A 57,671-nucleotide genomic window follows, 5' to 3' on the forward strand; every position below is an offset into this window, starting at 1 on the left:
GATGTCATATCGCTGCCGCTGGTTTGAGTACCTGTGTTACCGGCCATTGATGGAGCGTTATTGGGAGGAAGACCCCAATTTCCGCCATGAAGCGGCGCCAAAGCCGCGCCTAACAGACGAAGATTATCACCCCGATTACCTTTCTGATAAAATCGGGGTTGAAAAGCGGCTTAAGTGGGCGGCGGAGAAGTTTTTTGTCACCACCGAGCAAGAACCGCTGTTTGATGCAGCAGATGTCCTTCGATTCGGCCGCGATCTGGTGGTGCAGCACGGCTTTACCACCAACCTGAAAGGCATTGAGTGGCTGCGCCGGCATTTCCCCGATCACCGCGTGCACACAGTCAATTTCCCCGGTGATCCCTATCCGATCCATATTGACGCAACCTTTACCCCGCTGCGGCCCGGTTTGATCTTGAACAACCCGCAACGGCGCCTGCCCGATGAGCAGCGCGGCATGTTTGAAAAAAATGACTGGCAGATCGTGGATGCGGCGCAACCGGCGCATAATGCACCGCCGCCCCTTTGCTATTCATCGACATGGCTAAGCATGAATGTTCTGGTGCTAGACCATAAAACGGTTTGCGTTGAAAAATCCGAGGTCTACCAAGCGGAGCAGATGGATAAACTGGGCATGGACGTGGTTGAGGTTGATCTGCGTGATGCCTATGCCTTTGGCGGCGGGCTGCATTGCTGCACGGCAGATGTTTACCGCGAAGGCAGCTGCGAAGATTATTTTCCTGTAAAATAAAAGTTGCCGCCACAAACTGCCGTGAGATCAAAACAGCCGTGATGAAATCACACCAGTATTGACACCATATTTGCGCAGCTCGCCAAAAAGCCGCTGGCGCTCCATTTTGGGGCAAAGGTTTTGGATCACATCAATGCCCTGCGCTTCAGCCATAGCGGCAGCGGCAGGATGCTCAACACCGATTTGCATCCAGATGGTTTTAAGACCTTTGAAACACGCCAGAGCATCATCTACAATTGCAGGCACTGCCTCTGGCCTACGGAAAATATCAACCATATCAACGGGTTCATTGATATCTGACAACTGCGCATAAACCTTTTCACCAAATAATATTTTACCGGCATGCCCAGGGTTGACCGAGATTACGCGGTACCCTTTAAAACTAAGATACCGGGCCACAAAATAACTCGGGCGGATTGGATTAGGGCTAACCCCAACCGCTGCAATAACTTTGGTTCGGGTCAAAATATCATACAAATAGCGATGGGAATAAGTGTTTGACACGCGCAGCCTCTTTTCTTTGGTTCTGACTTACTGCATAGTCTTGGAACATTCAAAGCTTTATGACTAGGTGAGGGTATGATGCACCCAAGCAGCCCGTATTTGACCACCAAAGAACTTGCTCAACTGCTGCGCCTTGGTGAACGTAAGGTTTATGATCTTGCCTCCAGCGAGCAAATACCCTGCTTGCGCGCAGGAGGAAAACTACTGTTTGAGCGCAGTGCAGTTGAGGCTTGGCTCAAACAATCCCATACTGGCCCAAACCTTGAGGCCGCGCTTAACTTGCCAGCGATTATCGCCGGCAGCCATGATCCGCTGCTCGACTGGGCGTTGCGACAATCCGGCAGCGGGCTTGCGGGCTATTTTGATGGCAGCGAAGACGGGCTTACGCGGGTGCGCGGCAAAAAAGCGGCGCTCTGCGCATTGCATATTTATGAAGAAAAGGGCTGGAATACCAACCGCGTGTCGGCAGAATTTAACGATCTTCCTGTTGTCTTGGTTGAGTTTTGCAAACGGGAACGCGGTCTAATCGCTTCGCAAGGAAACCCGTTAGGTATCAAGGGCTTAGATGATATAAAGCGCCGTCGACTTGCCCGCCGGCAAGAGGGCGCAGCGGGTCAGAAATTGTTTGAACACTTGCTGTCAGACGCAGGTGTCAACGCTGATATGGCCTTTGCAGGGCAAAGTATTGCACGCTCTGAAAGCGATCTCGCGCTTGAGGTGAAATCAGGCCGTGCCGAGGCCGCCTTTGGGCTTAAATCCGAAGCTGTTGCGCAAAATCTTGATTTTATTCCGATCATGACAGAACGGCTTGACCTTTTAGTCTGGCGTAAAGCTTGGTTTGATACTGCGTTTCAAAAATTTATAAATTTTTGTGAAGGCGATATATTCAAAGATCAGGCAAAATCGCTGTCTGGCTATGATTTATCTGATTTTGGCCATATTCATTTTAACGCGTCGCATTAGGGAAAAACAGCGCTTTTCCATCCAAATTATAGCGGCCAATCGCAGCTTGCCCCTCTGGGCCGGTTATCCAGTTCACAAAGGCCTTGGCCCCGGCTGCATTTACCCGCGGATGGCGCGATGGATTAACGGCTATCACCCCGTATTGATTAAATAATCTGGCATCCCCTTCGACCAAAACCTCTAGATTTCCACGATTTGAAAAGCTCAACCAAGTGGCACGGTCTGTCATCACGTAGGCGCCTATTGATGTGGCCATATTGAGCGTTGCGCCCATACCTGAGCCAGTTTCACGATACCACGCGCCTGAGGCAGAGATCAGGTCGATATCGGTGGCCCGCCAAAGCCGCAACTCTGCCCGGTGTGTCCCACTGTCATCCCCGCGCGATACAAACAGAGCTTTATTTTTGGCAATTTTGACAAGCGCAGCGACAGCATTGCTGCCTCCTGAGATGCCCGCAGGGTCGGATGGCGGACCTGCGATAATAAAATCATTATACATTACATCATGTCTGGCTAATCCCCATCCTTGGGCAACAAACTCTTCCTCAGCATTTTTGGCATGCACTAATAGTACGTCCCCATCCCCGTTTTGGGCATTTCTCAGCGCCTGGCCTGTACCAACAGAAACAACCCGGGCCTGAAACCCTGTTTCTTGGGTGAATTGGGGTAAAATCGCTTCTAACAATCCTGAATTACGGGTCGAAGTGGTCGACTGAATAACGATGTAATCAGCAGCAACCGCTTTGCCGCACCACAGGATCATAATAAAACAACAAAATACGACATAAGCGCGGTATTTATTCATTTTTCGCATCATATTTGATCCTGTGCTTGCGCAAGCAGCGGCTCACCCGCAAGAAAGGCATCAACCAACGGGTGCCACGTGGGTCGAAAAAACCGTTCGCGCAATGCTTGAGCAACGATTTGGCCTTGGTGCATAAGGATAAATTCGCCCCCCAAGCGCCGTGCCTGCGCCTGATCATGGGTAACCATGATCACCTTTACACCCGATGCAACAGCCGATTTGATAAGGTGCTCGATTTGCACCGATGCGCGCGGGTCTAAATTGGCGCAGGGCTCATCAAGGAAAATCAGCTTTGGATCACAAGCAAGCGCGCGCACCATGGCCAATCTTTGTTGTTCACCGCCCGAAAGTCTACGCGCCGGCGCGTCAGCTAGATCGCCTAAACCTGCCCGCTCAAGCCAGTGGCCCGCGATATCGCGCGACTGATTACGGTCTGTTCCTCGGGCACGAAGTGCAAAGGCAACATTTTCCATAACACTGCGGCGCAGCAAAACCGGACGTTGAAACACCATCGCTTGGTGCTTTTGCTGGCCAAGGTTTCCCGGAAAATTAATGCGCCCGCCCTGGGGCAAGGTCAGCCCATGCAGGACCCGCAGCAAAAGGCTTTTGCCTGCCCCGTTTGGTCCTAAAATCATTGTTGGCATTTCAGGATCAAGATCAGCCTGTTGAATTTTCAACCGCAGCTTACCACCAACCACCAGCCGCAGGTCTTTCAAACTAATCGCTATTTTAGACATGCATCGCCTCTTGCCGGCGTCCGCCAATGACCGCCACCACCGCGTTCACCCCTAGCGCCATCAAAACCAGTATGACCCCCAATGCCAAAGCTAGGCTTAAATTGCCCTTGGATGTTTCAAGCGCAATGGCAGTGGTCATAACTCGGGTCACGTGATTGATGTTTCCGCCCACAATCATGACTGCGCCAACCTCGGCAATAGCGCGGCCAAAGCCGGCCAATCCCGCAGTCATCAAAGCATAGCGCGCCTCCCATAAAAGGACCGGCACCATCTGCCACGGACTGAGTCCCAAGGAATTTAACTGATCGCGGTACTCGTCATAAAGTAATGCAATGCTTTGGCGGCACAGCGCAGCCACCACAGGCGTTACCAAAATAGTTTGCGCAATAATCATTGCCGCTGGGGAATACAGCAATCCCAATACACCAAATGGTCCTGCGTTCGACAGCAGCAAATAGACCACCAATCCAACGACAACCGGCGGCATTCCCATCAACGCATTAACCAAAACAATCACCACTTGACGCCCGGGAAATTTTCCCACGGCCAGCGCTGCACCTAAAGGAAAGCCCATTACTGCAGCGCATATTACGGCCAAGATTGACACCCGCAAAGACAGTCCAACAACTGCCCATAACGCAGTATCCCCAGACAGGATTAAGTGGAGCGCTTGGGTAAATTCACTTGCAAATCCCTGCATTTTTATGTATTTTTTCCGCACATAGAATATTATTCATAAAATCACAGTTTTATTGGAATGTCTACTTTAGTCTTTTTTTTCTTCATAGACTTCCAGTTTCACGCGTTCACTTCGGGCAACAGAGGGGTGAATCCATTCGGTGGGGCCAACAGAGATTACTCGTCTACGGCGTAAAATAAGAAGCTTGGAGAACCCCTGCCAGTGCCCGATAGAAGGCGCGTTTACATCAGTGGGATACCGCGACGCCCAATCCTTTGGGAGCGGCAAATTGCAGGCATCGGCCCGTTGCAGCATCCACACGAGAGGGATGTTGGACAAGGGACGCGCGGCGGAAAATCCGCTTAGATGGCCGCCAATATCTCCATGGGTTCCGCGAAACCAAACCTGTTCCAGATGTGCTGGGTGGTCGGGATTGGCCCGCCACTTTTCCGGCCGGTATGCGAGCCGGGTTTCATCCTTGGCCAAAGCATGAAAGCCGGCTTTAACCGACCTGCAAAGATGATGATTGTGAAACCCGTAACGATCCGGCATCCAGCGCCAGAAAAATGGCACCCGCAACCCAAGCGCGCGCACAGTATCCCAAACCCCGATCATTTCCACACTGACCTCCTGATGGCAGTAGGCGGCGCGAAACTTGGCCGGTGTTTCCGGCGTCTGCGGATTTTTATAGGCGCGCCAAGCCTGTTCAATATTGCGCGGGGTCGCATGTTTAGCTTTAAGCAATCCCACTCTATCAATTAGGCCTGACAGTGAGCGCACGGCAAACGCCCCACGCGAATAGCCAAAAAGGAAAATCCGATCTTCCGGCCGATAACGGGTGGCCAAAGCCCCGTAAGTATCGCGAATTTGTTGATCCAACCCGCCACCAAACAGCACATTTCTTATTGACCGCCAACTGTGCCATTGAAGACCCGGTCGATAATACACATTTATCGACGGGCCCAATTCGTCCAAAAGTTTGGCAAGCAAGCCGGCATTGCTTTCATAACCCGGTTCAAACGAGGACAGTGTGCCGTCCAAGATAATCACATGGGTTTTTTGCCCCCGCGAAGAGCGGCGGCGCGGGGGACTAGGATACCGATCCGCCCGAAAGCGTTCAAATACGGTTTTTATTCTATTCTGCAGCCAAGTCATGAGTATTTAAAAGGGTCCAAACCCGCAGCGGCGTAAAGGGCATATCAGCTTGTGTTACGCCCTGATCCCATAGCGCGTCTTGAACAGCATTGGCAACAGCGGCAAGCGCCCCAACAGTTCCTGCTTCCCCACAGCCTTTAATGCCCAAAACATTGGCTGTCGAGGGCAGCAGCTGTGTTTCAAATTGAAAAAACGGCACATCGCGCGCCCGTGGGAGCGCATAGTCCATAAAGCTGCCTGTCAAAAGCTGACCGTCCGGATCATATACCACGTGTTCACAGAGCGCCTGACCAACACCTTGGGTTACGCCGCCATGCACCTGACCTTCGACCAGCATCGGGTTCAACATATGACCAAAGTCATCCACCACCACATAGCTTATCAACTCGACCTGACCGGTGTCCGGATCAACCTCTACCTCTGCCACATGTGCGCCATTGGGAAACGACTGCGCATTCAGCTTCGCTGTTGCCTGATGCGATAGCAAATCATCGCGGCCTTCGGTGCGCGCCATTTCTGCCAGCTCAAGCATAGTGGGGGTTGAATTTGATCCAGCAACACGGAACTGTTCATCATCAAAATCAACTTCGTGCCGCTCTACCCCTAATTTATCTGCCAAATACTGGCAAAAAACATCAATCATGGTAGTAACTGCTGCCAAAGTCGCATTGTTTTGGACTGTTGCTGAACGCGATCCACCGGTTCCCCCGCCCTTGGCAATCCGGTCACTATCGCCTTGGATCACCTTGATCAGATGGGCCGGAATTCCGGTTTGATCTGATAGAAACTGGGCAAAGACAGTTTCATGCCCCTGCCCGTTGGACTGTGTCCCAACAAAAATTTCAACAGTTCCGTCCGATTTAAACAGCACCTTGGCGGTTTCGCTTGGGTCGCCAAGGATGCTTTCGATATAATAGCATAGCCCAAGACCGCGCAGCCGGCCTTGGGCTTGGCTGTTTGATTTTCGCAGTGAAAAACCACGCCTGTCGGCGGCCTGCTCAGCCGATGTCAACACATTTGAAAAATGCCCCACATCATAAACCGCGCCTGTCACCGTTTGATAAGGAAAAGCGTCTGGCGCAATAAAGTTTTTGCGGCGCAGTTCCCAACCGTCTATTCCCAGCTTGCGCGCTGCCCGGTCTATTACCCGTTCAAGCACATAAATGGCCTCGGGCCGGCCAGCACCGCGAAAGGCATCCACTTGCGTTGTGTTTGTGTAGATGCCTTTGACCGATAAAAACGCTGTTGGAATATCATAGGGCCCGGTCAGCACTTTTGCGAAAAGTTCGGTTTGGATTGGTTGCGCATATTGCGAATTATAGGCCCCAAGATTGCACAATGTGCTCACCCGGTAGCCGATAATTTTATGATCACCGTCAAAAGCCAGTTCGGCTATTGATACCAGATCCCGCCCGCAATTATCGCTTGCCATAGCTTCACTGCGCCCGGACATCCAGCGCACAGGCCTGCCGAGCTGCCGTGCAGCATGGGCACAGATAAAGGTTTCCGGATAATCCATCGCCTTCATGCCAAACCCACCCCCAACATCGGGGTTGGTGACGCGAATTTTGGCGTCCGGCAGATTCAGGATTTTGGCCAAGCGTGACTTTGTCCCCCAAACCCCTTGGCCATTAACGCATACATGCAGCCGATCATCAGCCCATTCGGCATAGCAGCCGCGAGGCTCTAAGGAACTTGCAATAATGCGGTTGTCTGTAATGCTTAGCCGAACATGATGGGCCGCTTTATCAAAAGCTTCTACGGTCGCTGATTCCTCGCCGCAAGACCAATCAAATGCGCGGTTTAAAGGCGCTTCTTTGTGGATTTGGGCACCGCCCTCCTGAAGCTCAAGATGGACATCAAGATCTTGATAATCAAGGATTATCAGTTCAGCAGCATCACATGCTTGATCAAAATTTTCCGCAATCACAACAGCCACTGGTTCACCTAGAAACCGCAGCCTATCTTCGGCTAAAAGTGGACGGCGCGGAGCGGCCGCTTTGGTCCCATCACGGTTTTGCAATACCGTGGCAGCCATGCCTGATACGATCCCCGCGGACTTTAAATCGGCTGCTGTCACAACAGCTTTGACGCCCGTGCTTGCGCGCGCATCTTCAACATCCAGCGCTATAATTTCAGCATGGGCAACAGGGGATCTAAAAACACATGCAAACAGCGCATCGTCTGGTGCAATATCATCCACATACTGACCTTTACCGGTCAAAAACCTATGATCCTCTGTCCGCAAAACGGACTGGCTTTTGCCAAACTTTTCCACTGATTTGCCTCATGTAACCTTTGCAAAGCAAGGTAACCCGAAGCCTATAAATGTCTAGGGGTGCTGGTTAAGGCGCGACAATAAATTTGTTTGGAGCAGCCATAGCCGTTAAAGCGACTGGTCAGCACTGCGCTATAGGCGCCCATACCTTGGATCAAAATAAAGTCTTCTTCTTTAATATCCGATGGTAAAGCCAATGGTTCACACAAGCGATCAAGGCTATCACATGTTGGGCCAAAGATAACACGCGGTGCAGGTTTCCCAAGCCGCTCGTCGCCTTTGGAATTGAAAACCGCTATGTGACGGCTGTGAGCCGGCGGCATATCACGCCATTCCGCCAGCGCGCCATATATTCCATCATTCAGCACCAGAGCGCCATCCGGCCTTATATTCTTAACCCGCAGAACCAGCGCAAAGGCATCTGCCGCCAACCCGCGGCCAGGCTCGCAGACCAGCACTGGATTATGATCGCAAAAATAGCGTTCCTTAGCAGCTTTGATCCGGTTGAAAATACCCAGTAAATCCACCGGCTGTGCAGCGCGGTCGGCTGGAAAGCCGCCGCCGACATTGAGCGATAAAAGGCGAACTTCGGCAGCCTTTGCAATCTGCGCGGCCGCTTCAATATAACTTTCCCATGCACTGGGTGCCATGCATTGAGTGCCCGGATGAAATGTGATCGCCGGGGCCAACCCGCGGATTGCGACCGCTTTCAACAAAGGCACTGCTTGCGCAGGTTCTGCGCCAAATTTTTCACCAAAATTATAAAGCCCACCGGCCACCGGAAGCTTTATCCGCACTGCAATTTCGCTGCCCTTAGGCAAATCCCCAAGCTTGTCTAATTCACTGAGCGCATCAACCGACCAAGAGGCGATCCCATGCGATTTTGCTTGGGCTATTTCCTGAGCTGAACGTATGGGGTTGTGATAGTGTAATTTGGCCTCTGGATGGATGGCCCGCACCATTTCGATCTCAGCCGGTGAGGCCACATCAAAGATTGAGACCCCGTTTTGTGTCAGGCAACGCAAGACATCAGGATCAGGGTTGGCTTTGACCGCATAACTCAGCAGGCCACCAAAACCAGATTGAAAAGTGGACAGCTTTGATATGAGGGCATTGGGCGAAAAATAACCAATCGGTTCATCTGGTAGGTAGCTTGAAAAATGGGCATTTGGAGTGTCCCAAATCCAAGAAGACTGTTCGTTCATCGCCGCACCTCAGTTCTGTTTTCCTTTAATATGCGTCATAGTCTAGAGCGATAAACCTGCCAAATTTACTATATTGCCAATAACTTTGGTTTTTATTACTATAAAATTATGCAAATTAACGAAAAAGATAGGCAGTTATTGCGTTTGCTGTCCGAAAACGCCCGAAGCTCGGTTTCCGATCTTGCGCGCACCTTAGGTCTTGCGCGCACCACGGTTCAGGCGCGGATCGAGCGGCTTGAAAATAGCGGTTATATTGCCGGCTATACACTGCAAAAAGGGCCATCCGCGCGCCCAGTGTTGCGCGCTTCCGCGCTTTTATCGGTCGAGCCACGCTCTGGCGCAGCAGTGTTGCAAAAGCTTAAAACCCTGCCGCAGGTGGAAAAGGTCCATACCACATCCGGCCGCTTTGATTTGGTGGTCGAGCTAAGCGCCCAATCTACAGAAGAGCTGGACGAAACCCTCGATGATATCGGCGCTGCGCGCGGGATCATAAGCTCAGAAAGCCTGATCCATCTGAGTACCAAAATTGACCGCTGAGCTTAGCCGCCGCTATGCCGGTTTCCAGACGATGCATCGGGGTGCAAAATAGATTTTGACTTTTGCCCGCAACATGGCAGAAATAATCCGAAGCAGGGCGAGACCAAAGGACCACAGCACCATGGATCATGTCAAATTCACCCAGATGAAAGATGGCGACAAAGACGACTACGATTTTCTGACCGCCCATGAAACCGAATACACCAAAGGTACGGCTGATCGATTGCTCAAAGCCTTGGTTGATCTCGATGAAAGCCTGTCTGGATATCAAATCACCCGTTTGGGACATTCGGTGCAATCGGCCACCCGCGCATGGCGCGACGGGGCCGATGACGACTGGGTGGTCTCGGCGCTGCTGCATGATATCGGCGATATCTATGCGCCCTATAATCACGATGAATATGCGGCCACCATTCTACGCCCCTTTGTGCGCGAGCAATGCACATGGGTGGTGGAAAAACATGGCGACTTTCAGATGATCTACTATGGCCACCATGTGGGCGGCAACCCGCACAAGCGCGATGCCTATAAAAGCCATCCCTATTTTGAAGATTGTGCCGCATTTTGCGAGCGCTGGGATCAAGCCAGCTTTGATCCTAATTACGACAGCAAGCCGATTGAGTTTTTCACTGATATGGTACGTTCGGTATTTGCCCGCACGCCCTATGATCCAAAGGTCATCCGCAACGGCGAGCGCGTGCCCCTGATCGGAACGCGGCGCGACGAAAGCTAAAGAAACTTGCGCCTTTGGCCTTTTCCTTTATGTGGTTAGCCGTTATCTGCCAGTGAACACAAATTTAACGGGTGAGCCAGCAATGCCATTGGAAAAAACCTTTGATGCAACCAGCGCCGAAAACCGGCTTTACGACGCGTGGGAAAAGGCCGGATGTTTTAAAGCCGGTGCGAACGCATCGCGGCAGGAAACATTTTGCATTATGATCCCGCCGCCCAATGTCACTGGCGCGTTGCACGTGGGCCATGCCTTTAACAATACTTTGCAGGATATTTTGACCCGCTGGCACCGGATGCGCGGCTTTGATACGCTGTGGCAACCCGGTCAGGACCATGCCGGCATTGCCACCCAATTGCAGGTGGAAAAAATGCTCGCCGAGCAGGGTAATATTGGCCGCCGTGATCTGGGGCGCGAAAAATTCCTTGAAAAAGTCTGGGAATGGAAAGGCGAATACGGCGGCACCATTATTAATCAACTTAAACGCCTTGGCTCATCCTGCGACTGGTCGCGCAATGCCTTTACCATGGCCGGTGCGCCCGGCGATCCGCGCATAGGCCATGAAAACAGCCCCAACTTTCATGACGCGGTGCTAAAAGTCTTTGTGGATATGTACCAAAAAGGGTTGATTTATCGCGGCAAGCGGCTGGTCAACTGGGATCCGCATTTTGAAACCGCTATTTCTGACCTTGAAGTGGAAAATATCGAAGTTGACGGCCATATGTGGCACTTTAAATACCCGCTTCAGGATGGCGAAACCTATACCTACATCGAAAAGGATGAGGATGGGAACGTCATTCTGGAAGAGGTCCGCGACTATATTTCAATCGCCACCACACGGCCGGAAACCATGCTTGGCGATGGGGCTGTGGCCGTGCACCCCGATGATGCCCGCTATGCGCCGATTGTGGGCAAAATGTGTGAAATTCCGGTTGGCCCGAAAGCGCATCGCCGACTTATACCGATTATCACAGACGACTATCCTGACCCCGACTTTGGATCTGGCGCAGTGAAAATCACCGGCGCCCATGACGCAAATGACTATCAGGTGGCTAAACGCGGCAATATTCCCATGTACCGGCTGATGGACACTCGCGGCATCATGCGTGGCGACGGTGCAGCCTATGGCGATGAGGTGGCAAAAGCCCAAGGCCTTGCCAGCGGCGGCGCGTTTACCGAAACCGAGGTTGATGCGATCAATCTGGTTCCCGAAGAGTACCGCGATCTTGGCCGCTTTGAAGCCCGCAAGCGCGTGGTGGCCGATATTGATAGCGAAGGCCTGATGATTATGGTCGAGGACAAACCGATCATGCAGCCCTTTGGCGATCGCTCGGGCGTGGTGATTGAACCCATGCTCACCGATCAGTGGTTTGTGGATACCGCTAAAATCGTTGGCCCCGCGCTGGATGCAGTGCGCGACGGGCGCACCAAGATTATGCCGGAAAGCGGCGAAAAAGTCTATTATCACTGGCTGGAAAATATCGAGCCATGGTGCATTTCGCGTCAGCTTTGGTGGGGCCATCAAATCCCGGTGTGGTTTGACGAAGACGGCAATCAATACTGCGCCGCAAGCGAAGCGGAAGCCCAAGCGATGGCGGGCGCGGATAAAACCCTGACCCGCGATCCTGATGTGCTGGACACTTGGTTTTCATCGGGGCTTTGGCCAATCGGCACCTTGGGCTGGCCCGAGCAGACCGAAGCCCTGGCAAAATATCACTCCACCGATGTGCTTGTCACCGGACAGGATATTTTGTTTTTCTGGGTTGCGCGAATGATGATGATGCAACTGGCTGTGGTGGATGAAATTCCGTTTCACACGGTTTATCTGCATCAACTGGTGCGGGATGAAAAAGGCCAGAAAATGTCGAAGACCCGCGGCAATGTGATTGACCCGCTGGAAATTGTCGATGAGTTCGGGGCCGATGCTTTGCGCTTTAGCCTCGCGCAGATGGCCGCAATAGGCGGCGTTCTTAAACTATCGGTGGACCGCATCAAAGGCTATCGGAACTTTGGCACAAAGCTTTGGAATGCCGCCCGTTTTGCCGAAATGAACGCGGTTTACAGCACCACCGCGATACCACCGCAAAACCGACGCGATACTGACGTGCCAAATCAGACCCTCAACAAGTGGATCATTGGTGAAACCGGCAAGCTGCGGGTGAGCGTGGATGAGGCGCTGACGGGCTATCGTTTTAACGATGCAGCCAATGCGCTTTATAGCTTTATCTGGGGCACATTTTGCGATTGGTATGTGGAATTTTCCAAACCGCTTTTAAATGGTTCTGACGCTGAGGCACAGGCTGAAACCCGCGCCACAATGGGCTGGGTTTTGGATCAATGCCTTATCCTTTTGCACCCAATTATGCCGTTTATCACCGAAGAGCTTTGGGGCACTTTGGCGCCGCGCGAAAAAATGCTGGTCCATACCGATTGGCCCAGTTATGGCCGCGAATTGGTTGATCCAGACGCCGATGCGGAAATGAACTGGGTGATTGGTTTGATCGAGGAAATCCGCTCGGTACGCGCCCAGATGCATGTGCCAGCAGGCGCAAAAATTCCCATGCTAGTGAGCGCGCTTGATGGCCCAGCCAAAGCAGCGTGGGACCGCAACCAAGAGCTAATTAAAAAGCTGGCGCGGATTGAAACGCTGACGGAGGTCGACAGCTTTCCCAAAGGCTGTGTCACACTGGCTGTTGCAGGGGCAAACTTTGGGCTGCCCTTAGCGGAAATCATTGATATTGAAGAAGAAAAAGCACGCCTGGAAAAGGCGATAGGCAAGTTGGCAAAAGAGTTGGGCGGGCTACGCGGGCGGCTTAAAAACCCTAAATTTGTTGAAAGCGCTCCTGCTGAAGTGGTTGAAGAAACCCGCCAGAACCTTGCTCTGCGAGAAGACGAAGAGGCCCAGATACGCGCTGCAATGGTGCGCTTAGACGAGCTCGGATAAGGCCTAAGATATGACCCAAGGTCATCACCCTTCCGGCGCACCATGGCGTAATTTTTACGGCCGTTTCAAGGGCAAGGGATTGCGCAAAGCGCAAGAGCAGGCTTTGGCAGAGGATTTGCAAAAGCTGTCCCCGGGCGCAGTGGATTGGGACGAAAACCCGGACCGCAAACCGCTTGACTTAAAGGCACTCTTTGGGGATGCGCCGGTGTGGCTTGAAATTGGTTTTGGCGGCGGCGAGCATCTTTTGCACCAGGCCCAATTGAACCCGGATGTCGGCTTTATCGGCTGCGAGCCTTATATCAACGGCGTTGCCATGCTGTTGGGTAAAATCCGCGCTGCCGGGGTCACGAATATCCGAATTTACCCCGGCGATGCCCGCCATATTTTTGACGTCCTGCCAGAGGCAAGCATTGAGCGCGCGTTCCTGCTCTACCCAGATCCATGGCCCAAAAAACGCCACCACCGTCGCCGCTTCGTTACCCCCGAACATTTAGTGCCTATGGCACGGATATTAAAGCCTAATTCGATTTTTCGATTGGCTACAGATATCCCTGATTATGTACGACAAGCCTTGCTTGAAGTCCCGAAGCAAGGCTTAGAATGGCTTGCGGAAAATCCTAAAGATTGGCGGATAGCTTGGCCCGACTGGCATAGAACCCGTTACGAAGAAAAAGCCGTCCATGAAAACAGAACACCGCATTATTTGACCTTCCAAAAGCGTAGGTAAGCCCATGCAAAATGTGCAATATACTGTGGTGGAATTTAACTCAAAGGTCCAAACGCCCATAGACGCTTGTTTCAGCTTGCGGTATCACCTGCACAAAAAAGGAAAGTGAAATATGTCCGCACATGGCACTCCAGTTCCAATGACCTCACGCAAGTCAGGGCCTTTGAAGGGCATTGCAAATGTGCCGGGCGATAAGTCGATCTCGCATCGTGCACTTATCCTTGGAGCTATGGCTGTTGGAGAGACCCGTATCGAAGGTCTTTTAGAGGGACAGGATGTGCTGGACACCGCCAAGGCTATGCGCTCATTTGGTGCCACAGTGACAGATCATGGCGGCGGCAATTGGAGCGTTAATGGCGTTGGAGTTGGCGGGTTTTGCGAACCCGAAACAGTGATAGATTGCGGCAACTCAGGAACCGGCGTTCGGCTTTTGATGGGGGCAATGTCAACCCACCCGATATCCGCAACCTTTACTGGCGATGCCAGCCTCAATAAGCGCCCTATGGCCCGTGTTACTGACCCTATTGCTCTTTTTGGAGCCGAAGCGCATGGACGCACTGGTGGACGCCTACCAATGACAATACACGGTGCCAAACATCCGGTGCCTGTCCACTACACGGTTCCCGTGCCGTCTGCTCAAGTAAAATCGGCCGTATTATTAGCGGGACTTAACGCTCCTGGAAAAACTGTAATTGTTGAGCCAGAAGCAACACGTGATCATACCGAGCGTATGCTGGCAGGCTTTGGCGCCAAAATCACGGTGGACGATAGCCCAGATGGGCGCGTAATTACTCTGACCGGCCAGCCAGAGCTAAATCCACAAAATATAACCGTTCCTCGCGACCCCAGTTCTGCTGCCTTTCCGGTCTGCGCTGCATTAATCTGCGAGGGCTCTGATGTTTTGGTTCCCAATATCGGTCTAAATCCCACCCGGGCTGGATTGTTCACAACGCTGCGCGAAATGGGCGCCGATCTAAGCTACGAAAACGAGCGGGTCGAGGGCGGAGAACCCGTTGCCGATCTGCGCGCCCGCTTTTCACCAAACATGGTAGGCATTGAAGTGCCCCCCGGCCGTGCGGCAAGCATGATTGATGAATATCCCATCCTTTCAGTGATCGCAGCCTTTGCATCTGGCAAAACTGTGATGCGCGGAGTGAAAGAGTTGCGAGTTAAAGAAAGCGATCGGATTGAGGCAATGGCCACGGGACTTCGCGCGAATGGGGTAGAAGTCGAAGATGGGGAAGACTGGTGGATTGTTTCGGGCCAAGGAAGCGGAAAAGTGCGCGGTGGGGGGCTTTGCGCCACCTATCTGGATCACCGAATTGCAATGTCGTTTGTTATCATGGGAATGGCCAGTAAAAACCCAGTCAAAATAGATGACGGATCCCCAATCGTAACATCGTTTCCTATCTTTGAAGACCTAATGACACACCTCGGCGGCGCGATAACTCGAAACAACCACTAACCAAAGGGCAGTTACCAGAAATGAAATTTGTTGTGGCAATTGACGGACCGGCGGCAGCTGGCAAAGGAACAATTGCCAAGGCTGTTGCCAATCATTTTGGATTTCCATACCTTGATAGCGGACTGCTTTACAGAGCAGTTGCCGCAAAAACATTGAGAGGATCTGTCCCAGAAGAAGCGGCGGCGACGCTGCATATCGAAGATCTAAATGCTTTAAATTTGCGGTCTCCAGAGGTTGCCCAAATGGCGAGCAAAGTTGCCGCAATTTCAAAAGTCCGCTCCGAGCTTTTTGACTTTCAAAGGAATTTTGCCGGAAAAGACGGCGGGGCCGTGATCGATGGGCGTGATATTGGTACAGTCATTTTTCCAGATGCTGCTGTAAAGCTCTATATAACCGCAAGCCCTGAAGCCCGTGCAAAACGTCGCTTTGAAGAGTTGTTGAATGGGAATAAATCACTGACTTTTGAGGCTGTTTTCAAAGATGTGAAAGAACGTGACGAAAGGGATGCGACGCGTCATGCATCGCCATTGAAAGCCGCCTCTGACGCGATCATTATTGATACCACCGAGCTTACGATTGAAGCAGCCGTAAAAAATGCAATCAAAGTGGTCGAGACTGCACTTGAGCGCATTAAGCAACCATAGCATCTAAGGTTTTATTTTCCCGTCTAGCAATTTGCGCGGAACTGGACTGTAAAAGAAGCCATTATGGCTCAGACAGCCCTTGATTTATTGCCCTAAACATCGTATCCGGCCTCTCTGTTGTCCACAGGGCAGCTTTTCGAGCAAAAAGTCTGAAACAAGCAGACCAATAAAACCCAAGACCGGCGGAGACAACCGCTTGGCCCGTAAATGACTAGTAAAGGAAACTGAGACAACATGGCTCAAAATACATCTATGGAGGAATTCGAAGCCCTCCTTAACGAAAGCTTCGAAATGGATACACCCCAAGAAGGGTCTGTCGTAAAAGGTAAAGTCATTGCAATCGAAGCAGGTTTTGCCATCATCGATGTCGGCTACAAAATGGAAGGCCGCGTCGAGTTAAAAGAATTTGCCAACCCTGGCGAGGCCCCCGAAGTCGCTGCAGGCGATGAGGTTGAGGTCTTCTTGCGTCAGGTTGAAAACTCAAAAGGCGAAGCGGTTATCAGCCGTGAAATGGCCCGCCGCGAAGAAGCTTGGGATCGCCTTGAAAAAGCTTATGCAGATGATGCCCGTGTTGAAGGCGCTATCTTTGGCCGTGTCAAAGGCGGCTTTACCGTTGATCTTGGCGGGGCTGTTGCCTTTTTGCCCGGATCACAAGTTGACGTGCGGCCGGTCCGCGACGCAGGGCCTTTGATGGGTCTCAAGCAGCCATTCCAGATTTTGAAAATGGACCGACGCCGTGGCAACATCGTTGTTTCACGCCGCGCCATATTGGAAGAAAGCCGCGCCGAACAGCGCGCAGAAGTGATTGGCAACCTCGCCGAAGGCATGGCTGTCGAGGGCGTTGTAAAGAATATCACTGAATATGGCGCCTTTGTTGATCTGGGCGGTGTTGATGGATTGTTGCATGTGACCGACATGGCTTGGCGCCGTGTTAATCACCCGTCAGAAATTTTGACCATTGGTGAATCGATCAATGTTCAAGTGATCAAAATCAATAAAGACACTCATCGTATCAGTCTTGGTATGAAGCAACTGCAGGAAGATCCATGGGATCTCGTTGCGGCTAAATATCCTCTGGAGTCTGTACACAACGGCGTTGTGACAAATATCACCGACTATGGTGCTTTTGTTGAGCTAGAGGCTGGCGTAGAAGGTCTGGTACACGTCTCTGAAATGTCTTGGACTAAAAAGAACGTCCACCCCGGAAAAATCGTTTCTACCAGCCAAGAAGTAGAAGTGATGGTGCTTGAAATTGATGGATCTAAACGGCGTGTTTCACTGGGACTAAAACAAACCCAACGCAATCCTTGGGAAGTGTTCGCAGAAACACATCCTGAAGGCATGCAGGTTGAAGGTGAGGTTAAAAACATCACCGAGTTTGGTCTTTTTGTCGGTCTTGAAGGCGAAATCGACGGTATGGTTCACCTTAGCGATATCTCGTGGGACGAACGCGGCGAAGATGCAATTCAAAACTTCCGCAAAGGCGACACAGTCAAAGCTGTTGTTTCTGAGGTTGATGTAGAAAAAGAACGCATCAGTCTTTCGATTAAAGCCATGGGCGGCGACAAATTCGCCGAAGCAACGGGCGGCGTCAAACGCGGCTCTATTGTCACGGTTGCTGTTACTGCAATTGAAGATGGTGGTATTGAAGTGGAATATGAAGGCGCCAAAGCCTTTATCCGACGCTCTGACCTTAGCCGTGATCGGGCTGAACAGCGACCCGAGCGGTTTTCTGTAGGTGATAAAGTCGACGTGCGTGTTACAAACATCGATAGCAAAACCCGCAAGTTGGGCTTGTCGATCAAAGCCCGCGAGATTGCGGAAGAAAAAGAAGCAGTCGAGCAATATGGGTCTTCGGATTCGGGTGCTTCACTGGGAGACATCCTGGGAGCGGCACTAAAAGGCGACGAATAACTCAGCTTCAATTACTCTTTAAAGGCTCCCCTCCACTAGGATTGGGGAGCCTTTTTTATGCTTAAACGATTCGGTTTTAATTAAATTTCGCCACGTAGAATTTCTACACTTTGGGTCTGACCCATGATTTTATCGAGATTACTTATCCGAGACCCATTATTTTTGCTTCATCTGCAAACAATTTCGACTTTCCAAACACAAAGCGTTTCCCATTCTTTCCAATCTTCTTATAGTCGTATGATATCTATCGCCAAACAACGTGTAGGGGGAAAAATGATCCGCTCGGAGCTCATTCAGATAATCGCTGATCAAAATCCGCATCTTTTTCAGCGTGATGTAGAACGCATTGTAAATACAGTGTTTGATGAAATCACAAATGCTATGGCGAATGGAGATCGTGTAGAACTACGCGGCTTCGGGGCATTCTCTGTCAAAAAGCGCGATGCAAGAGTTGGGCGAAACCCGCGAACTGGCGAAAGTGTGTCCATCAGCGAAAAACACGTTCCATTTTTCAAAACTGGGAAGCTTTTGCGAGATCGGCTGAACGGAAAGTCCTAATGCAATGCGATATCTTCGATATGCGTTTTTAATCAGCCTTGCGTTGGTCATGGTCGTTGTGGCCGTGGCAAATCGAACGATAACGCAACTTAGCCTTTTGCCCGAGGATTTGTCTCAATGGCTTGGGGTCAACTGGTCTATTGATCTGCCAGTTTTTGTCATTTTCTTGGGTGGTACAATCTTTGGTGTGTTGGTTGGCTTTGTTTGGGAGTGGCTGCGCGAATATAAGCATCGTGTAGAGGTAGCACAAAAAAGCCGTGAAGTGCATAAACTAAAAAGCGAATTGCGCGATCTGAAGGGTGAAAAATACAAAGACCAAGATGAAGTTTTGGCGATGCTTGAGGAAGTGAGATAAATTCTATGTCAAATCCCGTAAGGGTTAAGATTTGCGGTGTAACCAACCGACAGTTAATGCAGGAAGTAGGCAACGCTGGTGCCCAATATGCCGGATTGGTATTTTTTGAGAAATCGCCGCGCAGCCTCACTTTAAATCAGGCTCGCAGCATTGCACTTGAAGCACCTACTGGCTTGGCCAAGGTGGCACTGGTGGTCAACCCAAGTGATAGTTTTTTGGAACGTTTAACCGCCGAAGTGCCACTTGACATGATCCAGCTTCATGGCAGTGAACCGCCACAAAGAGTGACCGAGATAAAACAAAAGACAGGCTTGCCTGTCATGAAGGCTATTGGTGTTGCCGCCCAAAACGATCTAAAGAAACTTGATATCTATGCAACTGTTGCAGATCAGCTAATGGTCGACGCGAAACCTCCAAAAGATGCTTTATTGCCCGGTGGCAACGGTTTTGCCTTCGACTGGAGCTTGTTGCAAGGGCGGCACTGGACAGGCCCATGGATGCTTGCAGGTGGATTAGATCCCGAAAATGTTGCCCAAGCGATCGCAATCACGGGTGCGCAGCAAATAGATGTGTCCTCGGGTGTTGAAATCCGGCCTGGCGAAAAAGACGCACAAAAGATAAAGGACTTTGTGCGGGCCGCGCAAACACATAGTGTAGCCGCAATATAAATAATTTATTGTCCGCGACTTTACGCGCCCTAAGAACAAAGCTACATCATGTGAAATATTATTTCTGGGAGAGGCGCAATGCCCAATGAACTCTTCAACAGCTTTATGACTGGTCCAGACGAAAATGGCCGGTTTGGTGATTTTGGTGGACGCTTTGTATCGGAAACTCTGATGCCGCTTATACTAGAATTGGAAGAGCAGTATGAGCGCGCCAAAACAGACGATAGCTTTTGGGCCGAAATGCATGATCTTTGGACCCATTATGTTGGACGCCCCAGCCCCCTTTACTTTGCTGAGCGCCTCACAAATCATTTAGACGGCGCAAAAATATATATGAAGCGTGATGAGTTAAACCACACAGGCGCACACAAAATTAACAACGTTTTAGGTCAGATTATCCTTGCTCGTAGAATGGGAAAAAATAGGATTATTGCCGAAACAGGGGCTGGCCAGCACGGCGTAGCAACAGCAACCGTCTGTGCTAAATTTGGACTGAAATGTGTGGTATACATGGGCGCTCATGACGTAGAGCGTCAGGCCCCTAATGTTTTTCGGATGCGACTTTTAGGCGCCGAAGTTATTCCTGTGACCTCTGGCAGAGGGACACTTAAAGACGCAATGAATGATGCGCTTCGCGATTGGGTTACAAATGTCCGTGATACGTTTTACTGTATTGGTACAGTTGCGGGTCCCCATCCCTATCCAGCCATGGTGCGTGATTTTCAGTCAATCATCGGCAAAGAAACCAAAGAGCAAATGCAGGCAGCTGAAGGCCGTCTGCCAGATACAATTATTGCTGCTATTGGTGGCGGCTCTAATGCTATGGGGTTGTTTTATCCCTTTCTTGATGATGCAACTGTTTCTATCATCGGGGTTGAGGCCGGCGGAAAAGGCGTCAATGAAAAGATGGAGCATTGCGCGTCTCTCACCGGCGGCCGACCAGGAGTTTTACACGGAAATCGCACCTATCTTCTGCAAGATGGCGATGGCCAAATCCTCGAAGGCTTTTCGATTTCTGCAGGGCTCGACTATCCTGGAATTGGACCAGAACATTCTTGGCTGCATGAAATTGGGAGAGCAAAATATGTGTCGATCACGGACCAAGAAGCGTTGGAAGCCTTTCAACTGTGCTGCACACAAGAAGGCATCATTCCAGCTCTTGAACCAAGTCATGCATTGGCCCATGTGATGAAAATTGCGCCGGAATTGCCGCAAGATCATATTATATGTATGAATATGTGTGGCCGTGGGGACAAAGACATTTTTACCGTTGCCAAACACTTAAACTTTGACATGGGTGAATTCGTCTAAATTTGGTTGATTATTAGAAAAAGTCCCGCCTCAATTAACAAGGCGGGACTTTTATTTTAAAATACAGCATTTTAACTAAAGCCACCGCCTTTAAATGGCATTCTGCAACGCTTCAACTAAATCGGTTTTTTCCCAACTAAAGCCACCGTCTGCCTCTGGTGTACGACCAAAATGGCCATAGGCAGCTGTTCGCTGGTAGATTGGCTTGTTTAAACCAAGGTGCTCACGAATACCTCGTGGGCTGAGGTCTAAACAGTGTGCTATTGCACGTTCGATTACATCAGGGGCAACAGAACTAGTCCCAAAGGTATCCGCATAAATTGACAAGGGCTTTGCAACCCCTATGGCGTAACTCAATTGAATGGTACATTTGTCTGCCAAGCCAGCTGCAACCACATTTTTGGCTAAGTAGCGGGCCGCATAAGCAGCAGACCGGTCAACTTTGGTCGGATCTTTACCAGAAAATGCACCGCCACCATGGGGCGCGGCACCACCATAAGTATCAACAATAATTTTGCGCCCCGTAAGACCCGCATCTCCGTCTGGGCCACCGATCACAAACTTACCTGTTGGATTGACATGCCATTTCGTCTCACTAGAAATCCATTCCTGAGGAAGGATTTCTCGGATATACGGCTCTACAATGTCGCGCACATCCTCAGATGTCATTTTGTCATCAAGATGCTGAGTCGAAAGAACCAATGATGTCACAGCAACCGGTTTGCCATTTTCATAGCGCATTGACAGCTGTGATTTAGCATCCGGTCCCAATGTCGGCTCCGCACCCGATTTACGCACTTCTGCCAAGCGGCGAAGGATAGCATGGCTATATTGAATTGGTGCTGGCATTAACTCGGGGGTTTCGCGGGTTGCGTAACCAAACATGATGCCTTGATCACCCGCCCCTTCGTCTTTGTTATCGCGAGCGTTTACACCCTGTGCAATATGTGCGGATTGCTCATGCAGCAAGTTTGTAACTTCTACAGTTCGATGATGAAATTTTTCTTGCTCATAACCAATATCTTTAATGCAGGCACGGGCAATATCATCAATTTGCCCCATAAATTTACTCAGTGTGGCTTTGTCAGATAATCCAACCTCACCACCAATGACCACACGGTTGGTCGTTGCAAAGGTTTCGCAGGCCACTCTTGCCTCAGGTTCTTCGGCTATAAATGCGTCCAGAACAGCATCAGAAATACGATCGCAGACTTTATCGGGGTGGCCCTCTGAAACGGATTCAGAAGTGAAAACAAAACTATTTCGTGTCATATAAATGCTCCATTTTTAATTAAACATCACGTCAGGAAGCCGTTGTGATGCGGTCCAACTGCACTAGTCTTCTAGGCCACAGCCGTCAATGCCTAATGCGCAAAATAAAATTGCCCATGCTAAGAACAATGAAAAGAAGAAGAATAGTCCAGTTTCCATAATGACTGTAAAGCGTGGAAAGTTCACCATCAGGCAATGCCACATCAATATACCCGGATTTATTCAACTCCAATTTTTTGACAACACGGCCGGTTGGGTCAATTAAGCCCGAAATGCCAGTATTAGCCACCCGAACCATTGGCAGCCCCTGCTCGATACTTCGCATTTGCGCTTGTGCCAGATGCTGATATGGTCCCGAAAACTTTCCAAACCAAGCATCATTTGTCACCTGGACTATCACATCCGCGCGTTCCGGCATTGCTGACACATCCTGAGGAAACACGGCCTCGTAACATATCAGCGGAAAAATCTTTCCCACATTGGGCAGGTTCACCACCTGGGGACCAGAACCATTTTGAAAGCCAGTGCCGAACAGATCAGAACTGAACCCAAGGCCAATTTTGGTCAGAAAGTTTTCAAATGGTAGATACTCGCCGAAGGGAACGAGGTGAAATTTATCATAAACCACTTTGGCATCTTCTTGCGGTTCAACCAAAATAAGCGAGTTAAAAATTTTATCTTCTTTAGTACGCAGCGCGCCCACCAAAACCGGAACACCTTGCGCAGCTTCTTTAATCTGAAGAAGTAAGTCCGCTGCAAAATTAAATGCGGTCGGCAAGGAAGTTTCGGGCCAGATAATCAAATCTGGCTGTGGCGCCTGACTAGAAAACTCAAGCATCTTTTGAAAATAAATCATTGCGAATTGGGGGTCGCGCTTTTTTTCTTGCGGGGCATTAGGTTGTACCAGGCGAATAACTGTAGCATTTTCAGGTGCTTGATGAGTATGCTGGCTAGTGTTGTTGAAAAGCCAGACAACCAAGAATAAAAGTGAAAGAGCCGCCAGATCCATAACTTTCCGGCGAACATAAAAACTCTGTGCAAGAAGCGCACAAAACCCGAAAGTAACCACCGTAAGGCCATACGCACCAAAGTAACTGGCCAGTTGAGCTATTGGTGTATCGACCCAAATATAGCCCAAGAGCCCCCATGGAAAGCCCGTGAACAGATATCCACGTACCATTTCACACAGGCCTAAACCAAGAGCACACCCCAACCTACCCCCTAAGAGACCCCCAAGAGACATCCCAGTGCCCCAGAAAAGAGCCAGGCTGCCTGACATTAACAACACAGCAAATGGCGCCATCCATCCATGCGTTGCGATATCCACCAAAAAGGGCTCAACAAGCCAATTCAAAGTTCCCAAAAAATAGCCAAAGCCTAGCCACCAGCCACTTTTAAAAAGGCTCTTTAAAGAAAGCTTGTGATTCTGCTGAAGCCAAAAAAACAGGGACAAACCAATTAAGGAAACCGGCCAAAGAGAAAACGGTGCATGCCCGGTAGAAATGATTAACCCCAAAATAACGAGTACGCTCCAAGAGTAATTTCTAGCGAATACTCGAAACACCGACACAGCTTTATTCTGCCGCCTTGGTTAAGCCGTGCAATCTAACCCGTAATCTCTTAACACGGCGCGGATCAGCGTCTACCACCTCAAACTCAGCGCCTTGCGGGTGTTGGATCACCTCACCCCGTACTGGAACCCTGCCCGCCAGCATAAAGACCAAGCCACCCAATGTTTCTACTTCCTCAGCATCGATGTCTTTGCCTTGTGTGAAATCTATTTGGGTAAAAGAGGAAAAGTCCTCAAGTGGTGTTTTTGCTAAAGCCAGATACTGATCGGCTTTTTCCATTGTCCAAAAAGTATCCTCATCGGAATCGTGCTCGTCTTCAATCTCACCTACCACTTGCTCGATCAAATCTTCGATAGTGACCAACCCGTCAACGCCTCCGTATTCGTCAATGACCAAGGCCATGTGACGTCTTTCGGTTTGCATTTTGGTTAGCAAAACGCCAATTGGCATAGACAAAGGAACAAACAGAAGAGGGCGCAACATAGGCCCCAAATCAAAGCTATCGGCTTCATCTTGAAACCCATATTTCAGTGCAAAATCTTTTAAATGCGCCATTCCAACCGGGGTATCTAATGTTCCCGAATAAACTGGTATTCGGGTCAGGCCGCTATCGCGGAAAACCTTGACCAACTCGTCTTTGGAAATACTTTCGGAGACCGCCACGATTTCCGCTTTGGGGATTGCAACATCTTCAACCTGCAAGCGTCTTAGATTGATCATGCCGCGTTGATTATTTGGCTCTACAGAAGGCGCTCGACCACCCTCTGCATCTGCGTTTTGCAAATTACTATTTCTGGCAAATACCCAATCTTTCGTTCGGTGCCAAAATGATCTGTCTTGCTCATTGAGCTGCGCGCTTTGCGCTGCTCTAGAGGATCCGTCTATGTCGCCCATTTATCCTGTCCAAAAAAAGACGCAGTCCGCCCTTGGTACTAATATGGGTTATCCACCCCCAGTTTGCCAAGTGTCCTAACTTCAATTCTTTCCATTAACGTGGCATCTTGGTCACGCTGATGGTCATATCCAAGTAAATGCAAGGTTGCGTGAACAACCAAATGCAGTAGGTGATCTGCCAAAGGCTTGCAGGCTTGGACAGCCTCACACGCACAGGTATCATAAGATATCGCGATAGCTCCCAGTTCTGAATCTCTCTTTACACAAGGCAACATCGGCGCATCACCATCTTTTGATGCAGCGCGCTCGGCTGATGGCCAGCTTAAAACATTGGTCGGCTTAGCTTGGCCGCGGAAATCACGGTTCAGAAAGGCGATCCGCGTGTCATCACACGCCAATATTTCAACCGTGAATAAGCTCGGATTCAGATCGAAATTGCTAAGCGCCGCCTCGACAGCGCGATCGCAAAGCCTCTCGAATTCAACAGCAGCCCATCTTTTGTCTTCAATTACTATCTCAACTGGCATTTTTTCCGTACACCTAAAAGGCCTAATCCAAAAATGATGCCTATCAATCTGATCCCCTATCATAGGCATCAATTATCGCGGCTACCAGAGGGTGCCTTACCACATCCTTTGACGTGAAATAATTAAAACTGATTTTGGGTAGATGTTTCAATAAACGTTCTGCGTCAATCAAACCAGAATTTACGCCGCGCGGTAAATCTATTTGTGTTCTATCTCCTGTAATAACCATCCGCGAGCCTTCCCCCAATCTTGTCAGAAACATTTTCATCTGCATTGAGGTTGTATTCTGGGCTTCATCCAAGACCACAAAGGCGTGTGACAAAGTGCGCCCACGCATAAATGCCAAAGGTGCAATTTCAATACGTTTTTCTTCGATGAGCTTTGCCAATTGCTTGCCAGGCAAGAAATCATTTAACGCATCATATAGCGGCTGCATATAAGGATCGACTTTATCTTTCATATCGCCCGGCAAATAGCCCAGCTTCTCGCCCGCTTCCACCGCAGGCCGGCTTAGAACAATCCGGTCCACCTCTCCTGCAATAAACTTAGATACGGCAACGGCAACGGCCAAGTAGGTTTTCCCTGTCCCCGCAGGGCCGATCCCAAAGGCAAGCTCATGCGACAGCATTGCGCGAACATAGGCTTTTTGTGCCTCTGTGCGCGGCTCAACAGACTTTTTGCGTGTTTTTATTTCAACTCGGTCAGAAAAGGACATATCCGTTCGTCTTTTTTCAATTGCCTTTGAATGTTCTGATGCTGATCCCATCCGCAGTTCGCGGTCGACATCCCCTAACTCTACGGAACGCCCCATTTCAAGGCGTTGGTAAAGCCGTTGCAAGACTGATACCGCGTCTTGGCGGTCTTCCTCAGCGCCTATCACTGCGACTTGGTTGCCGCGACGTATAAGCTGTACTGAAAGTTTACTTTCTATCTCGGCTAGGTTGCGATCAAACTCACCGCAAAGATCAATCATTAAACGATTGTCCGGAAAATCAATCAATACTTGCGAAGGGGTGTCACTTTTGATCGGGTGGTTTAGCGAACTTAGCGCCACATGCTACTCCTGCTTGTCATTACACCTATGGTGTCAAGCATCCGTCAAAAATGCAAGCTTATGCTCAAAGATATAAAAAAGAAAACTCAAAATCGGACCGAAAGAAGCCTCATCTTGTAAATTGAATTTTTCTTAAAGCAAATCCCCGATAAAGGTCTCACCATCTTTAAAGCTCCCAGATGCCACGTTTGGGGTAAAATCGTCCAAACAAAGCGGTTTTCCATTTCTCAACAACCGCTGTGACAAATACCCCTCTACGCCATCGTCGATGATCCAATGCTGGCAGCCATTTGGATCAATCCAGATACCAGCTTTTAGGTCTTTTAAGTCTTTTTTGCCAAACATCCCGTCTTTACTTTTGTCTTGGATATCGGAGGCTAAGAACTGGGAATCTCCGCTTTCGCAGCCGGCTAAAAAACAAAGAATTAACGTCAAAAGAAACTTGGTAAGTTGAATATTAGACATTAGGCTAAGTCACACAAATAATTTCTACGCGGCGATTTTCCGCCATGCCAGCAGCTGTTGCATTAGACATTTTTGGTTGCGTTTCACCGTAGGCTTGAACTGCTAAAATCCTGGCTCCAACTGATCTTCCAATTGCTGCAACCGCTATTGCACGCGATTTAGACAGCCGCATATTGTAAAGTTCCGAGGCTCGACTATCAGTATGCCCAACTATTACGAATTGGAAATTCTGGGCAGATATAAAAAAACTTCTAAGCTTGCGCTCTGAAGCAGACGTCAATCTTGCACTATCAGTTTTGAAAAGCTGATCGCCAGACAACTCAGCACATAAAGATCTTTTTTCACAAACTGGACGACCATCTCTGGTCACATGCGGCGTCATGTAACCTTCTGCTCCATCGTCCATAACCCAGTGCTGACATCCATCAGGGTCAACCCAAATCCCTGGTACATAATTCTGCTGCGCCAAAGCAACATTTGAAGAAGTGATTGCCCACAGAAGCATTCCAATAAAAACACTTCGGGTGTCACAAAGAATCAGAGTCATAAAGTTAAAAAAATGCATCGTAGATAATCAAGCTATGCTAAGGTGAATCTTATTTCATATACTATTGTATTAAAGATATACCTTAAATAACTAAATTCAAGACTTTTACAAAACTCCTACTAATTCAACTACATTGCCGCCATAGTGGCAACAAAATTGCCCAAAATCAAATTTCGTTGAAGTTTTTGCCAAAAGCCATTGGCCCACTGTGAGAATAAAATGATCTCTCGCATCAAATGAGCTCTCCAGTTAACGAGTTCACTTTACTTTTGGTGATTCGTACTTGCTCCAAAGAGCCAATTGCGACGTCATTTGATGTCACATGGACAGCATGCAAATATTCGGACTTACCGACCATTTGACCATCAAAGCGACCTTTTTTTTCAAAGAGTACACTGACAGTGCGTCCTACCATCTGGTCCTGTATTTCACTCTGCTGCGTCGCAATCAAAGCTTGCAGTCGACGTAATCTTTCAGTTTTTAAACTCTCTGGAACTTGTTTGCGCTCAGCAGCGGGCGTCCCCGGGCGCGTTGAATATTTAAACGAAAAGGCCTGGCCATATTTAACCTCTTTGATCAAATCCATCGTATCTTCAAAATCTTCCTCTGTCTCTTCCGGAAAACCCACTATAAAATCACCCGAAAGTAAAATGTCTGGTCTCGCTTCACGGATTTTTTCAATAAGTTTGAGATAACTTTCGGCACTATGTGAGCGGTTCATGCGTTTCAAAATCTTGTTTGACCCTGATTGCACTGGAAGATGCAAATACGGCATCAACTTGGTGCAAGTTGCATGTGCCTCGATTAAATCATCAGCCATGTCATTGGGGTGACTGGTCGTAAAACGTATGCGCTGCAAGCCATCTATTTCATCTAGGGCCCAGATCAGGCGAGCTAATGACCATTCTGCACCCTTTGCACCAATACCATGGTAGGCATTCACGTTTTGCCCTAACAAGGTGATCTCTCGCACACCTCGCTCGACCAATCCTCTTGCTTCAGACAAAATCTGCTCAGCCGGCCGCGATACTTCTGCTCCCCGAGTATATGGCACTACACAAAACGCACAAAATTTATCACAGCCCTCTTGAACCGTCAAAAAAGCACTCGGTGCTCGTTTGCCTTTTGGCCGATCTTTTAGAATTGTGAACTTGTCTTCTTCCGGAAAATCCGTCTCTATTGATTTACCGCCATTTTCCAGTTTTGCTTCAAGCTCAGGTAAGCGGTGATAACTCTGGGGACCAACCACCAAATCAACCATTGGCTGGCGGCGCATTATTTCTTCACCCTCCGCCTGAGCAACACATCCGGCGACACCGATTTTTAGATTAGGCTTTTCGGCTTTGAGCTCTTTGAACCGGCCCAGTTCTGAATATACCTTTTCTGCAGCTTTTTCGCGAATATGGCAGGTGTTCAGCAAAATCATATCTGCATCTTCAGGCTTCGTGGTTTGTTCATACCCCTTGCTGCCCAGCGCTTCGACCATACGTTCGCTATCATAAACATTCATTTGACAGCCATATGTCTTTACAAATACTTTTTTTGACGTGCTCATGCAAAACGGTCCAATTTGTTGAAATTTAATGCCCGATACACTAGGTTCGAAGAAACTTGCAATAAGTTGTTTTTTAATTTTGATTACGCGAACCCCAATATGAGTGTGTATTTATGGATTATGCAAGCCTTGATGATTTTTTTAAATCAGGAAAACATCACCTTCAGAAAGGTCCAATTGCCCTGATTTTTGCTGAGGACGAAGTAGAGCTTGCTTCTACTATTTTACACCATTCAAAATTAGGTTTCACTAAAATCATTATTTTCACCAAGGCTATGCCCACACTGCCTTCAGAGTTTAAAAACAATTTAGTTTCAGTCTATGTTGACCTGTTTAATTCACCAGAAGTCAGTGTTATAATTAATAAAATCAATACCTTAGCGTCAAGCCAATGGGTCTATTTTTGTTACAATGCAGAGTACCTCTTTTTTCCATTTTGCGAAACCCGCTCGGTTGCAGAATTATTGAATTTTCATAGCGAAGAACGTCGAGAGGCCATGCTCACTTTTGTTGTGGATCTCTACACGAAAGATTTCACAAACACGGCGGAAGCGACTTCAACAGATAATGCATACCTTGACGAGGCGGGTTATTTTGCGATGGCGCGTTCTGACCCGCAAACCCATCGCGCTATGGATCGTCAACTAGATTTTTTCGGAGGCCTGCGTTGGCGCTTTGAGGAATATGTTCCCTATGAGAAAAGGAAAATCGATCGAATTTCAATTTTCAAAGCCGGTAAGGGGATTAACATATCCCAAAATTACACCTTCAATAACCAAGAATATAATACCTATGCTTGCCCCTGGCACAATAATCTAACCGCAGCAGTCGTTTCGTTTCGCGCAGCCAAAGCTTTGATGAGCAACCCAGACTCTAAATCAGAGATTAAAGATCTGTCATGGGAGCATTCAACACACTTCAAGTGGCATTCCAGCCAACTGCTTGACTTGGGCTTGATCGAACCAGGTCAGTGGTTTTGAAGCTGCGCAGAATATCGCACTTTAAAGATTGTCTGCTTGCGGCATTCCCAAAATATGGACTCCACCGTCGACTCGGATGATTTCACCAGTAGTAAATGCACCTGCTTCTGACGCAAGATAAACAGCCGTACCGCCGACCGCTTCAAGCGTTGCGTTTGATCCCAAAGGCGCATTTTGATCAGTAAACTTATATGTCTTGCGCGCTCCACCAATCGCGGCACCGGCTAATGTTTTCATTGGTCCAGGAGAGATTGCATTGACCCGAATTCCATCCCGGCCCAAGTCATTGGCTAGATATCTCGTGGTCGCTTCAAGAGCGGCTTTGGCGACTCCCATCACATTGTAAAACGGTGTCACCCGGTTTGAACCTTGATAGCTTAGTGTCAGTAAAGTGCCTCCGTTTTCCTGCATCAGCGGATAGGCCCGCCTGGCCACCTCGACAAAGGAATACGCAGAAATATCTAGAGAGTTTTTGAAGTTTTCCCGACTGGTGTTGATGAAACGACCGGTCAATTCGCTTTTGTCCGAATAGGCAATGGCATGCACCAAAAAATCAATTGTGGGCCAGCGGTCGGCTAGTTGATCAAAAGCAGTCTCCAGCGAAACGTCGTCCGTCACATCGACATCCACCATGAAATCTGATCCAACTGAAGCGGCCAGTGGCGCAAGCCGCTTGCCAAAGGCTTCGCCTTGGTATGTAAATGCCAACTCAGCGCCTGCTTCATGCATAGATTTTGCAATTCCCCAAGCGATTGAGCGTTCGTTGGCAACCCCCATAATCAAACCGCGTTTGCCTGATAACTGTCCAGTCATGGTTCAATTTTCCTTTGATTATCCCTGGTATTTTGACAGCAACATTGATCCGTTGGTGCCTCCAAAGCCAAAACTATTTGTCATAACCGTATCTAAATTGGCTTTTTCAACCAAGCTGGTCGCAATTTCTGAAGGCTGCAAGGCTGGGTCCAAATTTTCGACATTAATCGAGGGTGCAATGAAATCATGCTCGAGCATCAAAAGACAATAAATTGCTTCCTGTGCTCCGGTTGCCCCTTGACTATGACCGGTCATTGACTTGGTGGAACTGACCAATGGCACGTTGCCCTCGTAAAAAACACGTCGAACTGCCTCTATCTCGCCGACATCTCCAACTGGGGTCGATGTGCCGTGGGCATTAATATAGCCAACTTGACGCCCATTGGGCAGGCTGCTCAAGGCTGCGCGCATCGCGCGCTCGCCACCTTCACCAGAAGGGGCAACCATATCATGGCCATCCGAGGTTGCACCATATCCGGTCACTTCTGCATAGATTTTAGCGCCGCGCGCTTTTGCATGCTCTAGGTCTTCAAGCACAATAATGCCGCCCCCACCGGAAATCACAAATCCATCACGGTCCCTGTCAAATGCCCGAGAGGCACGCTCTGGCGTATCATTATATTTGCTCGACATTGCGCCCATAGCATCGAATAAACAGGACAGGGTCCAATCCAATTCTTCTCCACCGCCTGCAAACATCACATCCTGTTTGCCTAACATTATCTGTTCCGCTGCATTGCCAATGCAATGCAGGGATGTGGAGCAGGCTGAGGTAATCGAATAATTGATACCTTTGATTTTATGGGCTGTCGAAAGGTTTGCTGAAATCGTGGAGGACATGCATTTCGGCACTGCAAAAGGTCCAATGCGTTTCGGGGCGCCCGATTTTAGGACAACTTGATGCGCGGCCAGCATTGCGCTTGTTGATGGCCCGCCAGAACCGGCAACCAATCCAGTACGGGGATTGGAAACATCGCTTTCCTCCAAACCAGCATCGGCAATTGCTTGTTGCATAGACAGAAAAGCATAGGCTGCGCCCGGTCCCATGAACCGTAAGACCCGCTTGTCAACATGCTCACGTATATCTAGATCAACCGACCCTGCAACCTGACTGCGAAAGCCATGCTCTTGCATGTCTGCATTGGCAGTAATGCCAGACTTTCCCGCCTTGAGGCTGGCAAGTACTTCTGTCGCATTATTTCCGATAGAGGAAACAACCCCTAGTCCAGTGATGACCACTCGGCGCATTGGCGCACTCCTTAAAATATAAAAAGGTCTGACTTAGCTTTCCGACAAAGCCACCTTCATGTCTTTGACTTGATAAATGGTTTCACCATCGGCCTCAACCCGGCCATCTGCTACACCCATGGTCAACCTGCGGGTTTGAATGGCTTTTGAAAAATGAACAAAATACTTTAGCATCTTGCGATCTGGCCGGACCATACCTGTGAGTTTCACCTCGCCGACGCCCAAAGCATATCCACGGCCCTTCCAACCCCGCCAACCGAGATTAAATCCAGTCAACTGCCATAGTCCATCTAGGCCCAAGCACCCCGGCATAATTGGATTGCCGGGAAAATGGCAGTCAAAAAACCAAAGATCGGGGGTTAGATCAAACTCGGCAATAACATGGCCTTTCCCATGGTCCCCGCCATCCTGGCTAATTTCTGTGATGCGATCCATCATCAACATTGGGGGTTCTGGAAGCTGCGCATTTCCGGGGCCAAATAATTCCCCCCTTGCACATTTCAGCAAGTCTTCTTTATCAAAACTGGTGGGAAAATTAGCCATTCAGGCGCTCTCCTTCAACACAAGCAACATGAAATTCGTTATTCTCTATCATTGAGGCCAACAGGCATGCAAGCCTCGCAGACGACCGTTGCGACAATAAGCGATAAAAAAACATTGGAATTCTTTCATAATCATCGATAAACTGCAATCCTCGCAATCAGGAAACGCCATGACTTCAGCCTCAATCCTAAAAGCAAGCCGCTGGCTCTCGAAAGCCAACCTACGCCCAACCCGCCAAAGGTTAGCTCTTGCAGAAGCGCTTATTGGAGATGGAAATCATCGCCATGTGACGGCAGAAAGCCTATTTGAAAATGTCCAGCACCTGGGCAACAAGGTCTCTTTGGCCACCGTTTACAATACTTTGCGGGTTTTTTGTGACAGCGGATTGATGCAAGAAGTGACAGTAGACGGATCGAAAAGCTATTTTGACACAAACACCCATGACCATCCGCATTTTTACTGGGAAGATGACGGTAAGCTCACCGATGCTCCCGCTGATCAGCTAAAAATCAAAGAAATTCCACTGGCTCCCGAAGGCGCTGAGATCAGCTCAGTAGATGTCATCATTCGGTTACGTAAAAAAACAAAATAAGAAATTCAAAAGGTTAACATGCGTACAATTGTTTATCGCCGGTTTGGTCCAGCGAGCCAGGTCCTGACGCTAGAACAATGTCCAACCCCGTCGCCGCAAACTGGCGAAGTATTGGTCAGAATTGAGCTGTCAGGAGCAAACCCCTCTGACGTTAAATCACGCGCTGGTATCCGGCCCGGTGTCACCAAGCCTGCATATGATTTGGTCATCCCACATTCCGACGGCGCTGGTACCATCGAAGCTGTGGGCGCGGGGGTGGATGAAAACCGCGTGGGGGAGCGGGTTTGGGTCTGGAACGGGCAATGGGGGCGGGCTTTTGGGACTGCTGCGGAATATATCGCCCTGCCTGCAGAGCAAGCGGTTCAAATGCCTGAAAACATGACTTTTGAAAGCGGCGCAACCTTGGGCATCCCCGGACTGACCGCTGCGCATTGTGTTTTTGGCGGGGGTGACGTCAAACACCAGACCGTTTTAATCTCGGGCGGCGCTGGCTCGGTGGCGCATAATGCGATTCAATTGGCAAAATGGGGCGGCGCGCGCGTGATTGCAACCGCATCCCCGGGCGGCTTTGATCGTGTCAAAGAAGCAGGCGCGGATCATGTGCTTGATTACCGCGCACCCGATCTTGCCAAGCAGATTTCTGCTATTGAACCCAATGGCATAGACCGCGCGGTCGAGGTGGAATTTGGCCTAAATGCCGAACTTTTGGGGCGCGTTATGCGGCCCTCAGGCACCATTGCCGCTTATGGATCAGCACTTGAAATGAACCCTGTTTTTCCCTTTGGGCCGTATTTGTTTAAAGCCATCACTGTGGATATCGTTCTGGTCTATATTCTAGAGCCCTCGCAGCGTGCAAATGCGATCAACAAGCTGCATGATGCCTTTGCTGATGGAGCATTAAATCCGGCAGTGCACGAGATTTATCCACTTCAGGACTGTGTCAAAGCCCATGAACAGATCGAGCGCGGCGGCCGCAGCGGGGCGGTTTTACTGGCCCCCTAAACTGGCAAAATGCCACATCTGTTTTACGTCGGTATCGCGGTGGTATCGCGGTGGTGCACAATCCAGCTGTTAAAACCCGGTCAATCTAGCCAAATGGTGTCAAAACAAAACTGGACGCCATCCCCAAAACTGAACAAAGGCCAAGCGTCAATAAAACGCTTCTTTTCATCACAAGCAGCAAAACGGCTGCTATCCCCGCAAGCGCCAATGCCCAAACATCAAGCGTGCTCAGATCTGGCCACCAAACGGTCACCGGCCCCAGCCCATGCCTTTGCACATCGGCAAAAAGCACATGCAGCGCAAACCAGATCGACAGGTTCAAAATCACCCCGACTACAGCGGCCGATATGGCCGCAAGCGCCGCGCTCAAGCGGCGTTTGGATGCAATCCATTCGATATAGGGCGCGCCGGTAAACACCCACAAAAAGCAGGGTGCAAAGGTCGCCCAAAGCGTCATCCCCGCAGCGGCCAGCCCGGCCCCCAAATCAAGTCCACCACTGGCCCGCGCACCGGCAAGAAAGCCAACAAACTCGGTCACTAAAATCAACGGTCCGGGGGTTGTTTCTGCCAACCCCAGACCATCCATCATTTCTGTGGCGCTCAACCAGTGCTTTGCCTCCACCGCATCCTGCGCCATATAGGCAAGCACCGCATAAGCTCCGCCAAAAGTTACGGTCGCCAGTTTTGAAAAAAAGATGCCTATCTCGGCCAAAACGCCGCTTTCGGCAAAATGCGCAACCACCAAGATCGGCGCCCACCAAATCAAAAGCCAGATCAGGATGGTGGCCAGACTGCGCAAGGGCGACACATCGACTTTGGCATCACGGTTCGGGCTGTGCTCTAAGCTGGCAAACCAAAACCCATAGATACCAGCCACAAGGATGACCAATGGAAACGGCAGGCTCAGGCAAAACAAACTAAAAAAAGACAGACCGGCAATCAGCCAATGGCGCGTTTGGGTCAGGCTGCGCTTTGTCACCCGTAGCAAGGCTTCAAGAACAATCACCAGAACCGCCGCCTTGATGCCCAAAAACAGCGCTTGCAACCAAGGCACATCGCCATAGAGCAGATAAATCGCTGCCAGCGCCAAAATAACCGCTGCCCCGGGCAGCACGAAAAGTAAACCAGCCGCTAAGCCGCCGCGAATACCATGTAGCCGCCACCCCGAATAAGTGGCCAGTTGCATCGCTTCAGGTCCAGGAAGCAGCATACAGAATGCCAGCGCGTTGAGATATTCGCGCTCACGCATCCATTTCTGCTCATCCACAATGACGCGGTGCATCAAGGCAATTTGCGCAGCTGGGCCGCCAAAGGACAGCATCCCGATCCGTGCCCAGATCGGCAAAGTTTGCATCAAGCTTGGCTGTGGCATAAAACCCCGCGGCGCGTTAAACTATTCACCTCATGCATGGCATCCCATGCCTGTCAGAGCAAGGCAGCACATGACAGCCGAGCCAAAATATTGCGACCGCCAAGAAATTTCATCTATTTACAACATCTTTGCGCTGCTCAGGCATTTACGGACTCTTACCACTTGCAAATCATCTTAAAGAATAAATAGTAATTTTTGCTTTTCCAAGAGCCTTTCGCATGGCAGATTGCACCAAAAGGATCAAAAGATGGCCATAACAACTTGCGTTTTTGATGCTTATGGAACCCTTTTTGATGTGGCTGCCGCTGCCCGCATTGTGGCGGCGGAACCCGGCCGCAGTGAATTTGCAACCCAATGGCCGAAACTGGCCGAAATTTGGCGCGCCAAACAGCTGCAATATACATGGCTCCGGGCGATCACAGACGAGCATACCGATTTCTGGACTGTGACCCAAAATGGTCTGGATTTTGCGCTTGATGCCCTTGGGCTTCAAAAGGATGTTGAATTGCGCGAGAGGCTTTTAAGCCTTTACTGGGAATTACAAGCCTATGACGAGGTCCCCGAAATGCTTGCCGCGCTTAAAGCCAAAGGTTTTGCCACCGCGATTTTGTCCAACGGTTCACCGGATATGCTGGACGGTGCTGTGCGCTCTGCCGGATTAAGCGAACACTTGGATGCGGTTTTATCAGTGCAAAGCGTGGGCGTTTTCAAACCCGACAGACGAGTTTACGATCTGGTGGGCTCGCATTTTGGCTGCACCAAAGACCAAGTGCTTTTTGTCTCATCCAACGGCTGGGACGCAGCGGCCGCTAGCGGTTACGGCTTTAGTTGTGTCTGGGTCAACCGTGCCAGTGATCCAATGGACCGGCTGCCCTGGACAGCACAGCACCAGATGCAGGATTTAACCGATATTCCAAAATTGGCTGAGGCAACATGAGTAATTTCACAACATCCGACGGTTTGTCGCTTTATTATAGCGATACCGGTAGCGGCCTGCCGATCCTCTGCCTTGCCGGGCTGACCCGATGCAGCGATGATTTTTGTTTCGTCGCCCCGCATTTGTCTGATCATCGGGTGATTATGCTCGACTACCGCGGCCGGGGACGCTCGGACTGGGCGGAAGATATCTCTACCTATAGCGTGCCGCGCGAAGCCAAGGATGCGCTCGAATTGCTCGATCATTTAGGGATCGAGCGCTGCGCCGTTTTGGGAACATCGCGTGGCGGTATGATTGCAATGTTTTTGGCGGCGACGGCAAAATCACGCCTGCTTGGGGTGGGCTTGAATGATGTTGGGCCTGAATTGGCCTCAGATGGATTGGGCGCAATTTTCGATTATCTGGGCGTCCCACCGACCGAACGTACGTGGGAAGAGGCCGCAGTTGCCCGAGCGGGGCAGATGGTTGGCTTTGATAATGTGCCGCACAAGCGGTGGCTGCAAGACGTGAAAAACCTGTTTGAGCAAACCGGTGATGGGTTGAACCTTCGGTATGATCCGCAATTACGCGAGGCGGTGCGCCATAGCTTTACACAGCCCTCACCTGATTTATGGCCACTGTTTAACGCAACTGAAGGCTTACCGCTCTGTGTGATCCGTGGGGCTAACTCGAATCTTCTTTCCGCCCAGACTTTACAAAAAATGTTTGAAAAACATCCAGATATGATAAAGACTGCAGTTCCAGACCGTGGTCATATTCCGTTTCTGGACGAACCGGAATCGCTTGAGGCGTTACGCCGTTGGATAAAGGTGATGAGACAATGAACTTAGAAATGATCCACGCCGCGGCCATTCGGCTGCTCGGGAAAGCCCGCCGGACTCCGTTGCTTCATTCCCCTTTTCTGGATGAGATTGCCGGCCGGCGGCTTTATGTCAAAGCCGAGTGCCTGCAACATACCGGCAGCTTTAAATACCGAGGCGCATTTGCCGCAATTTCCGCCCTGCCCGATGAGGTGCGCGAGAAAGGCATTTTGGCCTTTTCCTCGGGCAACCATGCGCAAGGGATTGCACTGGCCGCACAGCAGCATAATGCGCCTGCGGTCATTGTAATGCCAAGCGACGCCCCTGAAATCAAATTAGCCAACACCCGCGCTTATGGCGCTGAAATTGTGCTCTATGATCGGGCGAATGAAAGCCGTGAGGAGATCGCCGAGGTTCTGGCCAATGAACGCGGGCTAAGATTGATCAAACCATATGACGAGCCACAAGTGATTGCCGGACAAGGTACCACTGGGCTTGAGATTGCTCAGCAGTCGCGTGATCTTGATGTTGGGGCCGCAGAAGTGCTCGTATGTTGCGGTGGCGGTGGGCTCTCTAGCGGTATTGCGTTGGCTTTATCAAAACACGCTCCCGACATGACCGTTCGAACCGTGGAACCCGAAGGCTTTGACGATACTGCCCGATCACTGGCAGCGGGGACCCGTGTTGCCAATGACGCAAAAACCGGTAGCATTTGTGATGCGATCGTGACCCCAACACCGGGCGAGATTACTTTCCCAATCCTTCAAAAGCACTGCGGCGCCGGCCTGGTGGTCAGCGAAGACGAAGCCTTGCGGGCAATGGCGATGGCGTTTGAGCGGCTGAAAATTGTCATCGAACCCGGCGGCGCAGTGGCTTTGGCTGCGGCGCTTTTTCATGGCGATAGCATCGCCTCAGACACTGTCATTGCAGTCGCTTCAGGCGGAAATGTTGAGGCCGAGATGTTTACCCGAGCCCTGCAAACCAAAGACTAATCAAATCAAGCATAATGTTGCCAAAATCCGCGGCAAATCACCTGCACTCATTGCTAAAAGCGCGCGCATGTGGCAGCAGGCGGTTTGAAAAATGGCGGTGCCAGCTTTGAAAGGCGGCCTTTAAACCCGAAAGAGACAAGACTTTGCTTTACGCTGATTTGGGACATATAAAACTGCATTATCGTGTTGATGGCGACCCCAGCGGCCAGCCAGTGGTTTTTGCCAACTCGCTTGGAACAGATTTGCGGCTTTGGGACCCGATTTTACCGCTCTTGCCAAAATCGCTGCGTATAATTCGCTTTGACAAACGCGGGCATGGTCTTTCTGAATGCCCGGCTGCGCCCTACTCTATGGGCAGTTTGGTGCGTGATACGGAAGCCCTGTTAGATTATCTAAAGGTGAAGGATTGTATCTTTGTCGGCCTGTCCATCGGCGGCATGATTGCCCAAGGCTTGGCAGTGAAACGTTTAGATATTGTGCGTGCGCTGGTGCTGTCCAACACGGCGGCAAAAATTGGCCAACCCTCTATGTGGGATGAGCGTATCACAGCGGTGAAAGCCAGCGGAATAGACGCTCTGGCAGACAGCACTCTTGAACGATGGTTTAGCAAAAAGTTCCACTCAAGCAGCGATTTGCAGCTCTGGCAAAACATGTTGGTGCGGCAACCAGCAGCAGGGTATCTTGGCTGCAGCGCTGCAATTTCTGGCACTGACTTTTTTACCTCAACCTCTGGCTTGCGGCTCCCGGCATTGGGTATCGCTGGGGCAGAAGATGGCTCAACACCGCCTGATTTGGTGCGCGAGACAATCAATTTAATTCCCGGCTCGCAATTTCATCTTATCCGCAAAGCTGGTCATCTTCCCTGCGTTGAGCAGCCTGCCGAATATGCCCAGGTTTTGACCGAATTTTTCCGTTCCGTTGGCCAGTGTGAATAACAGAACGGCAGAGGCACTGTAGCATGAGCAGCACCCAGAAAACCCCCGCACGGGTTCGAAAATCAACCGTGTTTTTTATTGTGATGACCGTTGTGATCGACGCGATGGGCATTGGATTGATTATTCCGGTGTTGCCGGACCTCTTGCTTGATGTGCTGCCCAACACCACTCTTGCAGAAGCTGCCGTCTGGGGCGGCGTTCTATCGTCTTTATTTGCTATTATGCAGTTCATTTTTAGCCCAATTCTTGGGACATTATCGGATCAATCCGGCCGCAAACCTGTTTTGCTTTTGTCTTTGACGGTTATGGTCGGCTATTATCTGGTGATGGCGCTGGCGCAAAGTATTTGGCTTTTGCTCATCGGCAGAGTGATCGGCGGCATCACCGCTGCCACCAATGCCACCGCAGCAGCCTATATGGCCGATATTTCCAAACCTGAGGAAAAGGCTGCGCGGTTCGGTTTGATCGGTGCGGGCTTTGGGGTTGGATTTGTCCTTGGGCCAGTCCTTGGCGGCTTGCTGGGCGAATTGGGGCACCGGGCGCCATTTTATGCCGCTGCTGCATTGGCTGCCCTTAATGCGCTTATTGGATTTCTTGTGCTGCCCGAAACTGTCACTGATCAGATGCGCCGTAAATTTAGCTGGCAAAAAGCAAACCCATTGGGCGCGATGAAAACAATTGGATCCTTTTCCGGGTTAAAGGCTCTGTTGATTGTGCTTTTGATATACTCAATTGGCACAGCGGTTTATCCATCTGTATGGCCGTTTTTTACAGCCGAACGGTTTGATTGGTCACCGCGCATGATCGGTATTTCACTGACCATATACGGGCTTTGTTTTGCCATCGTCCAAGGCGTTCTGGTGCGTCCTGCAATAACTTATTTGGGTGAGCGCAACACTGTGATCCTTGGGTTCGGGTTTGAAATCTTTGCGATGAGTTTTATCGCTTTTGTCAGCAACGGGATGATGTTGATGGCAATGACCCCTGTCGCCTCGCTGGGCGTGCTCAGCCAACCGGCGCTTCAGGCTATCATGTCGCGCAGAATATCGGATGACATGCAAGGCGCGCTACAAGGTGTACTGAGCAGTCTTAATGCTGTTGCAATGATTGTGACTCCGCTGGTCATGACCAGCCTTTTATCGCTGTTTTCAAGGCCCAGCATGCCGATTTATTTTCCCGGCGCCCCTTTTTTGCTTGCTGCAATGATGGTGGTTGCCTGCCTGATCATCTTTATCCGACTGCGAAACCTTTTTGAAAACCCGACGTCACCGGCCCAACAATGACGTTTTCGGACTTGCGCTGCGGATAAAGCTGGACAAACTTGTCAAAAAGCCAAGGAGAGGCCCATGTCCCAGATCCAAGCCGCTGTATGCCACAGCTTTGACGAACCGCTGCGCATTGAAACAGTCGATCTGCGCGCACCCAATGGCAGCGAAGTCGAAGTGTCGCTTGGAGCGGTGGCAGTGTGTCATTCAGACATCGCATATGCCGCAGGCGCTTGGGGTGGCACCCTGCCCGCAGTTTACGGCCATGAGGCAGCCGGTACAATCACCAGTATCGGCGCGTCTGTAAGCGGTCTGGCCGTTGGGGATCGGGTAGTTGTGACTTTGATCCGCGCCTGCGGTGAATGCCCCACCTGTGCGGCAGGATCGCCAACCATCTGTGAAACCGGCTACAACGGCGATCACGGCCCCTTAACAACCGCCGAAGGCGGGATCTTACATCAGGGGATGGCCTGCGGCGCTTTTGCTGAAAAGGTCGTGGTCGAACAAAGCCAGGTGGTCAAAATCACGGATGATTTGCAATTTGACGCGGCCTCGTTGCTGGCCTGCGGCGTGATTACCGGCATCGGTGCCGTTGTTAATGCCGCCGAGTTGCGCGCAGGTCAGGATGCCGTCGTAATCGGCTGTGGCGGGGTGGGGCTAAATGCCATCCAAGGCGCCCGCATCGCTGGCGCGCGGCGCATTGTGGCTGTGGATATGACCGAAGATAAGTTGGAAATCGCACGCGAGTTCGGGGCTACGGATACAGTTCTAGCAAGCGAGGGAAAACCATGGCGCACCGCTAAAAAGGCCATGGGACGCGGCGCTGATGCGGTGTTCGTCACTGTTGGTGTAAGCGCAGTTTATGACAGCGCACCGCGCTATTTGGCCTATGGCGGGAAAGTCGTCATGGTCGGCATGCCAAAATCTGGAGAAAGCTCAACCTATGAGCCGGTGATGATGTCAGCCGTAAATCAAGGCATGGTGGGATCAAAAATGGGCAATGTGGTGATCAAGCGCGATATTCCCTGGATGGTTGACCTTTACCAGCAGGGGCGGCTTAAATTAGACGAGCTGATTTCAGGCCGGTGGCAGCTGGATCAAATCAACGAGGCCATTGAAGATACGAAAACTGGTGCGGCGCGCAGGAATGTGATTGTATTTGATTAAAGAAGGCCTGACATGAAGCTGCATCATCTTGATATCATTGTCACCGCGCCCCCTGCGCCGGGGTGGGGCGGACGCTATTGGATTTTGGTCAAGCTGACCACCGATACCGGAATAGTTGGCTGGGGCGAGTGCTACGCTTCAAGCGTCGGCCCAAAAGCGATGGAGCCCGTCATTCGGGATGTATTCGAGCGTTATTTTCTGGATGAAAATCCGGAAAACATCGAGCGGCTTTTCCGGCGGGTCTATTCTTCGGGATTTACCCAGCGGCCAGATTTAACGGTGATGGGCGCCTTTTCTGGGCTTGAAATTGCCTGCTGGGATATTTTGGGCAAACACCGCGAGCGGCCGGTCTGGGCTTTGCTGGGCGGCGTCATGAACGAGCGTATCCGCGCCTATAGTTATCTTTATCCGCTTGCGCATCATGATCTGGATGACTTTTGGACTACGCCAGAATTGGCCGCAGAAAGCGCGGTTGATTTGGTCGATCGCGGCTATACGGCGGTGAAATTTGATCCCGCCGGCCCCTATACGATGCGCGGCGGACATATGCCGGCGATGCGCGATATAGAACTCTCGGTTGCGTTCTGCAAGGCCATCCGCGACGCGGTTGGAAGCCGCGCTGATCTTTTGTTTGGCACCCATGGTCAGTTTTCCACTGCCGGGGCCATTCGGCTTGGCCAAGCGCTTGAGCCCTATAGTCCGCTGTGGTTTGAAGAACCGATCCCGCCGGATAATCTGCTTGAGTTCAAAAAAGTTGCCGATGCGGTGCGCATACCGATTGCCACCGGCGAGCGGATGACCACCAAGGCCGAATTTGCCACGTTATTGCAAACCGGTGGCGCAGCGATTTTGCAGCCCGCACTGGGCCGCGCCGGCGGCATCTGGGAAATGAAAAAACTTGCTGCCATCGCTGAAGTGTTCAACGCGCAGATGGCCCCACATCTTTATGCCGGGCCGATTGAGTGGGCCGCAAACATCCATCTTGCGGCCTCGATTCCCAATCTTTTAATCATCGAAACCATTGAAACACCTTTTCATCACAATTTAATCAAAGGCAGTATTCAGGTGGAAAACGGCTTTGTCCGGGCACCACAAGCCTCTGGCCTAGGGATTGAAGTTGACGAAGAACTGGCGCGCGCGCATCCGTTTGGCGGCGAGGGGCTGCACCTTCAAATGCAGGACGCGCCCTGCGACTATCAAAACGCCAATAGTTTTGCCGGGGGCTCCCCAGTTAAAAAATCCTAAATGCTGGCAGTTTTATTCGGCGGCAGCAACCGCATCGGGACGCACAGCTGAAAGCCAGATTTTATCAAGCGCGTTTAATGCACCCACATCAAAGCGGTCCAGCTCTTGCCAATAGCGGCCCGATGGCACGTAATAGCCCAGTTCGGCTTCACGCGCCAAGGCGGCTTTCACGGGTGCCTCTTGCACTGCGAAGGGCGTTGGCATTGGCGCCGCATACCTCTGTTGAGGACAGACCAGCCGCGTGGGCCCGGGAGAAAGGTTGGTAACCGCGCATCCTGCGGCTTTCGCCAAGGCATAAAGCCGCGATGATTTGGCTTCAAGCGACATCAGCGTGATATCATCGCGCAATGGATCAGCGGTTCCAGATCCATAAAAATGTGTCGTTTTGCCCTTTGGATACCACATATTACAGCCCAGAAAGCTGATCTGTTTGGGCCGGTAATGACCCAGCACCCAATAGGCGGCCGTAAAGGCCATGGTCGCGCCTGCATATACAAAGCCACCAAAGTCATTTTGAACCGGCACAAAATCGTCTTGTGTGATCCAGCTTTGATCTGGCCGTATGTCAGTGGGCTTAGAAGCGTCTGGAAAATCATATGGGAATATCAAATCGTCCCAATCAGGCCGGATGCGCCAAGCATTATTGATCGCAACAATACGGTCAAATGGTAAAGTATCCCAAGATCTGGCCACAGTAGCATCGGGCGCCGAACCAATGATCAATATGCGGTCTGCCTGATTTCCCAAAACTCAATCACCTAATCATACATTTGGCCTAAAATTATTTCACAACTGGCCTTTGTCAAATTTTGAGGGCTTTGGGGACCAAAGAAATTGGCCCCCAGAGGTCTATCTGCCAATTTTATGGGCACCGCTCCCATTGGCCGCTAAAGCCGCCCAGAACTGCGGAAACTTCATCATCACTATCCTCTGATGAGACCTGCGCCACAAGGCCGCGCTTCTTGTCATCAATCACGGATTGCACCCGCGCTGATAGCCCCGCCTCATCCAGTGCAGCGTCATAAACCCGGGTGATTGCCTTTTTACGCAGATCGGGCTTAAAGACTTTTCCAACCGCTGTTTTTGGCAGCTCGGGCATGATTTCAACATGCTTCGGATGCGCTGCGCGCTCTGGTACATTCTCAGTGCAAAAATCCAAAAGCTCAGCCTCGGTGACGGTGGCGCCCTCGATCAACTCGACATAGACACAAGGCAACTCGCCAGCATGGGCATCAGGCTGACCAATGGCACCAGCAAAGCCCACATCAGAATTACCTAACAAGGCCTCTTCTATCAGTGCAGGGTCAATGTTATGCCCCCCCCGAATAATCAAATCTTTGGCACGGCCAGTGATCCATAGATAGTCATCACTGTCGATGCGGCCCAGATCGCCGGTACGCAAATGCGTATCTTGGTAATAAAGGTCCTTGTTTTTGTCACTTTCGGTATAGGTATTGCCGGCCCATACCCCGGGGTTTGAGATGCAAATTTCCCCAATTTCATCGGTGGCACATTCAACCAAACCCTTCCCAGAGGATTTGACGATTTTAATATCTGTATAGGGAAACCGCACTCCAATCGAGCCGATTTTCTTTTCCCCGTCTACCGGGTTACCAGAGACAAGGCAGGTGGCCTCGGTCAGCCCGTAGCCTTCGACGATGGTCACGCCTGTTGCTTCCTCAAACCGGCGAAAAAGCTCGACCGGCAGCGGTGCAGATCCAGAAAATGAGGTTTTAACTGAGCTGATATCCGCATCAACAGGGCGCTGCATTAATGCTGAAATAGCCGTTGGGACACCGACAATGAAAGTCACCTGCCAGCGCTCGACCAATTTCCAGAAGTTATCAAACACACCATCGCCGCGATATCCTGCAGGCGTCGGGAAAATAACATGCGCGCCGGATGAAAGCGCGGCCATCAAGATCACATGGCTGGCGAGCACATGAAACAATGGCAGCGGGCAGATTACATTATCCTCTTCGGTGAACAGTAATGTAGAGCCCACCCAACCATTGTAGATGATGCCAGAGCTGAGGTGCTGCGCAACTTTTGGCATACCTGTGGTGCCGCCAGTGTGGAACAGCGCAGCGACGCGGTCTTCTTGGATATCTTCGAAATCAAGAGTGGTGTTTTGCTTTGCCATCTCGGTGTTGAAATCAAGAACTTTGGCCTGATGCGACACAGGGTTCTTTGGCCGAAGCAGCGGCACCAACCAACTTTTGGGTGGGGTCAGATAGCGGTTCAGGTCGATCTCAAGCACCGTATGAACGTTCGGCGCATCGGCTACAGCCTGCGCGGTCGTTTGCGCCACTTCACTTTTTGGAAAAGCTTTTAATGTCACCACCACTTTGGCATTGGTTTCGCGCAAAACCGCTGCGATTTGCGCCGGATCAAGCAGTGGATTTACCGGGCTGACAATGCCCGCTGTCGCACCGCCTAAAAGGGCCAGAACTGTTTCATTGGAGTTTGGCAGCACATAGGCCACCACATCATCACGGCCGATTCCAAGGCTGCGGAATAAATTGGCCGCTTGCGCAGTTTTTTGCTGCAGCTGCGCCCAGGTGAATGTTTCGGCTTTATCTTGCGCCCCTGACTGCAATTGAAAACTTATGGCATTATGATTTGGAAATTTTCCAGCTGTTTGTGACAGCAGGCTAAAAATTGATTTTGGAACATCGCGGTCAACCCACGGCATTTCCTTTTCAAAAGCGATTGAATCCGCGACAGACGCAAATGGCATTTTTGTTTCCCCTGTTCATTATACATCCCGTTTCTATCCCGAAGAGCATAGAAAAAAGATGCCCCGTCAAAAGACGGTGGTTATGTTTGACTAACAATAACCAAAGTATAAGCCCATGGCAAAGGCATCGTTAGGTCAAAATGATCTTAGCTATGCCGCTGAGGCCCCATCGGTAAATTGCAGCCGCGCCAAGCGCGCATAAAGACCACCTTCGGCCACCAATGCCTGATGGCTGCCACTGGCAACAACCCGGCCCTGATCGAAGACGACAATACGGTCTGCCTTTTTCACAGTGGCAAGACGATGCGCAACAATAATTGTGGTGCGATCTCGAGCTAAGGCTTCGACTGCCTGCTGCACAGCGACTTCGCTTTCCGCATCCAGCGCACTTGTGGCTTCATCAAGTAGTAAAATCGGCGCATCGCGTAAAATCGCACGTGCAATGGCAATGCGCTGCTTTTGCCCACCGCTTAGCATCACGCCTCGTTCGCCCACATAAGTATCGTAGCCATCTGGCAAATCAGAGATAAAACCATGCGCTGCCGCCGCCTGAGCGGCATCTTCAATTTCTTTATCCGATGCTGACGGCCGACCAAAGCGGATATTTTCCCGCGCTGTGGCCGCAAAAATAATCGGGTCTTGCGATACAAGCGACATGGTTTGGCGAAAATCATCACGGCGCATTTGCCCAAGCTCTACCCCATCCAATGTAATCTGGCCCGAATCAGGATCATAAAATCTTAAAATCAGTTGAATAATGGTGGTTTTGCCAGCCCCTGAGGGGCCAACCAAGGCGACGGTTTCTCCAGGTTTTATATCTAAAGAAATGCTTTCAAGCGCAGCAGCTAACGGCCGCGTCGGATAACGAAACGTTACATTTTCAAACTGAATTGCGCCTTGGCCATTGGAACGGCGCGGGGTTGGGCTAATCGGGTCTTTGACGGTATCTTCTACTGCCAATAGCTCGACCAGCCGGTCCGTGGCGCCAGCCGCCCGTTGCAATTCGCCCCATATTTCAGACAGCGCCGCAACTGAGCCGGCAACCATCACAGCATAAATGACAAATTGAACAAGCGTGCCAGGAGTTAAAGCGCCCGAGCGTACATCACGGGCGCCGATCCAAAGCACACCAACAATACCGGCAAAGACCAAGAAGATCACAATCAGTGTCATCAAAGCGCGGGTATTAATCCGCCTGCTTGCCGAGTGGAAACTTTTTTCCGTGACTTCGGAAAACCGTTCCCGGGTTTGGGTTTCATGGGTAAAGGCCTGAACCGTTTGCACCGCGCTTAAGGCTTCGGATGCCGTGGCCGAACTTGCCGCGATCCAATCTTGGTTCTCTTTGCTGAGTTTACGCACCCGGCGGCCTAAGGTCAAAATCGGGATCAAGATCGCCGGAACGATCAGTAAAACCAGTGAGGTCAGCTTTGCCGATGTCACCAGCATCAAAATCAACCCGCCAAAGAAAATCAACACATTGCGCAGCGCAACTGAAACTGACGAGCCCACTACAGACAGGATTAATGTGGTATCGGTGGTGATCCGGCTTAGAACCTCGCCGGTCATAATGCTTTCATAAAATGCAGGGCTCATTGAAATGACCCGATCGAACACCGCTTTGCGAATGTCTGCCACCACCCGCTCGCCGAGCCGCGTGACCAGAGCGTAGCGCAGCGCTGTACCCATAGCCAGAAGCAGCGCGACCCCGAGGGCGGCGGCGAAATACTGATCTAATATCGCCTCTTGTGAGGTATTGAAATTATCCACAACCCGTCTCACGGCCAAGGGCAATACCAAAGAAACAGCCGCCGTGAGCATCAAGGCAAACATGGCAGCCGCAATCAAACCCCGATACGGTAAGATAAACGGAAATAGCCCGGTCAGCGCCGTCAGTTTGCGCGATGTTTTACGGTCGGTTTCGAGCGGTAGCGGAACAGAGTCGCGAGTCATACTCATCCTATATTTGCTGCTGCCTGCCTTAAGGCCAATTCGGTGAGGCAGGTCAAGCAAAAGCCGCAAACAGCAGCTTAATCCCTGAACACTAGATTGCGTCTTGGCCCTTTGAATTCAAGTCCATGCACCATCACAATCTACAGTATGGTCATTTTTTATCGAAATTTACTGTGAGATTCTCTTTAATAAAAAAACATTTTTGACTTTTCCTCCGGTGTGATTTGGAGAATTGCTTCACAAAATAGGCATTATTGCGTCTCTCTAGAAATTTTCCCTTTGATATTTTTAAAATGAGCATCAATAAAGATAAGTTATTTATCTTTCTGGTTTTATTTACTTTTTTGGAGATTCCACAAAAATATACTGGAATTTTCGCTTGAAAAAATTCGCCTATTGCACATTTGCATGAATTGCTTTGCAATCATGTCTATTGGAGAATTCAGCTTATTGTACTTACCGTTTTGATAACTTCACGCGCTTGTGTGTGGTGATGTTAGCAACTCTGGAACCTATCGATGCCACTCTCGAAAACTATTTCTGTCAGCTCTGTCAAACTTACGCAACATAGCGTCGGGACAGCACATTTTGGAGGGAATGCCCTGAACCGCGTTAACGTTTCTGAAGCGGGTGAAGTTTCTCCAAACTTTCTCGAAAGCGCAGCGGCTTTGGGATTGACAGACCTACGATATCCCGGCGGTTTCATGGAGGACGAAGGGGACTTGTTAGCACAAAGCTCACCGCAGGAATTGGCCCCGCGATTGGTCAATTTTCTTGCAAAGATACGTCAACACAACACAACAGAAAACCCATATACGGTCACCGTGGGTATTCCGACCAAAAACCTATCTGAAAAGGGATACGACAGCGATAGCTACGCGCAGAAAGTTTTTGATTTTGCGCATCTTCTTGGACGCGATTATGCGGATGTGGTCAGGAGCATAGAAATTGGCAATGAATATTCAATTGGCTCCAAATGGCTGTCTGAAACGGCCTATGGAAAATGGGCTAATGTCGCAGCAGAGGCCTTGGAAAATGGCTTTAAGGCAGCTGGATTGGAAGGCGCAGAGCAACCCAAAGTCTTGATACAAATGGCGGAAATTTTTGGCCGTGGCAGTGACTATGGGGGAACAGGAAACCACAATTTAGCCAATGCCGCGATCATTGCACAATTGGACGACCCTGCAATCAAGGCAATCGATGGGGTTGTTCAGCACTACTACTATATCAAGGACCATCAGGGCTCTGATGACTTTGCCGGCTCTGGAAACGGTTCAAGGTTCCACACCGAAACACGTCATTTGCAGAAGAAAGTTGAAGCTTGGGACCAGCAATGGGCACAGGTATCAACGCGCGATCTGGATTTAGTGTTTACAGAATGGAATGTTCAAAAATCCAATGCAGATCAGCTTGGATTAAAAGGCGCCGGGACGCTTTTAAAACAGTTTGAATATATGCTTGAACTTGGCGTTGATGCCGCCCATGCTTGGCCGATTCAGCATAAAACCCCAAATAGTATAGCAGGCAATCCCGCTGAACCCGCCGCGCTCACACCTGCTGGTGGAGCGTTCCAACTGCTGTCTCAGAATTTTGCAGGTTCATCAGGTGCCGCGTCCGCCCGCCTGCTAAAGCTTAACCTTGAAGAAAAGCTGACGGGCTTGGAAACCGTTGCATTCCGCCAGGACTATAAAACTCTGATTTATATATCATCACGCTCAGCACAAACCACACAGTTCACAATTGATTTGCGCGGTATTGCCCCAGATATCACTACCGTATCCGGTGTGATCCTTGGCTATGATCCTACCAGCTCTGATGGGTTGAGCGAAATGGGTGACGCAAACCACAAAAACCGTGTGGCAAAACGTGAAATCAGCTATATTGAGTATCTAGACTTACAGTCTCTGGCATTTTTTGATGAGACAAATCAAGATCATATTACTGTAAAAGAAACTTCTGGTGGTGAGGTTAAATATCTGACGTATTTACCCCAGTTTGATGACATTCTGCCCAAAAAACCCGATCCAAAAACCATAGAAGATTACTATTTCGCCAGCGAAACAGACGTGCAAGCATCGTATAAATACCTCACTTCATCAGATCTTGGGCCAGTCGATAATATCACTTTCCAACTGAACCCTTATGAGGTCATCGAATTCAGTATTAGTCATTCAACAAATCAATCAGGTTTTACAAATACCTCACATACATCAAACATTTTAGATCTTCCCCAAAAGCCGGGGACGATAAAAATTGATAGCTTGGTTTTCATCTGGACGGGAGCGCAGGGCAAGATATGGACAGAAAATGACTTTGAGGACACCGTCATCACCACTCCGTCCTTTTCGTTAGAAAGTCAGTCGGTTTTTGGTGATGGCACAAGCAATAAAATAGAAACAGGGGCCGGTGCAGATTTCGTTTCTGGCGGGGGCGGTGACGATATTCTGCTCTCTGCTGGGGGCGATGATTTTATTTCCGGCGGCGCCGGTGATGACAGTATTGATGCAGGTGCTGGCAGTGATACACTAGAAGGGGGTGCTGGAGCCGATAGCTTCGTATTTCGCAATTTTGATGATCTTGACCAAGACATGATACGTGACTTTAACCCTAAGCAAGACAAACTGATACTGGTCGGAATTTCCAGTGGGGGCCAATTGGGCCGGTTCAAAGATATCCTAATTCGGGAAACTGAGCAGGGCAGCGATATAGTTTACGGCGATTACCATCTGCAGTTGATCGGAGTAGACGATAAACAATTCTCTATAGATGATATAATTTTTATCTAGAATTTTGATCTAGCATTAAACGTTAAAGAAAAATTCATTCGCAGAAATATCCTCGTGCAGAAGGTTTTTGAATATAATACCTTGACCCAAAACATCCAGCCAAAGATCCTGGCCAACGTCAACAAAAATCAATTCAGAATAAATTTCTTGAGCGTTTGCACCGGAAAGACCTGAAAGATAGATGGTGTCTAAAGCCGGGTCAAAATCAGCGATCACATCAATCTCGCCCGGGATGGTGGGATAAAACACAAACCAATCAGCGCCGCTGCCACCAGAAAGTAGATCCGAACCAAATCCCCCGACAAGAACATCCTTACCGGTGCCGCCATAGATCCTATCTGATCCATTGCCGCCGCATAGGGTATCATCGCCCCCCTGTCCATAAAGTACATCATGCCCCCCCATGGCCATAAAATAATCATTGCCTGAACTGCCGTTCATGCCTTCGCTGTCCGCATGGCCAATTTCTGGCAATTTGTACACCGTGCCTTGGCTTGGCGAAGTGTCAATTGCTGCCAGAATAGCGCCTATATTGCTAAAGGCAGCCGTGATAAAATAAGGGCCTGCCTGTAGTTGAAAGGGCTCTGATACCAGTTCGGGATACTCTGCAATATCCTCCGCAGTGAGTGGAAAAGAAAAATCTGGCTGTGGCTCTGCCAGAACAACACCTTGATTTAATGGCAGCGCAGTCGCTGTCGGTTGGCTCATTTCTTGGGGCTGCAGATGCACATCAAAGTGGGTAAGATATGTAATTGTTTGGCGGCCAAAGTCATCCGCAACAAGGCTTGTTCCGGATGCAGATTTGACCACCAATTCCTCACCCCAGAAGTGAATTGTGACGCCATCAGATGCTTCAACAAAGGTCAGCTGCGCAGAGCTGTAAAGCATCGGCCACAAGGATAAATCCAATGTATCTTGGTGAATATCAAAATCTGTTATCAGATCACTTTTCCCATCCGATGTAAGCACAAAGGTGTCACGCCCAACGCCCCCGGTCATGACATCATTGCCCGTCCCGTCGATCAGATAATCATCGCCCTCATATCCGTTGATCGCAGATGCATCGGGTGCCGAAACGAGCAATTCATCCGTCCCACCGGCGGCGCCCTCTGCCGCGCCAAAATTACTAATATCAATTGAAAAAACCCCAAGACCAGTTTGAGATTTATCGCGCACCACCAGATAGACAACCTGCCCACCACTTAGCAAACTTAAATTGCTAATGGTGCCGATGCCCGCCTCTGGCCCTACAATAACCGTGGTGTGATGAATTAGTCGTCCCGTTGGCAACAGCTCAAAAAAGCTGATCCCGCCGTCATTACCTGCGGCAGCGATCAACCCTCTGCCTTTAATTTCGACATAAGCGAGCGCAGAAATATTTTCTATCCGCAGAGCAAGGTCATCCAAAATATGATCGACTGGTTTTAATTGCCCATCTTCCAGAACGCGCAAAACGGTCAGTGAATTTGACCCCTGCGATGCCACCAGTAAAAACCGAGCTGGCCCTAGGGCAATCATTTCAAGCTGGGAAATTGCATTGACTGGCAAAGATTGCGCCTGTCCGACATTGGCCACCAGCGAAAGTTGCCCATCGGTTTCCAAGGAAAATATCGAGAGGCCATTTTCAACACCAGAGGCAGCATAGACATAGGTGGTCTCGCCGATGCGGGCTGTTGCCAAATCACACACCTGCTGCAAATAGCCTGCCTCACTATCCAAAACGCGGCTTGTAGAGGCTCCAATCACACTATCTTTATACTGAAAAACCTCCACACCCTCACCATCGCTGGCAGCAGCAATCACAAAGGATTGATTTCCGCTTGTTACACTTGCCAAGTGTAGGCTTTGGCCTGCGGATGATGACCCAGCGGACTGAACCAGTAGGCTGTTTGAGATGTAATTTGCGCTTTGATAAAGCCCGTCAAGACCACCTATTGCCTGCGGATCCAGCCAATAAGTTGATGTTCCTATTTGCATCTCGACCCGCTGAGAAGCGACCAATGCAGTGGCACTGATTTGTTCTAACCCACCTGACTGCACCTGATAAGTCAGCGTCTGCAGCGCCTGATAATCATAAACCGACAACTGCCCCTTGGCAGTATTTGCCAATATGCCGATAGGTCGTTCATCATGACCGGCAATAGATTCCCCAAATGACCCCAGCCACTGTGCATTTATCATTTTCTCACCCAAAGCGCCCCACGCTTGGGGATCAAGCTTGACGATTAAGGTTTACGGAAATTTAACAAACTGTGGCATTGTGGGGGCAGATTCATAAAGATTTAACAAAACTGGTCAAAGCGGCCTGAAATACTCTGGGAATTTTCCGCCCAACTCGCTATCAGGCTTGCATTAGCTACAGTTTAGATGTTTTGACAGACTTAAGAGATTTGCAGATGGATAAATTTTGATGAAAATTGCAATGATTGGAACTGGATATGTGGGGCTGGTATCGGGCATTTGCTTTTCCGATTTTGGCCACAGCGTTATTTGCGTCGACAAAGACCCCAAAAAAATAGATCTGCTCAACTCTGGCAAAGTTCCCATTTATGAACCCGGCCTAGACGCGCTTATGGCAAAAAACGTAGCGGCTGGCAGGCTTTCATTTTCCCAAGATTTGCAGGCGGCAATAGATGGGGCGGATGCGGCATTTATTGCCGTTGGCACCCCAACACGGCGCGGCGACGGACATGCCGATCTGCAATATGTGATGGCCGCGGCCAAAGAAATTGCTCAAGCCGCAAGCGATTATTTGGTGGTGGTTACAAAATCCACAGTTCCTGTGGGCACCAACAGGCAAGTCAAGCAATTGATCCGCAAAACTGCGCCTGCGCTTGAATTTGATGTTGCCTCAAATCCCGAATTTCTTCGCGAAGGGGCAGCAATTGAGGATTTCATGAAACCTGATCGGGTAATGATCGGGGTGCAAAGTGACCGAGCCGCCGAGGTGATGGCGGAAATTTACCGGCCACTTTATCTGCGGGATTTTCCAATTATCACTACTGATCTGGAAAGCGCCGAAATGACGAAATATGCTGCGAACGCGTTTTTGGCCACTAAAATCAGTTTCATCAATGAAATTTCCGCGCTTTGCGAAAAGGTTGGCGCCGATGTTAAACAGGTGGCCAAAGGCATGGGGATGGACAACCGCATCGGCAGCAAATTTCTTCATGCCGGGCCGGGTTACGGCGGAAGCTGCTTTCCCAAAGATACCAAAGCGCTTGCCCGCATCGGTCAGGAAAATGCCGTTGCGATGCAAATCACCGAAACTGTGATTAAGGTCAACGATGAAATAAAACGCCGGATGATCGAAAAGCTATTGGAACTATGTGATGGCAGCTTTAACGACAAAACAATTGCCGTGCTCGGAGTGACATTTAAGCCAAACACCGATGATATGCGCGATGCGCCCAGCCTGACCATTGTTCCCGCGTTAATTGGCGGTGGCGCTAAAGTGCGTCTATGTGATCCCCAAGGCCGCCATGAAGGCGAAGATTTACTGCCCGGCGGGCGATGGGTCGAAGACCCCTATCAGGCATCACAAAACGCTGATTTGCTGGTGATTTTGACCGAATGGAACGAATTTCGTGCCTTGGACTTGAAAAAGATTGCCCGCAAAATGAACCGAGCAAAAATGGCTGACCTCAGAAATATCTATAGCGCCAAAGATGCTAAAAAAGCAGGCTTTGAAGCCTATGACAGCATTGGGCGGGCACCATTTTTTAAAGAGCCCTCTTAAAAATTACTTTATCACGCGTGCGCAGGGCTTGCTGCGCATTAACCAATTTAAGATCATAGTTTGGTCCACATTCACTGCGGACTACACCCAATTATGACTGAAAATTCTTCTCGTTTATCCCTGCCCTACATGCAGCCGTCACAGGCACAAAAACATGTCACCCATAATCAGGCTTTGCGCCAATTGGACATATTGGTGCAAATGGCAGCTATTTCAGACAGTATAAACAGCGCCCCCCTAAGCGCAGAAGAGGGTGACTGTTTTTTAATTCCGCAGGGTGCCAGCGGCGCATGGGTTGGTCACTCTGGCAGTATTGCCCTATGGCAGGATGGCAACTGGGCCTTTTTGACCCCGCAGCCTGGGTGGCGAATTTTTGTGCTTTCAAGCCGGGTCCTGCGGGTTTTTGATGGCACTGATTGGCAAGCGATCAGCGGCAGCGCACATGGATCAGGCGATGCTACCTTTGAAAGCTTATCTATTGGCTCAGAAACCTCAGACCAACAAAAATTGGCAGTTAAAACGGGAACCGCATTGTGGACAGCAACCCCACAGAGCGAAGAGGGGTCCGGCAGCCTTTTGCATATCCTCAACAAGGAAAGCACCGAAAAGGATGCGGGTTTCATTTTCCAAAGTGACGGCCAAACCCGTGCTTTGGCTGGGCTTTTGGGCACAGATGATTTTCGCATCACAACCACCGAGGATAATATCACTTTTCAGGACGGGCTGCGCGTGGATGCAGCTACCGGCTGCGTTAGCTTGCCCAATTTGCCAAGGTTTCACGCCTATACCAACTACCACAATGACGCCCCGGCAGATCAATGGATAAAGATCGGGATCAATATGGCCGAATTTAACAATCAAGGCTGTTTCGATCCGGCCAAAAACGTATTTCGTGCGCCGACTAAGGGCAGTTACTATTTAGCCGGGCAAGTCATGTTCAAAGAAACCACTTCAAATTCAAGCCAACTGCAAGCACGGTTGGTGCGCAATGGTATGCATGAAATCAAAGCATCCCTCGCTGGGAATACAGCGCCGCACATAGATGGTTTAAGCGCTGTCAAAACCGAAGCTTTTGTCACGCTCAACGCCGGGGAAGAGGTCGAGCTGCAAGGCTTTGCAACTGCCCACGGCTGCCAATTTGCCGAAGAATTTACTTTTTTCTGGGGCTATAAAATTGGCTGACCAAAGAGCTAAACTATACCCTTGCCCATCTCACGATGGTGTTCTTTATCACTTTGGCCATGGCCTGAATTTTACAATAAAGTTCCCCCGCTTGTGGCCTTTATCAATGCGGGCATGTGCGTCCTTGATCTGATCAAGAGTAAATGTGGCTTCTATGATTGGCTTAATGGCGCCTGACTGTGCCAACTTAACGATCTTATCTAGTGATGCGCGCGTTGCAATTGACGTACCCCCAACGACTTTATGCTTGCCAAATGCGCTTCTAAATAGTGCGGCCAGGCCTTCGGCCAGCGTTCCTGTAACAAGCGCAAAGCGTCCTTGTTTGTTGAGCAGATGATGGTGGGTTACATAGGGCGTCGTGCCTAGGCAATCCATGATGACATCGAACTTTTCGGTAAGGTTTCTAAGGTTTGCCGCAGTATAGTCGATGCAGCTTTTTGCCCCATTTTTCCTTAGAAAGTCATGATTTACCGATGAGGCTATGGCGGTAACATGCGCGCCCATTTGGCTGGCGATTTGAACTGCCGCGATCCCAACCGATCCGGCCGCTGCATTGATCAAGATACGCTCATCCCTCTTGAGATCAGATTTTTCTATAAAGTACAGGGCGGTGATGCCCCCAAAGACCAATGAGGCAGCTTCGGTAGGGGTAAATTTGCCCGGTACGTGCGCGATTGCAGCATCTTCGCTGATCGCAACAAATTCTGCATGAGTGGCCATTTTCAACTCAGTGCTGCCGAAAACCAAATCCCCCAGTTTGAATTTTGTAACACTTGCGCCGACCTGCGTGACTCTACCGGCAAACACTGTCCCAAGGGTTTCTATGCGGGGCCTGTTGAAGCCAAACATCAATGACATCAGAAATTTGTAGCCTTTTGGGACATTCTTTGAGCGGATGCGCGCATCGCTGGAATTCACGCTTGCCGCTTGGTTCTGGATCAGCACTTGGTTGGCTTTTAGAGTTGGTATAGGCCTTTTTGCGATCTGAATAACTTCAGGCCCTCCAAATCTGGTTAAAACTGCAGCTTTCATCGTTTCAGGTGTCAAATGCCTGCTCCTTTATCAAATCCACGGCGCACAAAGAACTTTTCTGCAATCACAAGGTTTATGATCCAACCAACAACCTGAATAGCGTCATCCAAACACCGCTTAAACCACCGATAACTGCCCCCAAACCTGCAAGGCGTCCCAGAACCCGGTGCAACCTTATGCGCCTGCACGCGCTGGTAACGGATAGTTGCAAAGCACCGAGAACTAGAAAAATAATATTGCCGATGCCGTGAATGAAAAGCGGTAGATTACCCACAACAGCGGGGTTGAAACCGAGCAGCCATTGATCTGCCCGTATAATTTCAGCGCGGCGATACAAAGTATCCGCGACTGGAATAATGCAAAATGCGGCCAAGACATAAGGTACACTTCGAGTGGACATGGAAATAACCATTTGTAAGCTCCTATTGGGAAAAAATTGCGCTTATTTTTGGACTAGATCTTCGTAGAGGCTAATCTTTAAACTGGATCGAAAATACATCGCTAATTTCTTTGCCAAAGACGCGGGCAATTAAAAAGGCCAGCTCAAGCGTCGGATAATATTTGGCATTTTCGATCGCGACAATGGTCTGGCGGGTAACACCGACCTTATCGGCTAGGGCTTTTTGCGTCATCTCATCGGCATCAAAACGCAGACGGCGGATCGAGTTTGTTATGGTTAGCTTTTGGGCCATATCAAAAGCTCATTCGGTAGCGGGCTAATTTGGCGAACTCGCCCACAAGTCCCCCAAGCGAATAGCTAAACATCAATAAAATAAGGCAGTCGATTGGTGCGTATCCAAACTTTATCCCTGCGATAAGGGCGATAAATCCAGCACCGGCAAAACCGATCGTGATTTTATTTCCTGTGTTTGCGATCATCTTGTCCCGCTCGTCGCTGATGAAATTATTGTCAGCCTCCCCCCAAAAGATAGTTTCGATGATCGAAAAAAGAACCGTACCAATGATGGCGATAATGATCCCTGCACCAATGGCAATGATGATAACCCAAAACATCGTTTCCGCCCATGTTTGGATCGCATCAGGGCCCTCCATTAGGCCAGATGCATAAAGGTTTCTGACTTTTATAATGATCCAAATGTTAATAGCGATCCCAGTGATGATCTGAAGGACGGTGTTTTTTTCTTCGTGTGACATGCTTTCCATTTCTTGTGTCGTAAATATGCGACTCAGTGTCAAAAATTATATACTCATGCTAGTTTCAGATTCTTAGTATGTCAAATATTTGTTACATAATGTCTGCTATTTTTTACATATAGCGGCAAATAAAGAAAACCTGACGAAAGGTTTTTTTGCTGTACACCGGCAAAACGAAAATAGCCTTGGAACTATCTGGGCCCTTAAATTTAAGCCGCAAAATTGGTATCGTTCTATGCACTTTATAACTGTCGGCTGTCAGGATCTATCCAACAGGACACCGCAAATATAGCTGGATTTATTGTCACTTAGCAGATGTGGTTATGGCGTATAGTATCCGATTCCTAGACTGATACGCTTAAAACCATTTTGCTTGAATTGGAC

53 protein-coding genes and 1 riboswitch (1 of these 54 cut by a window edge) are annotated in these 57,671 nt (G+C 49.9%); of the genes, 26 read left to right on the forward strand and 27 right to left on the reverse strand.

Annotated features, from left to right (window positions below; translation table 11 throughout):
- Positions 1-748, forward strand: partial view of a serine/threonine protein kinase gene (locus tag GN278_12620; GenBank protein ID XAT61520.1) — the 3' portion only. The gene continues 359 nt to the left of window position 1, outside the view; only the last 748 of its 1,107 coding nucleotides appear in the window; the start codon falls outside the window, past its left edge; the stop codon is at positions 746-748.
- A 27-nt stretch (positions 749-775) separates the two neighbouring features.
- Here the strand turns inward: GN278_12620 and GN278_12625 are convergent, their stop codons facing one another.
- Positions 776-1,252, reverse strand: coding sequence for a CoA-binding protein (locus GN278_12625; protein XAT61521.1), 477 nt, complete (start codon positions 1,250-1,252; stop codon positions 776-778).
- A gap of 78 nt (positions 1,253-1,330) precedes the next feature.
- Between GN278_12625 and GN278_12630 the strand changes: the two genes are divergently transcribed.
- On the forward strand, positions 1,331-2,215 hold the full coding sequence (locus GN278_12630) for a helix-turn-helix domain-containing protein (protein XAT62659.1): 885 nt from the start codon (positions 1,331-1,333) through the stop codon (positions 2,213-2,215).
- Here the strand turns inward: GN278_12630 and GN278_12635 are convergent.
- From GN278_12635 to GN278_12660, 6 genes are all read right to left on the reverse strand, one after another.
- Positions 2,199-3,032, reverse strand: a complete 834-nt coding sequence (locus tag GN278_12635; GenBank protein XAT61522.1) for a sulfate transporter — start codon at positions 3,030-3,032, stop codon at positions 2,199-2,201. The two genes, GN278_12630 and GN278_12635, sit on opposite strands and share 17 nt — an antisense overlap.
- Positions 3,029-3,757 carry an ATP-binding cassette domain-containing protein gene (locus tag GN278_12640; GenBank protein XAT61523.1) on the reverse strand — a complete coding sequence of 243 codons (729 nt, stop codon included), beginning with the start codon at positions 3,755-3,757 and terminating at the stop codon, positions 3,029-3,031. The genes GN278_12635 and GN278_12640 overlap by 4 nt, the downstream gene beginning before the upstream one ends.
- Positions 3,750-4,457, reverse strand: coding sequence for an ABC transporter permease subunit (locus GN278_12645; GenBank protein ID XAT61524.1), 708 nt, complete (start codon positions 4,455-4,457; stop codon positions 3,750-3,752). The genes GN278_12640 and GN278_12645 overlap by 8 nt, the downstream gene beginning before the upstream one ends.
- 66 nt (positions 4,458-4,523) lie before the next feature.
- Positions 4,524-5,591: a DUF2235 domain-containing protein gene (locus GN278_12650; GenBank protein XAT61525.1), complete on the reverse strand. Its 1,068-nt coding sequence runs from the start codon at positions 5,589-5,591 to the stop codon at positions 4,524-4,526.
- The gene (locus tag GN278_12655; protein XAT61526.1) at positions 5,572-7,869 is read right to left on the reverse strand and encodes a molybdopterin-dependent oxidoreductase; all 2,298 of its coding nucleotides are present in this window, start codon (positions 7,867-7,869) and stop codon (positions 5,572-5,574) included. Before GN278_12655 ends, GN278_12650 begins: the two co-directional genes overlap by 20 nt.
- Before the next feature lie 44 nt (positions 7,870-7,913).
- Positions 7,914-9,074, reverse strand: coding sequence for a type III PLP-dependent enzyme (locus GN278_12660; GenBank protein XAT61527.1), 1,161 nt, complete (start codon positions 9,072-9,074; stop codon positions 7,914-7,916).
- 108 nt (positions 9,075-9,182) lie between these two features.
- Here GN278_12660 and GN278_12665 point away from each other — a divergent pair, with 108 nt between their 5' ends.
- The 11 genes from GN278_12665 (at position 9,183) to trpB (ending at position 20,927) form a co-directional block, all read left to right on the forward strand.
- Positions 9,183-9,611, forward strand: a complete 429-nt coding sequence (locus GN278_12665; GenBank protein ID XAT61528.1) for a winged helix-turn-helix transcriptional regulator — start codon at positions 9,183-9,185, stop codon at positions 9,609-9,611.
- A gap of 121 nt (positions 9,612-9,732) precedes the next feature.
- Positions 9,733-10,344 carry an HD domain-containing protein gene (locus GN278_12670; GenBank protein XAT61529.1) on the forward strand — a complete coding sequence of 204 codons (612 nt, stop codon included), beginning with the start codon at positions 9,733-9,735 and terminating at the stop codon, positions 10,342-10,344.
- An 82-nt stretch (positions 10,345-10,426) separates the two neighbouring features.
- Positions 10,427-13,285 (forward strand): valine--tRNA ligase, encoded by a 2,859-nt coding sequence (locus GN278_12675; protein ID XAT61530.1) that lies wholly within the window; start codon positions 10,427-10,429, stop codon positions 13,283-13,285.
- 10 nt (positions 13,286-13,295) lie between these two features.
- Positions 13,296-14,012, forward strand: coding sequence for a tRNA (guanosine(46)-N7)-methyltransferase TrmB (trmB, locus tag GN278_12680; GenBank protein XAT61531.1), 717 nt, complete (start codon positions 13,296-13,298; stop codon positions 14,010-14,012).
- Between the two features lie 112 nt (positions 14,013-14,124).
- Positions 14,125-15,477, forward strand: a complete 1,353-nt coding sequence (gene aroA, locus GN278_12685; GenBank protein XAT61532.1) for a 3-phosphoshikimate 1-carboxyvinyltransferase — start codon at positions 14,125-14,127, stop codon at positions 15,475-15,477.
- 20 nt (positions 15,478-15,497) lie between these two features.
- Positions 15,498-16,121 (forward strand): (d)CMP kinase, encoded by a 624-nt coding sequence (locus tag GN278_12690; protein XAT61533.1) that lies wholly within the window; start codon positions 15,498-15,500, stop codon positions 16,119-16,121.
- 234 nt (positions 16,122-16,355) lie between these two features.
- Positions 16,356-18,035 (forward strand): 30S ribosomal protein S1, encoded by a 1,680-nt coding sequence (gene rpsA / locus GN278_12695; protein ID XAT61534.1) that lies wholly within the window; start codon positions 16,356-16,358, stop codon positions 18,033-18,035.
- Positions 18,036-18,308: 273 nt separating this feature from the next.
- Entirely contained in the window at positions 18,309-18,593 is a 285-nt protein-coding gene (gene ihfB, locus GN278_12700) for an integration host factor subunit beta (GenBank protein ID XAT61535.1), read from the forward strand.
- A gap of 4 nt (positions 18,594-18,597) precedes the next feature.
- Positions 18,598-18,948, forward strand: a complete 351-nt coding sequence (locus tag GN278_12705; GenBank protein XAT61536.1) for a DUF1049 domain-containing protein — start codon at positions 18,598-18,600, stop codon at positions 18,946-18,948.
- Positions 18,949-18,953: 5 nt separating this feature from the next.
- Positions 18,954-19,616 carry a phosphoribosylanthranilate isomerase gene (locus GN278_12710; GenBank protein ID XAT61537.1) on the forward strand — a complete coding sequence of 221 codons (663 nt, stop codon included), beginning with the start codon at positions 18,954-18,956 and terminating at the stop codon, positions 19,614-19,616.
- A 78-nt stretch (positions 19,617-19,694) separates the two neighbouring features.
- Positions 19,695-20,927, forward strand: coding sequence for a tryptophan synthase subunit beta (gene trpB, locus GN278_12715; GenBank protein XAT61538.1), 1,233 nt, complete (start codon positions 19,695-19,697; stop codon positions 20,925-20,927).
- A gap of 90 nt (positions 20,928-21,017) precedes the next feature.
- Here the strand turns inward: trpB and GN278_12720 are convergent, their stop codons facing one another.
- The 8 genes from GN278_12720 to miaB all read right to left on the reverse strand — a co-directional run bounded on the left by GN278_12720 (position 21,018) and on the right by miaB (position 28,812).
- Positions 21,018-22,199, reverse strand: a complete 1,182-nt coding sequence (locus GN278_12720; protein ID XAT61539.1) for a methionine adenosyltransferase — start codon at positions 22,197-22,199, stop codon at positions 21,018-21,020.
- Positions 22,200-22,204: 5 nt separating this feature from the next.
- Positions 22,205-22,253, reverse strand: a riboswitch (SAM riboswitch).
- Between the two features lie 31 nt (positions 22,254-22,284).
- Positions 22,285-23,769, reverse strand: coding sequence for an apolipoprotein N-acyltransferase (lnt, locus tag GN278_12725; GenBank protein XAT61540.1), 1,485 nt, complete (start codon positions 23,767-23,769; stop codon positions 22,285-22,287).
- A 4-nt stretch (positions 23,770-23,773) separates the two neighbouring features.
- Positions 23,774-24,664 carry a CBS domain-containing protein gene (locus tag GN278_12730; protein ID XAT61541.1) on the reverse strand — a complete coding sequence of 297 codons (891 nt, stop codon included), beginning with the start codon at positions 24,662-24,664 and terminating at the stop codon, positions 23,774-23,776.
- 38 nt (positions 24,665-24,702) lie between these two features.
- Positions 24,703-25,191, reverse strand: coding sequence for an rRNA maturation RNase YbeY (gene ybeY, locus GN278_12735; GenBank protein XAT61542.1), 489 nt, complete (start codon positions 25,189-25,191; stop codon positions 24,703-24,705).
- Positions 25,192-25,234: 43 nt separating this feature from the next.
- Positions 25,235-26,164 carry an AAA family ATPase gene (locus GN278_12740; GenBank protein XAT62660.1) on the reverse strand — a complete coding sequence of 310 codons (930 nt, stop codon included), beginning with the start codon at positions 26,162-26,164 and terminating at the stop codon, positions 25,235-25,237.
- A 213-nt stretch (positions 26,165-26,377) separates the two neighbouring features.
- Positions 26,378-26,590: a hypothetical protein gene (locus GN278_12745; protein ID XAT61543.1), complete on the reverse strand. Its 213-nt coding sequence runs from the start codon at positions 26,588-26,590 to the stop codon at positions 26,378-26,380.
- Positions 26,591-26,714: 124 nt separating this feature from the next.
- Positions 26,715-27,257 (reverse strand): OmpA family protein, encoded by a 543-nt coding sequence (locus GN278_12750; protein ID XAT62661.1) that lies wholly within the window; start codon positions 27,255-27,257, stop codon positions 26,715-26,717.
- Positions 27,258-27,489: 232 nt separating this feature from the next.
- Complete coding sequence (miaB, locus tag GN278_12755; protein XAT61544.1) at positions 27,490-28,812, reverse strand: tRNA (N6-isopentenyl adenosine(37)-C2)-methylthiotransferase MiaB; 1,323 nt, start codon at positions 28,810-28,812, stop codon at positions 27,490-27,492.
- A gap of 113 nt (positions 28,813-28,925) precedes the next feature.
- Between miaB and GN278_12760 the strand changes: the two genes are divergently transcribed.
- Entirely contained in the window at positions 28,926-29,792 is an 867-nt protein-coding gene (locus GN278_12760; GenBank protein ID XAT61545.1) for a hypothetical protein, read from the forward strand.
- A gap of 21 nt (positions 29,793-29,813) precedes the next feature.
- Here GN278_12760 and GN278_12765 read toward each other — a convergent pair whose 3' ends face one another.
- The 3 genes from GN278_12765 to fabA are packed head-to-tail and all read right to left on the reverse strand — an operon-like array spanning position 29,814 to position 32,396.
- Complete coding sequence (locus GN278_12765; protein XAT61546.1) at positions 29,814-30,605, reverse strand: SDR family oxidoreductase; 792 nt, start codon at positions 30,603-30,605, stop codon at positions 29,814-29,816.
- Positions 30,606-30,623: 18 nt separating this feature from the next.
- Positions 30,624-31,853, reverse strand: coding sequence for a beta-ketoacyl-ACP synthase I (gene fabB, locus GN278_12770; GenBank protein ID XAT61547.1), 1,230 nt, complete (start codon positions 31,851-31,853; stop codon positions 30,624-30,626).
- A gap of 33 nt (positions 31,854-31,886) precedes the next feature.
- Positions 31,887-32,396: a bifunctional 3-hydroxydecanoyl-ACP dehydratase/trans-2-decenoyl-ACP isomerase gene (gene fabA, locus GN278_12775; GenBank protein XAT61548.1), complete on the reverse strand. Its 510-nt coding sequence runs from the start codon at positions 32,394-32,396 to the stop codon at positions 31,887-31,889.
- A gap of 169 nt (positions 32,397-32,565) precedes the next feature.
- On the opposite strand from fabA, the gene GN278_12780 reads away from it, so the two are divergent.
- Both GN278_12780 and GN278_12785 read left to right on the forward strand, forming a co-directional pair.
- Positions 32,566-32,988 (forward strand): transcriptional repressor, encoded by a 423-nt coding sequence (locus GN278_12780; protein XAT61549.1) that lies wholly within the window; start codon positions 32,566-32,568, stop codon positions 32,986-32,988.
- An 18-nt stretch (positions 32,989-33,006) separates the two neighbouring features.
- Positions 33,007-33,990, forward strand: a complete 984-nt coding sequence (locus tag GN278_12785) for a zinc-binding dehydrogenase (protein ID XAT61550.1) — start codon at positions 33,007-33,009, stop codon at positions 33,988-33,990.
- A gap of 85 nt (positions 33,991-34,075) precedes the next feature.
- On the opposite strand, the gene chrA is transcribed toward GN278_12785, so the two are convergent.
- The gene (gene chrA / locus GN278_12790) at positions 34,076-35,362 is read right to left on the reverse strand and encodes a chromate efflux transporter (GenBank protein XAT61551.1); all 1,287 of its coding nucleotides are present in this window, start codon (positions 35,360-35,362) and stop codon (positions 34,076-34,078) included.
- A 247-nt stretch (positions 35,363-35,609) separates the two neighbouring features.
- Between chrA and GN278_12795 the strand changes: the two genes are divergently transcribed.
- From GN278_12795 to GN278_12825, 7 genes are all read left to right on the forward strand, one after another.
- Positions 35,610-36,299: a haloacid dehalogenase type II gene (locus tag GN278_12795; protein ID XAT61552.1), complete on the forward strand. Its 690-nt coding sequence runs from the start codon at positions 35,610-35,612 to the stop codon at positions 36,297-36,299.
- A complete protein-coding gene (locus tag GN278_12800) occupies positions 36,296-37,123 on the forward strand; it encodes an alpha/beta fold hydrolase (GenBank protein ID XAT61553.1) in 828 nt (275 codons plus the stop codon). The genes GN278_12795 and GN278_12800 overlap by 4 nt, the downstream gene beginning before the upstream one ends.
- Positions 37,120-38,091 carry a pyridoxal-phosphate dependent enzyme gene (locus tag GN278_12805; GenBank protein XAT61554.1) on the forward strand — a complete coding sequence of 324 codons (972 nt, stop codon included), beginning with the start codon at positions 37,120-37,122 and terminating at the stop codon, positions 38,089-38,091. Before GN278_12800 ends, GN278_12805 begins: the two co-directional genes overlap by 4 nt.
- A 143-nt stretch (positions 38,092-38,234) precedes the next feature.
- Complete coding sequence (gene pcaD / locus GN278_12810) at positions 38,235-39,026, forward strand: 3-oxoadipate enol-lactonase (protein ID XAT61555.1); 792 nt, start codon at positions 38,235-38,237, stop codon at positions 39,024-39,026.
- Between the two features lie 23 nt (positions 39,027-39,049).
- Complete coding sequence (locus GN278_12815) at positions 39,050-40,309, forward strand: MFS transporter (protein XAT61556.1); 1,260 nt, start codon at positions 39,050-39,052, stop codon at positions 40,307-40,309.
- A 63-nt stretch (positions 40,310-40,372) separates the two neighbouring features.
- Entirely contained in the window at positions 40,373-41,458 is a 1,086-nt protein-coding gene (locus GN278_12820; GenBank protein XAT61557.1) for an alcohol dehydrogenase catalytic domain-containing protein, read from the forward strand.
- A gap of 12 nt (positions 41,459-41,470) precedes the next feature.
- On the forward strand, positions 41,471-42,703 hold the full coding sequence (locus GN278_12825; protein XAT61558.1) for a mandelate racemase/muconate lactonizing enzyme family protein: 1,233 nt from the start codon (positions 41,471-41,473) through the stop codon (positions 42,701-42,703).
- Between the two features lie 12 nt (positions 42,704-42,715).
- Here GN278_12825 and GN278_12830 read toward each other — a convergent pair whose 3' ends face one another.
- The 3 genes from GN278_12830 to GN278_12840 form a co-directional block, all read right to left on the reverse strand.
- Entirely contained in the window at positions 42,716-43,450 is a 735-nt protein-coding gene (locus GN278_12830; protein XAT61559.1) for a hypothetical protein, read from the reverse strand.
- A 115-nt stretch (positions 43,451-43,565) separates the two neighbouring features.
- On the reverse strand, positions 43,566-45,443 hold the full coding sequence (locus GN278_12835) for an acyl-CoA synthetase (GenBank protein XAT61560.1): 1,878 nt from the start codon (positions 45,441-45,443) through the stop codon (positions 43,566-43,568).
- Between the two features lie 150 nt (positions 45,444-45,593).
- The gene (locus GN278_12840) at positions 45,594-47,393 is read right to left on the reverse strand and encodes an ATP-binding cassette domain-containing protein (GenBank protein XAT61561.1); all 1,800 of its coding nucleotides are present in this window, start codon (positions 47,391-47,393) and stop codon (positions 45,594-45,596) included.
- 518 nt (positions 47,394-47,911) lie between these two features.
- Here GN278_12840 and GN278_12845 point away from each other — a divergent pair.
- Positions 47,912-50,179 (forward strand): hypothetical protein, encoded by a 2,268-nt coding sequence (locus GN278_12845; protein XAT61562.1) that lies wholly within the window; start codon positions 47,912-47,914, stop codon positions 50,177-50,179.
- A 15-nt stretch (positions 50,180-50,194) separates the two neighbouring features.
- Here GN278_12845 and GN278_12850 read toward each other — a convergent pair whose 3' ends face one another.
- Positions 50,195-52,360, reverse strand: a complete 2,166-nt coding sequence (locus GN278_12850; protein ID XAT61563.1) for a hypothetical protein — start codon at positions 52,358-52,360, stop codon at positions 50,195-50,197.
- A gap of 229 nt (positions 52,361-52,589) precedes the next feature.
- Between GN278_12850 and GN278_12855 the strand changes: the two genes are divergently transcribed.
- A complete protein-coding gene (locus GN278_12855) occupies positions 52,590-53,918 on the forward strand; it encodes a nucleotide sugar dehydrogenase (protein ID XAT61564.1) in 1,329 nt (442 codons plus the stop codon).
- Positions 53,919-54,011: 93 nt separating this feature from the next.
- On the forward strand, positions 54,012-55,100 hold the full coding sequence (locus tag GN278_12860) for a DUF2793 domain-containing protein (protein XAT61565.1): 1,089 nt from the start codon (positions 54,012-54,014) through the stop codon (positions 55,098-55,100).
- 48 nt (positions 55,101-55,148) lie between these two features.
- Here GN278_12860 and GN278_12865 read toward each other — a convergent pair whose 3' ends face one another.
- Genes GN278_12865 through GN278_12880 form a run of 4 tightly spaced genes read right to left on the reverse strand, consistent with a single transcriptional unit; the run spans position 55,149 to position 57,287 of the window.
- Positions 55,149-56,147 carry a zinc-binding dehydrogenase gene (locus GN278_12865; protein XAT61566.1) on the reverse strand — a complete coding sequence of 333 codons (999 nt, stop codon included), beginning with the start codon at positions 56,145-56,147 and terminating at the stop codon, positions 55,149-55,151.
- A gap of 58 nt (positions 56,148-56,205) precedes the next feature.
- Positions 56,206-56,544 carry a DUF2306 domain-containing protein gene (locus GN278_12870; GenBank protein ID XAT61567.1) on the reverse strand — a complete coding sequence of 113 codons (339 nt, stop codon included), beginning with the start codon at positions 56,542-56,544 and terminating at the stop codon, positions 56,206-56,208.
- Positions 56,545-56,602: 58 nt separating this feature from the next.
- A complete protein-coding gene (locus GN278_12875) occupies positions 56,603-56,824 on the reverse strand; it encodes a helix-turn-helix domain-containing protein (GenBank protein XAT61568.1) in 222 nt (73 codons plus the stop codon).
- A gap of 1 nt (position 56,825) precedes the next feature.
- Positions 56,826-57,287, reverse strand: a complete 462-nt coding sequence (locus tag GN278_12880; GenBank protein ID XAT61569.1) for a hypothetical protein — start codon at positions 57,285-57,287, stop codon at positions 56,826-56,828.
- Positions 57,288-57,671: the final 384 nt, after the last annotated feature.

It is taken from the genome of Rhodobacteraceae bacterium Araon29, from assembly GCA_039640505.1.
Classification (GTDB): Bacteria; Pseudomonadota; Alphaproteobacteria; order Rhodobacterales; family Rhodobacteraceae; genus CABZJG01.

Coding starts and splice junctions, on each gene's coding strand:
- GN278_12630 (XAT62659.1), top strand. CDS start 1,331: ATGCACCCAAGCAGCCCGTATTTGACCACCAAAGAACTTGCTCAACTG.
- GN278_12635 (XAT61522.1), bottom strand. CDS start 3,032: ATGATGCGAAAAATGAATAAATACCGCGCTTATGTCGTATTTTGTTGT.
- GN278_12640 (XAT61523.1), bottom strand. CDS start 3,757: ATGTCTAAAATAGCGATTAGTTTGAAAGACCTGCGGCTGGTGGTTGGT.
- GN278_12645 (XAT61524.1), bottom strand. CDS start 4,457: ATGCAGGGATTTGCAAGTGAATTTACCCAAGCGCTCCACTTAATCCTG.
- GN278_12650 (XAT61525.1), bottom strand. CDS start 5,591: ATGACTTGGCTGCAGAATAGAATAAAAACCGTATTTGAACGCTTTCGG.
- GN278_12660 (XAT61527.1), bottom strand. CDS start 9,074: ATGAACGAACAGTCTTCTTGGATTTGGGACACTCCAAATGCCCATTTT.
- GN278_12665 (XAT61528.1), top strand. CDS start 9,183: ATGCAAATTAACGAAAAAGATAGGCAGTTATTGCGTTTGCTGTCCGAA.
- GN278_12670 (XAT61529.1), top strand. CDS start 9,733: ATGGATCATGTCAAATTCACCCAGATGAAAGATGGCGACAAAGACGAC.
- GN278_12675 (XAT61530.1), top strand. CDS start 10,427: ATGCCATTGGAAAAAACCTTTGATGCAACCAGCGCCGAAAACCGGCTT.
- trmB (XAT61531.1), top strand. CDS start 13,296: ATGACCCAAGGTCATCACCCTTCCGGCGCACCATGGCGTAATTTTTAC.
- aroA (XAT61532.1), top strand. CDS start 14,125: ATGTCCGCACATGGCACTCCAGTTCCAATGACCTCACGCAAGTCAGGG.
- GN278_12690 (XAT61533.1), top strand. CDS start 15,498: ATGAAATTTGTTGTGGCAATTGACGGACCGGCGGCAGCTGGCAAAGGA.
- rpsA (XAT61534.1), top strand. CDS start 16,356: ATGGCTCAAAATACATCTATGGAGGAATTCGAAGCCCTCCTTAACGAA.
- ihfB (XAT61535.1), top strand. CDS start 18,309: ATGATCCGCTCGGAGCTCATTCAGATAATCGCTGATCAAAATCCGCAT.
- GN278_12705 (XAT61536.1), top strand. CDS start 18,598: ATGCGATATCTTCGATATGCGTTTTTAATCAGCCTTGCGTTGGTCATG.
- GN278_12710 (XAT61537.1), top strand. CDS start 18,954: ATGTCAAATCCCGTAAGGGTTAAGATTTGCGGTGTAACCAACCGACAG.
- trpB (XAT61538.1), top strand. CDS start 19,695: ATGCCCAATGAACTCTTCAACAGCTTTATGACTGGTCCAGACGAAAAT.
- GN278_12720 (XAT61539.1), bottom strand. CDS start 22,199: ATGACACGAAATAGTTTTGTTTTCACTTCTGAATCCGTTTCAGAGGGC.
- GN278_12730 (XAT61541.1), bottom strand. CDS start 24,664: ATGGGCGACATAGACGGATCCTCTAGAGCAGCGCAAAGCGCGCAGCTC.
- ybeY (XAT61542.1), bottom strand. CDS start 25,191: ATGCCAGTTGAGATAGTAATTGAAGACAAAAGATGGGCTGCTGTTGAA.
- GN278_12740 (XAT62660.1), bottom strand. CDS start 26,164: ATGATTGATCTTTGCGGTGAGTTTGATCGCAACCTAGCCGAGATAGAA.
- GN278_12745 (XAT61543.1), bottom strand. CDS start 26,590: ATGTTTGGCAAAAAAGACTTAAAAGACCTAAAAGCTGGTATCTGGATT.
- GN278_12750 (XAT62661.1), bottom strand. CDS start 27,257: ATGACTCTGATTCTTTGTGACACCCGAAGTGTTTTTATTGGAATGCTT.
- miaB (XAT61544.1), bottom strand. CDS start 28,812: ATGAGCACGTCAAAAAAAGTATTTGTAAAGACATATGGCTGTCAAATG.
- GN278_12760 (XAT61545.1), top strand. CDS start 28,926: ATGGATTATGCAAGCCTTGATGATTTTTTTAAATCAGGAAAACATCAC.
- GN278_12765 (XAT61546.1), bottom strand. CDS start 30,605: ATGACTGGACAGTTATCAGGCAAACGCGGTTTGATTATGGGGGTTGCC.
- fabB (XAT61547.1), bottom strand. CDS start 31,853: ATGCGCCGAGTGGTCATCACTGGACTAGGGGTTGTTTCCTCTATCGGA.
- fabA (XAT61548.1), bottom strand. CDS start 32,396: ATGGCTAATTTTCCCACCAGTTTTGATAAAGAAGACTTGCTGAAATGT.
- GN278_12780 (XAT61549.1), top strand. CDS start 32,566: ATGACTTCAGCCTCAATCCTAAAAGCAAGCCGCTGGCTCTCGAAAGCC.
- GN278_12785 (XAT61550.1), top strand. CDS start 33,007: ATGCGTACAATTGTTTATCGCCGGTTTGGTCCAGCGAGCCAGGTCCTG.
- chrA (XAT61551.1), bottom strand. CDS start 35,362: ATGCCACAGCCAAGCTTGATGCAAACTTTGCCGATCTGGGCACGGATC.
- GN278_12795 (XAT61552.1), top strand. CDS start 35,610: ATGGCCATAACAACTTGCGTTTTTGATGCTTATGGAACCCTTTTTGAT.
- GN278_12800 (XAT61553.1), top strand. CDS start 36,296: ATGAGTAATTTCACAACATCCGACGGTTTGTCGCTTTATTATAGCGAT.
- GN278_12805 (XAT61554.1), top strand. CDS start 37,120: ATGAACTTAGAAATGATCCACGCCGCGGCCATTCGGCTGCTCGGGAAA.
- GN278_12815 (XAT61556.1), top strand. CDS start 39,050: ATGAGCAGCACCCAGAAAACCCCCGCACGGGTTCGAAAATCAACCGTG.
- GN278_12820 (XAT61557.1), top strand. CDS start 40,373: ATGTCCCAGATCCAAGCCGCTGTATGCCACAGCTTTGACGAACCGCTG.
- GN278_12825 (XAT61558.1), top strand. CDS start 41,471: ATGAAGCTGCATCATCTTGATATCATTGTCACCGCGCCCCCTGCGCCG.
- GN278_12835 (XAT61560.1), bottom strand. CDS start 45,443: ATGCCATTTGCGTCTGTCGCGGATTCAATCGCTTTTGAAAAGGAAATG.
- GN278_12840 (XAT61561.1), bottom strand. CDS start 47,393: ATGACTCGCGACTCTGTTCCGCTACCGCTCGAAACCGACCGTAAAACA.
- GN278_12845 (XAT61562.1), top strand. CDS start 47,912: ATGCCACTCTCGAAAACTATTTCTGTCAGCTCTGTCAAACTTACGCAA.
- GN278_12850 (XAT61563.1), bottom strand. CDS start 52,360: ATGATAAATGCACAGTGGCTGGGGTCATTTGGGGAATCTATTGCCGGT.
- GN278_12855 (XAT61564.1), top strand. CDS start 52,590: ATGAAAATTGCAATGATTGGAACTGGATATGTGGGGCTGGTATCGGGC.
- GN278_12860 (XAT61565.1), top strand. CDS start 54,012: ATGACTGAAAATTCTTCTCGTTTATCCCTGCCCTACATGCAGCCGTCA.
- GN278_12870 (XAT61567.1), bottom strand. CDS start 56,544: ATGGTTATTTCCATGTCCACTCGAAGTGTACCTTATGTCTTGGCCGCA.
- GN278_12875 (XAT61568.1), bottom strand. CDS start 56,824: ATGGCCCAAAAGCTAACCATAACAAACTCGATCCGCCGTCTGCGTTTT.
- GN278_12880 (XAT61569.1), bottom strand. CDS start 57,287: ATGTCACACGAAGAAAAAAACACCGTCCTTCAGATCATCACTGGGATC.